Raw genomic sequence first — 57,671 nt, 5'->3', positions numbered from 1 at the left:
ACGATCGCGTTTTTCCTGATAGAACGGTGACAGCTGCAGGTAGTTTTGCGGATTCTGCAGATAGTGCGCAAAACCCACCTGCATCGGTGTATCGGCGGCGTACATCATGAACTGATGCACCTTCACAATCTCTTCCATCAGCGCGGCCGGTGCCAGCGCGTAACCCACACGCCAGCCAGTGACGTGGAACGTTTTGCCAAAGGAGGAAACGATCACGCTGCGCTGTGCCAGTTCCGGATGGGTAGCCATGCCGCAGTGGGCACGACCATCAAACAGAATGTGTTCGTAGACTTCGTCGGACAGCACCACGATATCCGTGTTGCGGGTCAAGGCTGCCAGCTGTTCCAGGTCGGCTGGCGTCAGCACCTGTGCACTCGGATTGTGCGGGGTGTTGATAATGATCATGCGGGTGCGCGGCGTGATGGTGGCACGCAGCTCATCCCAGTTAATCGCAAAATCCGGCACCTGCAATTTCAGGCCAATCGGGGTTGCGCCTTGCAAACGCACCACTGGCGCATAGCTGTCGAACGCCGGCTCGAAGAAGATCACTTCGTCGCCAGGGTGCACCAGCGCAGAAATTGCCATGTAAATTCCCTGGCTAGCGCTGCCGGTGATCAACACTTCGCTACCCGCATCGTAGCGCTGGCCATAAAGCGTCTTGACTTTTTCGGCCAGCGCTTCACGCAGCGCGGGTAAACCGGTCAAAGAGGCATATTGGTTATGGCCTTCGCGCATGGCTTTACTGACCAGCTCAACCAGATGGGGATCGCATGGAAAATTCGGCGCGCCCTGCGACAGGTTGATGGCTTTATGTTGTGCCGATAGCTGGCCGATGACGCTGAAAATCGTCGTGCCGACATCGGGCTGTTTGGAAGAGATGTTAACACTGCTATTCAAGGTCATCGTTGCTCCACAAGGTTGCATAACCACGTAAGGAAAGTAGATTTCTATTCAACGGCGTGACGCTTGAGTCGACAAGCGAATTGTTGTCATAATAGCCATGATTAAAAATCATAGCTTGAGGTCATTATGTCCCGCTCTGCACTACCGCTAAATGCCATCCATGCATTTCTGGTCACTGCACGTCATCTCAATCTGACGCGCGCGGCCAGTGAGTTGTGCATTACGCAGGGGGCGGTGAGCCGTAAAATCGCTACGCTGGAAAGCTGGCTGGGATTTCCGTTGTTTGCCCGTCATGCGCGCGGTCTGCATCTCACCGAACAAGGGGCGGCATTGTTGCCCGAACTGCAGCAAGGTTACGCCATGCTGGTGAACGCGACAGAGAAAGCCAGCCGCAGCAATGCCTCGATTCGTTTGAAAGCACCGACCTGTGCCATGCGCTGGCTGGTGCCGCGTTTGGTGGCACTGGAGCAACAGCGGCCAGAAATCCACGTGGCGCTCACCACCACGCTGGATCACGCTTCACAGTTGGAAAATTTTGATGCGGCAATTGTGTTTGGCACGCCCCCTACCGGTTCTATTCGTTTATTTGATGAGCGATTGACGCCGGTTTTGGGCAGTAACGTCACGCCGCCCGTGAGCATCAGCGATTTGGCGAAGTTTACTTTTTTGCATCCCACCAATGATGCTCGCGACTGGCAAATGTGGCTGGCGGACCAGGCGGCGAAGGTGCCGATGGCACGCAATCAGCACTTTGCCACTATGGATCTTGCCATCAGCGCGGCGATTCAGGGCTTTGGTGCCACGGTGGCGGATGTGACACTGGTGCAAAATGATTTGGCGAATGGTCGCTTGATTGCCCCGTTTGCCAACAGCGTGGCCACCGGGGCAGCGTACAGCCTTTTACAGTGTGCAGAACAGGATGCGCCACCGTTCCTGCCGGATCTGGTGGCGTGGTTGTGTCAGCCTCAGAATGAAACCCACTCATCGGCGCTGGCCGACTTCGATTGAGCGACTGGCGTACTGGTTAGCAGCGGCCGGCGCAGAACGGTGCTGGCTGGCGCGGCCTGAGCTTTGCCTGACGGCGCACTGTCCGACAGACGGAATTTCGCGACAGAAGCCTGCAACTCTTCCGTTTGACGCTCCAGCGCACTGGCCGCCGCAGAAACCTGCTCCACCAGCGAGGCGTTTTGCTGGGTCACGCTGTCCATTTCCGTGACGGCGGTGCCGACCTGCGAAATGCCCTTGCTCTGCTCTTCGGAAGCGGCCGCGATATGCTTCATGATCTCATTCACATCCTGTACCGACTTCAGAATATCGTTCATGGTGCTGCCCGCGCTGCTGACCAACGCTGAGCCTTTATCAACACGCTGGACGGAATCTTCAATCAGCGTGGCGATCTCTTTCGCCGCACCCGCACTGCGCTGTGCCAGATTACGCACTTCACTGGCCACTACCGCGAAACCACGACCTTGTTCGCCCGCACGCGCAGCTTCAACGGCGGCGTTAAGGGCCAGGATATTGGTCTGGAAAGCAATGCTGTTGATCACGTTGGTGATCTCAGCGATTTTCTTCGAACTGCCGGAAATGCCCTGCATGGTGGTCACCACTTCCCCCACCAGACGGCCGCCCTGCTGTGCGGTGCCGGTGGCCGTTTCTGCCAGCGAGCTGGCCTGACGGGCGTTGTCGGCGTTGAATTTCACCGTTGCCGTGAGCTGCTCCATGCTGGCTGCCGTTTGCTCCAGCGCGGCCGCTTGCTCTTCGGTGCGTGAGGAGAGATCGTTATTACCGGATGAAATTTCTGCCGCCCCGCGATAGATATTCTCTGTTCCACTACGAATGGCGCTCACTGCTTCACGCAGGCTGTCCTGCATCGCACGCAACAGCGGCACCAGTTTGCCGACGCAGTTGCGACCAAAATCCTCTACTGGCTGGCTGAGATCGCCCTGCGCAATCACCGCGAAATGGTTGCGCACGCGCTCCAGCGGTTTCACCAGCATCGCCACCAGATAACGGTCGGTGAACAACAGAATGACAAGGCCGAACACCACGGCAACCAGAATAATCACCTTGGTAATATTGGTGAGTTTATCGACGGTGACACGGGTTTCATCCAGCTTAATACCTGCGGCTTTGTTGAACGCCTCCGCGCTGGTGCCAAAGGCGCGGCTCAGGGCGGGCGTCACGTTATTGGCCTGTGTGCGGTAAGCTTCAACGGTGCTCTGCTGTGCCAGCGACACCTGCGGCGCAATCCCCTCATCCAGCAATTTCTGCCAGCTGGCGATAACGCTGTTAACCGTTTCACTGTCCATCGGGCCGGGTGCCATCGCTTTGAATTGCGCCAGCTGCGCTTTCATACTCTCCAGCGCCTGTTGCACCGGTGCGAATGCCTCCGCGCTCACTGCCGCGCCCGATGCACGCCCTTCCATCACGCGGGATAGACGCGTCACCACACGAAAATATTGATCGTTGCCTTTACTCAGTACCGTCATCTGATTAACCAGCTCACGGTCTATCTCATTCCCTTCGCCGAGGGCATTGAGCGAATGCACGCTAAATAATCCGACACCGCACCACAGCAGGCAAAACAGCCCGAGAATAGTCAGCATGACGGCGCGAATAGTGAAGTTTTTTAAGATTCCCATACATAATCCCTTGGTGTGAAACGCGTAGGAGGCCCGATAAAATCGGGCATATTGCGTTTATCGGCAGTGGATTGGGAAAATGTAACGGTTTAATAAGCTAATTAATTGCTGTCTGCTTAAGATGAATGGCTGCCATTGTTATGATTAATCAATAAGTTAACGCGTCATTTGCCTTAAGGATTCATTTGCGCAATTTCACTATTAGCCTGCTCATCAAAGCTTAACGTGGCTGCGCATCATCAGACGGAACAAACGCAGACGCCCACGCATAAAACGCGACTTCAACACCGCTTGCGGTTTACCCTGATCACCGAGGGCGAGTGTCAGATCTTCACGGGGACGCCACACCGGCCAGTCGATTTGGCCCTGCAACTGATAGCTAAACTCACTGGCATCCCGGGCGAAAGTCACCCAATAGGTACTGACCATATCGGCAAAGCGCTTATCTGCGGCAGTGTAATCCCGCTCAGGCAGCGGTTTAAGCGAGGTCAGCGTGTTGAATACATAGGGGATTTCGTTGCCGTGCCAGGTGCCATGTGGATAGAGGTCGCGGGCATTCTCTGACACATAGTCGAACCAGTATCGCCAGGCAGGCATGCCAATACTGTGTTGAGACTGCGCCACCAGTAACGGGATCACGGTAAACGCCATGTCTCGCGCCACTGACCGGCCCAGTAAGGTATCGTCGTGAATATCGTATAGCCATTTCATCAGGCCATAGCTCAGGCGATTTTTGCGACGAATTTGCTGTAACACCGTTGCAGGATCCACACCAAAATAATCCAGTACGCTGGCTTCATCGCTGTTACTTCCCACCATCAACGGCACCCGATGCTGTTTACCGGCCATAAAGGTTTCGAGCATCGGCCTGGGGAGCACCGCATCACCGCTGATTGCCACCGGACCTAATCCCAGTGGACGTTGCAGCGGCCAGAATTGATCGGCAGGTAACTGACGAAGCTGTTCAGCAGAGGCGTGAGCCGGCAGGCCAAAATGCGCGGCAACCTGTTTACCGATTTGTTGCGCCCTCCTGCGCGGCACATCCGGCAAGCTGTATGCACTCTGGACAATGCCTTTGTGGAACAGCCCTTCAGCCAGCGGAGAACAGCACAAAGACAACACGCTGCGCGCACCCGATGATTCACCAAACAGCGTGATATTGTGGCGATCGCCGCCAAAGGCAGGAATATTGCGTTGAACCCATTGCAGCGCAGCGATTTGATCCAGCAAGGCAAAGTTATTTACCACCGCTTCTTGCGGGTATTCAGCATCCAGCGCCGGATGCGCGAAAAAGCCAAAGTGGCCAAGTCGATAATTGAGCGTGACCACGACGACGCCCTGCGCGGCTAAGGCTTTGCCACGATAGGGATCAAGACTACCTGCGCCGATGGTAAAGCCCCCGCCGTGCAGCCACACCATCACCGGCAAGGGACGGGAGGGCTCAACGTCTGGCGTCCAGATATTCAGGTACAGACAATCCTCATTGAACCGACCCGGATCGCCGCCACCCACTGCCATGCAATAATCCCGGTTTTGCCAACTGGCATCCCCCCATTGCGTGGCTTCACGTACTTCTTGCCAGGGCGCAACCGGCTGTGGCGGACGCCAGCGCAATGCGCCCACGGGCGGTGCGGCGTAAGGTACTCCCTTGAAGACAAAAAGATCATCGTCAATCAGGCCTCTGAGCTCACCCTCTGCGGTCATGATCCTCAGACGTCGTTCATTTTTCATCTCGGGTTCCCAGATCAAGCTTGGTTCCATTATTTGCAGGCCTTGAGCGAATGTCCATGTTCTGAAAGCATTTGCAGATTAAGCCGAATATGCTTTCGATCCATTGAACATTTCCATCAAATTTTTTGGCTAACCCTGGCATGGCGAATTGCTTTAAGGTTACAAGTTAACCTGGCGAGACGGAGAAGCGCGATGTTTGGTGGTATCAACCAGATGTTCAATCGGATGAGCGATCACCCGGACTTCGGTAAACTGCTGTTACGTCTGACGTTTGGCGGCCTGCTGCTGTTTCATGGCGAATTCAAAGTGATGCATGGCGTCGACTGGATCGCCCATCTGCTGGCCGTTAAAGGTATGCCAGGTTTCATCGCTTACGGTGCTTACATCGGGGAAATAGTGGCACCTGTTATGGTGATCATCGGTTTAATGACGCGCCCTGCGGCCTTCATTATTGCGGTGAACATGGTTGTTGCGACCTTGCTGGTAAAAATGGGCGCAGTCTGGCATCGCACAGATGTTGGCGCCTGGTCTCTGGAAACAGAGGCTCTTTATCTGCTGGGCGCACTCGCCATCATGTTTTTGGGTGCCGGGAAGTACACGCTGGTGCGTGATTCGCGCTTGCAATAAAAATCAAAAGAAATGAAGCCGGTCTGCTGAAGTGGTGATGCCACTTCACAGACCGGTTTTCTTATACCGCTAACAGATACCGCAACGTGCCAGGCTGCGCTGCTGCATCTGCTGATACAACGCCATCTCATCCTGCACCGCTGCGCCTAACGCGGCTTCAAAATCCGCCCTGCTGGCATTGCCCGCGCTGCGTGCGTGCGTTTCGTCGCCCAAATTAGACTGGAATATCCCCGCTGCACTCACTGGCAGGAAATCTTCATACACAATCGGTTCTGCCTGCACCCGTCCCTCAGCGAGAAGTTGGGCCAGGGTTTCCCCCATTTGCGGGGGATGCTGGATGCCCTTAGCGGTCAAACGATAGCGGAACCACGCCAGTTCCTGTTCACGCAAGGCTTCTTCATCATCAGGGAAATCACGAAACACTGCGCTCAGATGCTGTTGATGATGCTGGTTATCGCTGCCGGTGCCTGCTTCCGCCAACAGACGGTCGTACAGTGTACGTCCTTTGGGGGTCAGTGCCGCGCCGCGCTGCTCAATCTCGCCAAAGCGCGCAGTATGGGTGCCGGGAGTGCCGTCATTAAAATGCACTGCCTCTTCCAGCGCTTTAAAGCTGGTTTGACGTAACAGGATCGGCACCTCGCGCCGTGGTGGCCCCTCAATAAGGGTTTTGGGATCGATGCCGCGCGAGGGCATCAAGGTTTGCACGCAATCGATATCCAGCGTGCGCGGCGTCAGATGGTTGATGTGGCACCCCTGGAAGCACACCACATCGGCGATCAATCGATGTTGCTGACTCAGTGCGCGGTAGGTCACGCTGTCCACGGTGGTGTGGGCATGCCAGCGGAAGGTTTCCAGCGCCTCTTTGACAAAGCGCGCCGCGTCCGCAGCGTTTAAACCGCCCTGTTGTTGATGTTGAGCGATCAATGCGCGACAACCCGGGGTGAAAATATCGCGCGCGGCCAAAATAGTTGCGGCTTTTTCCCTTAGCGCGGCGTCATCAATCAGTTCCAGCCGTAACAGAGAGGTAAACACGCGGAATGGATTGCGGCGCAATGCGCTGTTGGTGACCGGACGGAACGCGGTGGAGTGAACCGGCACCCCCGCTTGCGAGAGATCGTAATATCCCACCGGTTCCATCCCCATCACCGCAAACATCTGACGCAGTGTGCTGAGTTCTTCTGCCGTTCCCACGCGAATTGCACCGTGACGTTCCACACTGAGTCGGTCCAGTTCATCGGCGGCGGCGAGACGGTTTTTTAAAGCGGGTTGTGCTTCCAGCGTACGTTCATTCACGGCCGTGACCAGTTGCGTCAGGGTGCCATATTGCGGCACTTCCTGTTGATACATACTGGACATCGCTTGCGAGAACAGCGTGCGAATCGCATCGCTGGTGAGAAAGTTTTCCATGGTCATCACCTCGGCGTTAAGGGTTGTTGCTAATGTAGATCAACCCTTTATCACCGTGGAGGAATTTCGTGGAACTGTGATCGCCCTGTCACTCAGCCCGGTCTGACGGGTCACCAAAGCGGCATTTGAGGGCCAGCATGATCGTGGTGAGCATCGCTGGAATCGCCAGCAACAGGAAGATTTGGCTGAACGACCACCCGAGCGAAAGGAGTTCTGCGCCGACAAAAGCACTCATAATCGCGCCGACGCGACCCACACCGTGCATCCAACTGGAACCGGTCGCACGCGCGTGCGTAGGGTAATAGCTGGCCGACAGCGCATTCATGCCGGTGTTGGCGCCGTTAAAGCAGAAGCCGCTAAAGAAGGCGATGGCACTCATTAATCCCACTTCCGCCGGAGAGAAGCCGAGCGCGACAATCGCAATACCGCCACAGAAGTAAATCACCGCCAGCGCGATATTGGCATTGATGCGATCCATCAGCCAGCCAGCAAACAGCGAACCTACCGTGCCGCCCGCCTGGTACATCGCCGTAACGATGGCGGCTTCCGTCACCGACATTCCCAACGTGTTGATCAGCGAGGGCATCCAGCTGCCAATCAGATAGACGAGGAACAGCCCCATAAAGTAGCCGCCCCATAACATCAGGCTGCCGAAGAGATAGCGCCGCGACACCACCGTCGCCACTGCGCCACGCCGCACGACAACCTGTTCAGTGGACTGGTAATGGCTGTTCGGCTCAACGACGCCAGGCAGCATGCGATCCAAAATGGCATGAATACGTGCAGCAGGTGCGCGACGGCTAATCAGGAAGCGCACGGATTCCGGTAAGCCACGCAGCAGGAAAGGCAACACAATCAGCGGCAAGACGCCCCCCATCAACATCACGGAGTGCCAGTCATAGCGAGGCAACAGCCAGGAAGCCGCAAATCCGCCTGATGCGGCACCAAAGGTGAAACCGCAGAACACCACGGTGATAATGAAGGAACGTCGACGCTCCGGTGCATATTCTGCTACCAGCGTGCCAACGTTTGGCATGGCGGCACCGAGGCCAAGGCCGGTGAGAAAACGGAATAACATCATTTGATCGATGTTTTGCGCCATGGCGGTTGCCAGCGTCCACAAGCCAAAAAAGCCCACGCTGAGCAGTATCATCACACGCCGCCCGTAGCGATCGGCCAATGGCCCCGCCACCATGGCACCTAAGGCCAGGCCAATCAGCGCGGCGCTGATCACCATGCCAAGCTGATGATTAGTGACGCCCCAACTGGCTTTCAATGTCGGAGCGATAAAGCCCATCAGCGCGATGTCCATGCCATCCAACGCAACAACGATGAAGCACAGCGCAATCAGGCGTTTTTGCCAACGGCTAAGCGCACTCTGATTAATCAGCTGGCGAACATCTACGGCTTCAACGGTGGTCACGGATCAACTCCTGCACATTCATCGTTTAATCATCAGTTTTGGTAAAAAAAACGGCGCTAATGATAGCTCATCGTTAACAATAACGGGCAGGATTTTTAGGTGTAAGTGAGAATTATTCAAATTATGCGAGATTAAGCGCTTGATATTGCAATAGGTGATAATTTTGCACTGACGCTGATTTTTACTAATTCTATTTAAAACATCAGGTTAGCAATTTCAGGGGTTTTGTTAATATAATTTTGCAGTGAAGTTAACATAATTCCAGTTTTCCCATTGCCGCCATCAGGTAAAAGTCATTATGTTTGAGGCTATGGACAAAAATTCCCTTTTCAATCAGCGCATTCGCTTGCGCCATTTACACACCTTTGTTGCGGTTGCGCAGCAAGGCACGCTGGGGCGCGCGGCAGAGACACTCAATCTCAGCCAGCCTGCGCTCTCAAAAACCCTGAATGAGCTGGAAGAACTGGCTGGTGCGCGTCTGTTTGAACGTGGCCGTCTCGGTGCCCAGTTAACGACGCTCGGCGAGCAATTTCTGGTCCATGCGGTGAAAGTGCTGGATGCACTTAACCATGCGGGACAAAGCTTTAACGCCCCACAACCAGGCCGACCGGTCGTGATTCGCCTCGGCGCGCTCACCACCGCGGCAATGGGCATGCTGCCACAGATTCTCGATCGCTTTCATGAGCAACAGCCGAACACCACGGTACAAGTGGCGACATTACACAATAATGTTCTGCTGGCTGGGTTGCGCGCGGGTGAGTTTGATATTGGCATTGGGCGCATGGCCGACAGCGAAATGATGGCGGGTCTGAGTTATGAATTGCTATTCCTTGAGTCGCTTAAACTGGTAGTTCGTCCGGAACACCCGCTTCTCAGTGACAACGTCACGTTATCCCGTGCGATGCAGTGGCCGGTTGTGATATCGCCGGAGGGCACTGCCCCGCGCCGTATCGCTCAACATATGCTGGACGAGCAAGGTTGTGCGCTTCCCGCTAATTGTGTTGAAACCTCATCCACTTCGCTGGCGCGTCAGCTGGCCCTGCGTTATGACTATGTGTGGTTTGTCCCTTCGGGCGCCATCAAGGAAGATCTTAGCCACAATGCCGTGATTGCCCTGCCGATTAACTCTCCAGGACCGGGAGAGCCGGTGGGGATTATCACCCGCAGCGGCAGTCATCTCAGCCTGAGTGCCGAAGTGTTGCTGGCGACCATTCGCAAATTTCACACCTGATTAGCGACTGCGTTTGGCGTGGCGCTCTCGATTATCCAGCCGCGCCTGATCCGTTTTTCTTAAACTGACATACAACGCCCCGGCACCCCCGTGCTGGGGCTGCGCCACGCAAAAGCTTTGCACCTCGTCAAACTGCGTCAGCCAGCGTGCCAGATAACTGCGTACGATATTGGCATGCGCTTCATCATCACGGCCTTTGCCGTGGATAATCAGCAAATTGCGGAGCCCCTGCTTGCGTGCCTGCAGCATGAAACTGAACAATGACTTTCGACAGGTTTCTACCGGCTGACGTAGCAGGTTCAGGCTGGCGTCCAGGGAATATTTCCCCAGCCGCAACTTATCCAGCACACCTTGTTGAATGCCTTCTGTTTTGTATTCCAGCGGCGTCGTCAGCGGGATGATGTCAAGGAAGCCCCGCGTGAGGAAATTTTCCTGTTCGTCATCGGCTTGCGTCGGGCGCGGCGCTTTGGTTGAAGGGGAACGCAACCATTGGGTATTGGCACAATCTTTCAGTGGCGTCACATCGCCCATGGCATCCCGGAAAAGGTCTTCATCGTCTAGGTTCATGGAGTTTTCTCACGCCTGGTGGTTTGCTGAGCGCAAGTTGCCGCTCAAAAACAAAATAGTAGCAAAGGATTTTTGGCATCACATCTGTCACTTTTTGCGCTGAGACAAGTTGTGACCAGATGTAAATATGGCAACAAAACGTTCCAGGTCAAAAAATAATGTCAGGCAAACCTTGCGCAAACTCAGGTATACCCTACGTTAGTGGGGGTTTAAGGGGAATTACTGCTCGGATGAGTTCCCTTAACGCGTAAAAATGTTAAAATTGACGGCAGTCAATAATCATCGAGCGTACCTATATGATCCCGGAAAAACGCAGCATTCGACGTATTCAGTCTGGCGGTTGTGCCATTCACTGTCAGGATTGCAGTATCAGCCAGTTGTGTATCCCTTTCACACTGAACGAGCATGAGCTGGATCAGCTGGACAATATCATTGAGCGCAAAAAGCCGATTCAGAAAGGTCAGACGTTGTTCAAAGCCGGTGATGAACTGAAATCGCTTTACGCTATCCGCTCCGGCACCATCAAAAGCTATACCATCACTGAACAGGGTGACGAGCAAATCACCGGTTTCCATCTGGCTGGGGATTTAGTGGGCTTTGATGCGATTGTCGGCGCGCACCACCCCAGTTTTGCTCAGGCGCTGGAAACGGCAATGGTGTGTGAAATTCCTTTCGAAACCCTTGACGATCTTTCCGGTAAAATGCCGGCACTGCGTCAGCAGATGATGCGTCTGATGAGCGGTGAGATTAAAGGCGACCAGGACATGATCCTGCTGCTCTCGAAGAAAAACGCGGAAGAGCGTCTGGCGGCCTTTGTCTGGAATCTGTCCCGCCGCTTTGGTCAACGTGGCTTTTCTCAACGCGAGTTCCGCCTGACCATGACGCGTGGTGACATTGGTAACTACCTGGGACTAACCGTAGAAACCATCAGCCGTCTGCTGGGTCGCTTCCAGAAAAGTGGCATGCTGGCAGTAAAAGGCAAATATATCACCATCGAGAACCATGCGTTGCTGGCAGAACTGGCGGGTCAGACTGAACAAGCTGCGTGATTCTATGCCGGGTCGATAAATGTTAGTTTATTGATCCGGCAACAACTTTTCCCCTTCTGCCCCGCGCCAACTTAGGCTATCTTTAATCCAACTTGCTTTGGTTTGAGGAGATTGCCCTATGTCCCGGTACCAAAATATTCTGGTGGCGATTGACGCCCAGCAGGACGATCAACCCGCGTTACGTCGTGCGGTGTATCTGAATCAACGTATCGGCGGAAAAATCAAAGCTTTTCTGCCTATCTACGACTTCTCCTATGAAATGACCACCTTGTTGTCGCCTGATGAACGTTCCAACATGCGTAAAGGCGTCATCAGTCAGCGTACTGAATGGATTCGTCAACAGGCCCACGCCTATCTTGAGGCGGGTGTTGATATTGAAATTAAAGTGGTGTGGCATAATCGCCCTTATGAAGCGATCATCCAGGAAGTGATGGCGCACCAGCACGACCTGGTGTTGAAAATGGCCCACCAGCACGATCGCCTCGAAGCGGTGATTTTTACCCCAACTGACTGGCATCTGCTGCGTAAATGCCCCTGCCCGGTGTGGATGGTGAAAGATCAGCCATGGCCAGAGGGAGGCAGAGCCGTTGTGGCGGTCAATCTGGCCAGTGAAGAGCCCCATCACGATGAGTTAAACCAAAAGCTGATTCGTGAAACGGTGCTGCTGGCTGATATGGTCAATCATACTGAAGTGCACCTTGTCGGTGCTTATCCCATCACGCCAATCAATATCGCCATTGAACTCCCCGACTTTGACCCCAGCGTGTATAACGATGCGATTCGCGGACAACATCTGGTGGCGATGAAAGCGCTACGCCAGAAATTCTCCATCGGCGAAGAGCTTACGCATGTGGCAAAAGGCTTGCCGGAGGAAGTGATACCGGATATCGCCTCTCATCTGGAGGCGGGGATTGTGGTACTCGGCACCATCGGCCGCACTGGCCTTTCAGCCGCGTTCCTCGGGAATACCGCAGAGCAGGTTATCGATCATCTCCGTTGTGATTTACTGGCAATCAAACCTGACGATTTCAAATCGCCGATTGATTATGACGATGAAGAAGACGAAGACGATTAAAACAACAAAGGCGACCAGATGGTCGCCTTTTTAAATCGCAATACAGATTATAGCGCGCGCAAGATACCTTCTACACTCGCCTTCGCATCACCAAACAACATTTGCGTGTTGTCTTTGAAGAACAGCGGGTTCTGCACCCCGGCGTAACCGGTATTCATTGAACGTTTAAACACGATAACGTTCTGCGCTTTCCACACTTCCAGTACAGGCATACCCGCGATTGGGCTGCGCGGATCTTCCTGCGCCGCCGGGTTAACGGTGTCATTGGCACCGATCACCAGCACAGTATCGGTATCGCTGAAATCATCGTTAATCTCGTCCATTTCCAGCACCACGTCATACGGCACTTTGGCTTCAGCCAGCAACACGTTCATGTGGCCAGGCAGACGACCGGCAACCGGATGGATCCCGAAACGCACTTTGATGCCACGCGCACGCAGTTTCTCGGTGATTTCCGCCACCGGGTACTGCGCCTGCGCCACCGCCATGCCGTAGCCAGGCGTGATGATCACTGACGTTGAACCTTTCAGCAGTTCTGCAGTGTCTTCTGCCGTGATTTCACGGTGTTCACCCTCTTCTTCGCTTTCGCCACCGACACTCACATCGGTGCCAAAACCCCCCGCAATAACGCTAATGAACGAGCGGTTCATTGCCTTACACATAATGTAGGACAGAATCGCACCCGAAGAACCCACTAACGCACCGGTGACAATCAGCAGGTCATTGCTGAGCATAAAGCCCGCCGCCGCCGCTGCCCAACCGGAGTAAGAGTTCAGCATCGACACCACAACCGGCATATCCGCACCGCCAATGGAGGCGACCAGGTGCCAGCCGAAGACCAGAGCAATGACGGTCATCAGCAGTAAAGCAACCACTTGTGAACCGGTGCTATTCGTCTGCACAAACCACAGCATCAGCAGGAAAGAAACCACCAGCGCAGCCAGATTCATCTTATGTCGATGTGGCAGCATCAGCGCTTTAGAAGAGATCTTGCCGCGCAGTTTGCCAAACGCCACGATAGAACCGGTGAAGGTCACCGCACCGATAAAGATGCCAAGGAACACTTCCGTCAGATGGATATTTTCCATCACCGGCGCCAGACCGGGTGCATGATCGAGGTAGCTGTTGAAGCCCACCAGAACGGCAGCCAGACCCACGAAGCTGTGCAGAATTGCCACCAGCTCTGGCATTTCAGTCATCTCGACTTTCTTCGCCAGACGCACACCGATTGCGCCACCGATCACCATCGCCAACAGAATCCACGCCACGTTGCCGCTGTTGGGACCAAAGATGGTCGCCAGCAGCGCAATCGCCATGCCACTGACACCAAAGATGTTACCCTGCTTAGACGTCTCGTGTTTTGAGAGGCCGGCCAGGCTGCAAATAAACAGAATTGCGGCAACAATGTATGCTGCAGTCACTAATCCGCCAGACATGTTGTTACCCCTTAATTCTTACGAAACATTTTCAGCATGCGCTGGGTGACGGTGAATCCACCGAAGATATTGATGCTGGCAATCAGTACAGCGACGAAGGCAAGGAAAGTCACCCAACCGCCGTGGCCCATTTGCAGCACCGCACCCACCACAATAATGCCGGAGATGGCGTTAGTGACGGACATTAATGGCGTATGCAATGCATGGCTGACGTTCCACACCACGTAGTAACCGACGACGCAGGAGAGCGCGAAGACCGTAAAGTGGGACAGGAACTCAGGCGGTGCCACGTTGGCCAGACAGGCGAACAGCACCACAGCCAATGCCAGCAACAGATATTTGCGCCACGGTGAAACCGGTTTGGCTTCCACTTTTGCTTTTGGCTCAATGGCTGCCTGCGCGGCTTTCGGCGCCGCTGATACCTGAATCGGTGGTGCTGGCCAGGTGACTTCGCCTTCACGAATCACCGTGACGCCGCGCACGACGACGTCATCGAAGTCGACGGTGATTTCGCCGTTCTTCTCTTTGCACAGCAGTTTCAGCAGGTTGACCAGGTTAGTGCCATACAGCTGAGAAGATTGCGTTGGCAGACGGCTAGGCAGATCGGTATAACCGATGATCTTCACGCCGTTGCTGGTCAACGTCACTTGATCAGCTACCGTCAGATCACAGTTACCGCCGGTGGCTGCCGCCAGATCGACAATCACGCTACCCGGCTTCATGCTGGCAACCATTTCAGCGGTAATCAGCTTCGGTGCCGGTTTGCCTGGGATCAACGCGGTGGTCACGATGATATCGACTTCTTTCGCCTGCGCGGCAAACAGTTCCATCTCCGCCTTTATAAAGGCTTCTGACATCACTTTGGCATAGCCATCGCCACTGCCAGCTTCCTCTTCGAAATCCAGCTCAAGGAACTCGGCGCCCATACTCTGCACCTGTTCTTTCACTTCTGGACGCGTATCAAACGCACGCACAATCGCACCGAGACTGCCCGCTGCACCGATTGCCGCCAGACCTGCCACACCCGCGCCGATAATCATCACTTTCGCCGGTGGTACTTTACCGGCTGCGGTGATTTGCCCGGTAAAGAAACGGCCAAATTCATGCGCAGCTTCAACAATGGCACGGTAACCGGCGATGTTCGCCATGGAACTGAGTGCATCCAGTGCCTGGGCACGGGAAATACGGGGTACAGAATCCATCGCCATGACGGTGACGTTACGCGCGGCCAGTTTCTCCAGCAGCGCCGGATTTTGTGCTGGCCAGATAAAGCTCACTAAGGTGCTGCCCGCGCGTGTCAGTTCGATCTCCTGATCGTCTGGCGCATTCACTTTCAACACGATGTCAGACTGCCAGACACTTTCGGTGGTACTGACAGTGGCACCAGCGGCGATAAAGCTCTCATCGTCAAAACTTGCGCGAATACCAGCGCCCTGCTCGACCGTGACGCTGAATCCCAGCTTGATCAGTTGCTCAACGGTCTTTGGCGTTGCAGCAACGCGCGACTCATTGGCTAACCGCTCTTTGGGTATCCCAATTAACATACTGTTTCCTTTCAACAATTAAAGGATGAGGTTCTGTAAGTGGCACAAGCCCATAAGGCTGAAACAGCGTTTCAGCTTTTTATGAGCAAAATGCGCAATGTAACAAAGTCTTTATAACCTACTGAAAATGTGAAAAGTGATCCACAGCGATAACGCACACTTATGACATTCACACTAATATTCAGATGCAAAGATTGAATGCCACGTTTTGCCACTAGTTTTGCGACATAATAAAAAATATTCTGCTGCGCAAAATCGTGTCATGTCGAATTTAGTGTTTTTAAAAACCTTTATTTAACAATACCTTAACTATTATGATGCTATGTGTTACCAGAATAAGTGGTAAAGCGGTCAAAAAAAAGCCATAGCATAGGTAAATGACATGTCGATGAATAATTTGCGGAGATTGTCAATCTTATGCGCATAAATTGGCTGAGACAGGTTGATTATTACATGTAATAATCAGCGGCTAATCTGTTATACATCAAGAGTCCAGCACGTTTTCGTACTCATTTTGCGTAAGGCGAAGGATCATTTTTATGAAGCTGAAGAACACCATTCTGGCGACCACCTTGTTATCACTGTTGGCAGCAAATGCATTTGCCGCCAAAGAGTTGACGCCAGAACAAGCGGCCGCGTTGAAGCCATTCGAACGTATCAATATCAGCGGTCGTTTTAATGCCATTGGTGATGCCACTGATGCCATCTCAAAAGCAGCCGATGAAAAAGGCGCTGACTCCTTCTATGTGCAGGGCATCAATGACACCAACGGTAATGGTGGTAACTGGCGCGTAACAGCAGACCTGTATAAAGCCAATGCACCTAAAGCGGATGACACCACCCAATATCGCATGTTCAATGGTGTTAAAGAGCTGCCTAAAGCAGAAGCGTATCGTTTAGAGCCATTCGATACCGTCTCTGTCAGCGGTTTCTTCTCAAGCCAGCCAGACGTAAATGATGCCATCGCCAAACAGGCAAAAGACAAAGGTGCTGCATCCTTCTTTATTGTGCGTCAGGTTGATGCCAACAACGGCGGTAACCAATACATTACTGCTTATGTTTACAAAGCTGATGCGCCTGAGCGTAAGGTACAAAACGTCTCCGACTCCATCCCAGCAGATTCAGAAGCAGGTAAAGCGGCGCTGGCAGCTGGCGGTGCGGAAGCGAAAAAAGTGGCTATCCCGGGTGTTGCCTCTTCCGATACACCAAGCCGTAGCGTAGGTCGCTTCTTTGAAACGCAAAGCTCTACCGGGCAGCGTTACACGGTGAAACTGGCCGATGGTCGTAGTGTGCAGGAAGTTAACGCCATCACGGCCGCACAGATGCAGCCGTTTGATACGGTGACTTTCTCTGATCACTTCGGCACACCGACAGAAGTGTCTGAAGCCGTTGCCAAACGCGCTGCAGATAAAGGCGCGAAGTATTATCACATCACTCGTCAGTGGTCGAGCCAGAGCGGCGGTAACCTGACTGTGACTGCCGACCTGTTCAAGTAATAGTGATGCGGGGCGAGATGCGTCGCCCTGCTCATCTGTTTGCATAGTCTGTGCGCAGATCTGCATAATCCTGCATTGCCTTCCCTTTTCGCTCTACGTAAAATCCTTCGCCTGTTTTCAGGGTATTCCGTTTCAAAACCGGCCAATTGCCACGTTACACTCCAGCGGAATCGTCACTACCCAGCATACTCTGCTGTCCAGGAATGGTGTTTTGGATAAAAAATTAGGTCTGAGCGCGCTCACCGCGCTGGTACTCAGCTCCATGCTCGGTGCGGGTGTATTTAGCCTGCCGCAAAATATGGCTGCCGTCGCCGGTCCCGCTGCTCTGTTGATTGGCTGGCTGATCACCGGTGTCGGCATCCTGTTTCTCGCGCTGGCCATGCTGCTGCTGACGCGCTTAAAACCCGAACTGGACGGCGGGATTTTTACCTATGCACGCGCCGGATTTGGTGAGTTAGTCGGATTTTGTTCCGCATGGGGTTACTGGCTCTGTGCGGTCATCGCCAACGTTTCTTATCTGGTGATTGTCTTTTCGGCGCTGAGTTTCTTCACCGATTCGCCTGACCACTTGGTATTTGGCGATGGCAATACCTGGCAAGCGATGCTCGGTGCGTCGGTACTTTTATGGCTGGTGCACTGGTTGGTGTTACGAGGTGTGCAAACAGCTGCCAGCATCAATCTGCTCGCTACCCTGGGGAAACTGGTACCGCTGCTGCTGTTTGTGGTGTTGGCTTTGCTCGCATTTAACTACGATCGCTTCCACTTTGACTTCAGCGGCGTCGCGCTAGGCCAGCCACTATGGCAGCAAGTCAAGCAGACCATGTTGATTACCTTGTGGGTCTTCATTGGTGTAGAAGGCGCCGTGGTAGTCTCCGCGCGGGCACGTCATAAGAAAGATGTGGGACGCGCCACCATGCTGGCGGTTATTGCGGCACTGCTGGTTTACTTACTGGTGACCCTGCTTGCACTGGGCGTGGTGCCGCGTGCAGAGCTGGCGCAAATGCGAAATCCCTCCATGGCCGGCTTGATGCAGCATCTGTTGGGGCATTGGGGTAATACGGTGATTGCGGTGGGTCTGATTATTTCCGTGTGTGGCGCGTATTTGAGCTGGACAATTATGGCGGCAGAAGTCCCTTTTCTCGCTGCACAGCAAGGGGCTTTCCCCCGCAGCATTGCGCGACAGAATCGTCACAATTCGCCAGCCGCTTCGTTGTGGCTCACCAACGGCAGCGTGCAGGTTTGTCTGATCCTGATTGCGGTCACGGGCGCGGATTACAATACGCTGCTGACCATCGCGTCAGAGATGATTCTGGTGCCCTATCTGCTGGTGGGTCTGTATTTAATTAAAGTGGTTCGCGGACAAAAAAATCCGTTGGCGATGTCGGTCGGAGTCGGTGCCAGTGCTTATGGATTCTGGCTGCTTTATGCTTCAGGTCCGCTGCATCTGCTGCTGTCTGTGGTGCTGTACGCGCCGGGCTTACTGCTGTTCCTGTATGCGCGACGCGGCGGCCGTGGCAACAAAGTGCTGTCACAACTTGAGCGCATCGCGATTGGATTACTGATTGCGGCAGCACTGCCAGCGATGTGGCAGCTTACGCAGTAATTAGTGAGGTTGAACCGGGATTGAGACGCACAGCAGGTCATCCTGCTGTGTCAGATTCAGCGCTTTACGGTATTCCTGATGAATCGCGTCCAGCTGATCTTCTGACAACGGATAAGGCAGTTGGATGTCAAAACGGCTGATGTGCTGTTGTTCCGCGAGGGTAATCAGTCGTGCGATATTTATCTCGTCACTGACCTGCGTTGAAATGATTTGTAATGCTAATTCTTTCAAATGATCGTCACTTGCGGCTAAGCCGTGAGCGGACTTGCGCGTGACCATGCCAAAAATCGGCATCACGCCGTAAATAGCGTCAACGAAACTCCAGCGTTTTTTGCAGGAAGCAGAAAGAAAGTCGCTGTAATTGAAGCAGATGCGGTCACTGTATCCGGCTGAAGCCAGCTCTTTATCAGACACCCTCGCACTCCTCCTGGTTTTCGTTACGGTTCCGAACCTTGCGCTACAACGCGCCGCTAATAATGGCACATTTCACGGTAAACATACCAGTCAGCCAGGGATATTTCGTGCGATAGCGTAGAGCTCAGGACCAGGAAAAGTTATGCTGATGCCATTCTCATCACTCGCAGTGAAATATGAACAGAATTGTCTATGTGGAAGATGAGCCGGAAGTCGGCGAACTGATCGCCGCCTACCTTGGCCGCCACGATATTGAAGTGACTGTAGAAACGCGCGGTGACCGCGCTGAAGCCACTATTCTCAACGCCGATCCCGACCTGGTGCTGCTGGATATCATGTTGCCTGGCAAGGATGGTATGACCGTCTGTCGCGATTTGCGTGCGCACTGGTCTGGGCCGATTGTGCTGCTGACATCGCTGGACAGCGACATGAACCACATTCTGGCGCTGGAAATGGGTGCCAATGACTACATTCTGAAAACCACACCGCCCGCTGTTTTGCTGGCACGTTTGCGCCTGCATCTGCGTCAGGCGCAGGGTTCCCAGCCCGAAGTCGCGCCAGCCATTCAGAGTTCGCAACGGGTACTGCGTTTTGGTTCGCTGACCATTGACTCCCTCAATCGGCAGGTCTCGCTGTTTGATGAAAACATCACCCTCTCCACCGCCGATTTTGATCTGCTGTGGGAGCTGGCTACGCATGCAGGCCAGATTCTGAATCGTGATGCGTTGCTGAAAACCTTGCGAGGGGTGAGCTATGACGGCATGGATCGCAGTATCGATGTGGCGATATCTCGCCTGCGCAAAAAACTGTATGACAGTGCCACCGAGCCGTTTCGTATCAAAACCATCCGCAATAAAGGTTACCTGTTCGCGCCTCAGGCCTGGGATACCCGCTCCGCATGAGAAAACTCTTTATCCAGTTCTATCTGCTGCTGTTCGTCTGCTTTCTGGTGATGACCTTGCTGGTGGGGCTGGTCTACAAGTTTACCGCTGAGCGTGCGGGCCGCCAGTCAATGAACGATTTGATGGCGAGCTCGCTGTTTTTAATGCGCAGTGAATTGCGCGAGATTCCCCCGCGTGACTGGAATAAAACCATCCGCAATCTCGATCTCGACTTGTCGTTTGAGCTGCATATCGAACCGATGAGTAAATATCAGCTGGATGAGCCTGATATGCGCCGCCTGCGCGCCGGTGAGATCGTCGCACTTGACGATCAATACACCTTCCTGCAGCACATACCGCGCAGCCATTATGTACTGTCGGTCGGCCCGATTCCTTATCTGTTTTATCTGCATCAAATGCGCATTCTGGATATCGCGCTGCTGGCGTTTATCGGTATGTCTTTAGCGCTGCCGGTGTTTATCTGGCTACGACCGCACTGGCAGGAGATGCAGCGGCTGGAAAAAGCCGCGCAACGTTTTGGTCGCGGTGAGTTGGATGTGCGTACCCATTTTGAAAGTACCTCGAGTCTGCACAGCCTCGGCGTGGCGTTTAACCAGATGGCGGACAATATCAATACGCTGGTCGCCAGCAAAAAACAGCTGATTGATGGCATCGCCCACGAGTTAAGGACACCGCTGGTTCGACTGCGCTATCGCCTGGAAATGAGCGATAACCTCAGTGACGCCGAGTCCGCTGCGTTGAACCGCGATGTCGGCCAATTAGAGAGTCTGATAGAAGAGCTGTTGACCTATGCGCGCCTCGACCGCCCGCGTGTCGATCTCAACCTTCAGTCGTTTGATTTGGCGCAGTGGCTGCGAGTGCATATCGAAGATGTACAAACCATGAATCCGCAGGCACATATCGCCCTGGATATTCCGCAACTTGAGAATGTGGGATCCGCCGATACCCGTCTGATGGAGCGCGTTCTGGATAATCTGGTGAACAATGCGCTGCGTTATGCCCATCAGCGGCTGCGCGTTAGCCTGTGGTTTGACGGCGCCATCGGTAATTTACAGGTCGAAGATGATGGGCCGGGTATCCCCCCCGAAGAACGCGCGCGCGTGTTCGAACCTTTTGTTCGTCTCGATCCCAGTCGGGATCGCGCGACCGGTGGCTGCGGGCTTGGGCTGGCAATTGTCCACTCCATTGCGCAGGCACTGCAGGGACATGTCACTATTGAGAGCAGTCCGCTTGGTGGCGCCTGCGTTCGCTTCTGCTGGCCGGTTGATCTACCCTTGCGAGATATTTCGCCCCGTTTACCGTCATAAGGAGCTTTAATTGTGACTTCTGCTTATCAGGAACTTAGCAAAACTTTCCAGCGCCTGGCGCGCTTTGGCCACCTTGGGGCTATCGCCGGTGTCGATATGCAAACCACGATGCCACCCGGCGGCAGCCAGGCGCGCGGTGAAGCCATGGCGGAACTCAGCGTGTTTATGCATGAGCTGTTGACCGATAAACGCCTCGGCGGCCTGTTCGATGCCGCTCAGCAGGAATCGTTGAACGATGTTGAGCAAGCCAACCTGAGCGAAATGCAGCGTGCCTGGCAACAGGCAACGATTCTGCCCGCTTCATTAGTCGAAGCCAAATCGCTGGCCGGTTCGCGTTGTGAGCATGCCTGGCGCCAACAGCGCCCCGCCAATGACTGGCAAGGCTTCTCGGCTAACCTGAAAGAAGTGGTGAAACTCAGCCGTGAAGAAGCACAACTGCGCGCCGATGCACTGGGTGTGTCTCGGTATGACGCGCTGCTGGATGTGTTCGAACCCGGCATGACCAGTGCGCAACTCGACAGTACCTTTGGCGAGTTGAAAAGCTGGCTGCCCGCGCTGCTGCAAAAAGCCGTCGAGAAGCAACAGAAAACCGCCATCGCGGCGCCGGTGGGTCCTTTTGCCATTGAAGCGCAAAAGCAACTCGGTTTGAGTGTGATGAAAACGCTGGGCTTCGATTTCAACCATGGCCGCCTGGATGTCAGCGCTCACCCCTTCTGTGGTGGCGTGCCAGAGGATGTGCGCATTACCACACGTTACAATGAGAACGATTTCCTGAGTGCGATGATGGGCGTGATCCACGAAACCGGCCACGCACGTTACGAGCAGAATTTACCGCAGCAATGGCGTGGACAACCGGTGGCACATGCGCGATCGACCGCCATGCATGAATCACAAAGCCTGTTTATGGAGATGCAGTTGGGCCGCAGCAAGGCGTTCCTGCAGCATATTCATCCGCAGGTCGTCGCCCTGATGGGTGACCAGCCTGCATTAGCGCTGGATAATTTTGTTCGTCAGACACAACGCGTGAAGCCGGGCTTTATCCGCGTGGATGCCGATGAACTGAGCTATCCCGCTCATGTGATTCTGCGTTACGAAATCGAACGTGCGTTGATTGAAGGCGAGATTGAAGTTGATGACATCCCCGCGCTGTGGGATGAGAAAATGCAGCAGTCTCTGGGAATGGATACGCGTGGCAACTATCGCGATGGCTGCATGCAAGATATTCACTGGACCGATGGCGCCTTTGGTTACTTCCCAACGTATACGCTGGGTGCCATGTACGCCGCCCAACTGTTCCAGGCGGTGAAGCGCGCTATCCCACAAGTGGATGATCTGATCCGTAACGGAGAGTTGCAGCCGGTGTTTGATTGGTTACAGCAGAACATCTGGCAGCACGGCAGCCGCTTCCCGACGCAGCAACTGTTGGTGAATGCCACGGGTGAAACACTGAATCCGCACTATTTCCGTCAACACCTTGAACAACGCTATCTCTCTGAGTAAACTGCGCGGCGGCCTGATGGGCCGCCCTTTTCACTTCCTTTACCCGCCTTTGTACATTCCGTTACACGCCGATACCAATGCCTCACGGAAAGACCGAATTGTTTTTCATATAGTTCTTTCACCGGCCCCGCAGTGGGCTACACATGAAAAAATAGTTCGAGGATTTTGCGATGAAAAAATTAGTTGCACTGGTGATCGCCGCTGCTATGGGTATGTCTTCTGTTGCTTTCGCTGCTGAGACCACTACAGCTGCTCCGGCTGCTGCCGCTACCACTACCGCAGCACCTGTTAAGCACAAAGCAGTTCATCATAAGAAAGTTGCCCAGAAAGCTCAGGCAGCTAAGAAACACAAAAAAGTAGCGAAAAAAGCACCAGCGGCTCAGAAAGCTCAGGCTGCTAAAAAGCACCACAAAAAAGCAACCAAGCCAGCTGCACAGAAAGCCCAGGCTGCTAAAAAGCACCACAAAAAAGCAACCAAGCCAGCTGCACAGAAAGCTCAGGCTGCTAAAAAGCACCACAAAAAAGTAACCAAACCAGCTGCACAGAAAGCTCAGGCTGCTAAAAAGCATCACAAAGTGAAAAAAGCGGCTAAATAAGTCGGCCTCTTAGCGCCAACACCGCATTAACGATTGAAAACACCCGGTTATGCCGGGTGTTTATTTACTGGAGTAGCGAAAAATGGTGCGTCGCTATCGCTTCGAAATTATCCTGATTGTGATGATCCTGTGCGGCATTGTTGCAGCCAGCTTTTTTATCTAGTCGTTGTAGCGTGCTGATTACTCCAATATTTCTCCCTTTTTTCCCGCTCTCCGACTATAGTTATCGCTCAAGCGTGATGACAATAACCTCTTCTTATTCTCGCCATTGAGAGAACTATGCGCCTGGCTATCCTGTTACTTGTTGGAATTTTCAGTTTTAACCTCGCAGCACATGCCGATGATGAAGATGGGCCAAGCCCGGAAGACATCAAGACGCTATTTTTTGGTAAAGACCACCGCAAAGCCATTACGGATGTGAGTGCCGCTCCCTGGGATGCCATTGGCCAGCTGGAGACCGAAAGTGGCAACCTCTGCACGGCAACCCTGATATCCGCGCATCTGGCATTAACCGCTGGACACTGCCTGCTCGCCCCTCCGGGTAAATTTGATAAACCGGTGGCGCTGCGTTTTATGTCAGGTGCTAAAGGCTGGCGTTACGAAATACATGATATTGATGCGCGTGTAGAACCTTCACTGGCGCGCAGGCTACAGGCCGATGGTGAGGGCTGGATCGTGCCACCGGGCGCGGCACCTTACGATTACGGGCTGGTTATTTTGCATAATCCGCCGTCGGGTATCGTACCCATCCCCTTATTTGACGGCTCACGCAGCGATTTAACCGATGCGTTGAAAACCACCGAACGCAAAGTGACACAAGCCGGTTACCCGGCTGATCACCTCGATACGCTCTATTCTCACAGCGACTGCCTGATTACCGGCTGGGCGCAACGTGCCGTGCTGTCGCATCAATGCGATACGTTGCCGGGCGACAGCGGATCGCCTCTTCTGCTGAAAAGTGGTGATGGCTGGAAACTGATTGCCGTCCAAAGCTCCGCACCCGCACCGGCGGACCGTTATCGCGCGGATAACCGTGCCATCGCGGTGACGTCGTTCAAAGACAGTCTGGAAGCGCTGGCGAAATAAGTTTTTGCCACTGAATCGCTCACCTTCTTCGCGCCAGGGTGTTTCATGCGCAGTCAGCGATAGTTCACTCACAGAGGCGCAGAAATAGCGCCTCTGTGCTTTTGTTGACTCAGCTAATTTGCTCCATCGCCTGTAGAATGCGCTTATCAGAGATGGGATAAGGTGTGCCCAACTGCTGAGCAAAATAGCTAATCCGCAACTCCTCAAGCATCCAGCGAATCGCCTGAACTTCAGCATCATCCTGACGCTGCGGGGGCAGTTTATTGCGCCATGTCTGCCAAGCCTGCTCTGTGGCTTGCACTTTCAACATGCGCGCACGGTCGCTGTAGGGATCTGACGGCAGTTTTTCAAGGCGGCGCTCGATGCCCTGTAAATAGCGCAACGTATCGCCCAGGTGCTGATAGCCATTCCCGGTGACAAAGCCGCGGTAAACCAGTCCACTCATTTGCGCTTTAATATCAGACAGTGCCAGCGCCAGCGTCATGTCGACACGCCCTTTCAGGAATTTGTTGATATTGAACACGCTGGTCAGAATCTGCTCGACCTGTTTGGCGATAGTGACCACAGTTTCGTTCAATTCAGCACGCACTTTGTCGCGCAGCTGCTCGAAGTTCTCCTGTTGCCATGCCGGACCGCCCGCTTCCGCCATCAGTTTGTCGACACCACAAGCGATGCAGTCATCAATCAGATCCAGCACTTTGCCGTAAGGATTGAAGTACAAGCCGAGTTTAGCTTTGTTGGGCAGTTTCTCGTGCAGATACTTGATTGGCGACGGGATGTTCAGTAACAACAAGCGACGCTGACCTCGCCACATCATCTTTTGCTGCTCAAGCTCGTTGTCGAACAGGCGAATGGCGACACTGTCTTTCTCGTCGACCAGTGCGGGCCAGGCTTTAACCTGATAGCTGCCGCGTTTTTGCTCGTAACTTTGTGGCAAATCACCAAAGCTCCAGATGTGCAGTCCGCTCTGCTCCAGCCCATCGTCCGCGACTTTCGACAGCGTTTCCTGCACTTTCCCTTTCAACACCTGTTTAAGCTGATGCAGATCTTTGCCTTCCTGCAGCTTGCGATTGTGTTCATCCACAATGCGGAAGGTCATTTTCAGGTGATCGGGCACCTGATCCCACTGCCAGGCTTCACGATCAATGGTCACCCCGGTCATGCGGCGGAACTCGCGCTCCAGCGCATCGAGCAGCGGTAACTCCATCGCTTTCACACGACCGAGGAAAGCTTCCGCGTAGTTCGGTGCGGGCACCAGATTACGGCGCGTCGGTTTTGGCAACGATTTAATCAGTGCAATCACCAACTCACGGCGCACACCGGGGATCTGCCACTCAAAACCGCCCTCTTCAATCTGATTCAGCAACGGCAAGGGAATGTGAACGGTAACACCATCGGCATCCGCGCCGGGTTCAAACTGATAGCTCAGTTTCAGCTTCAGATTGCCCTGATGCCAGAAGTTCGGGTAATCGAGCTGGCTGACTTTATCCGCGCCATCTTTGATCAGCATCTGCTTATCAAAACTCAGCAGGTCAGGATTGTCCTTGCTCGCCTGTTTCCACCAGCTATCAAAGTGGCGTGCGGAGACCACATCAGCGCCGATGCGACGGTCGTAGAAAGCAAACAGCGTTTCATCATCCACCAGAATGTCACGCCGACGTGATTTGTGTTCCAGATCTTCCACTTCACTGCGTAATTTTAGGTTGTTACGCAAGAACGCATGGCGTGTTTGCCAGTCGCCTTCCACCAGCGCGTGACGGATAAACAGCTCACGACTGAGTGGCGCATCGATGCGACTGTAGTTGACCTTACGCGCCTGCACGATTGCCAGCCCGTAAAGCGTGACTTTCTCTGTGGCCATCACCGCACCCTGGGCTTTCTCCCAGTGCGGTTCGCTGTAGCTACGTTTAATCAGATGCTGGGCCAGTGGTTCAATCCATTCGGGATCGATACGTGCCGCCACGCGGCCCCACAAGCGGCTGGTCTCCACCAGTTCCGCGACCATCGTCCACTTCGGCTGCTTCTTAAACAGGCCGGAGCCAGGGAAGATGGAGAAGCGGGCATTACGCGCGCCGGTGAATTCCTGCTTCTCATTATCTTTCTGACCAATGTGCGACAGCAATCCGGTCAGTAAGGCGCAGTGCACTTCACGATATGGCGCGGGTTCGCTGTTAACCGGCATGCCTTGTTCGCGTACCACCTGACGCAACTGCGTGTAAATATCCTGCCATTCACGCACCCGCAGATAATTGAGGAAATCGGTTTTACACTGGCGACGGAAGTGATTGCCCGACAGGGCTTTTTGCTGCTCCTGCAGGTAATTCCACAGATTCACAAATGAGAGGAAATCCGACTCTTTGTCAGCAAAGCGCCGGTGTTTTTCATCGGATGCCTGCTGTTTATCACTCGGGCGCTCGCGCGGATCCTGAATCGATAAGGCCGCAGTAATGATCATCGCTTCACGCACGCAACCGAACTTTTGTGCTTCCAGCACCATGCGTGCCAGACGCGGATCTACCGGCAATTGCGCCAACTGGCGGCCAGACGTCGTCAGCTTATAGGTTTCATCTTCACTCAGCGTGATGGCACCTAACTCTTCCAGCAGTCGCACGCCATCCTGAATATTGCGCTTATCGGGCGCTTCAACAAACGGGAACGCGCCGATATCACCCAGGCCAAGCGCGGTCATTTGCAGGATAACCGACGCCAGATTAGTACGCAGAATTTCCGGATCGGTAAACGCCGGGCGACTGAGGAAATCGTCTTCAGAATAGAGACGAATACAGATCCCTTCCGACACACGTCCGCAACGTCCTTTACGTTGATTGGCGGAAGCCTGAGAAATTGGCTCGATCGGCAGACGCTGCACCTTAGTACGATAGCTGTAGCGGCTAATGCGCGCCGTACCGGGATCGATAACGTACTTAATCCCCGGCACCGTCAGTGACGTTTCCGCCACGTTGGTGGCCAGCACGATACGGCGCCCGCTGTGCGACTGGAACACCCGGTTCTGCTCGGCATTCGACAGACGCGCATACAGCGGTAGGATTTCGGTATGCGGGATATCGCGCTTCATCAGCGCATCGGCGGTATCGCGAATTTCACGCTCGCCACTCATAAAGATCAGAATATCACCGCGGCTTTCCTGACCTAACTCATCTACGGCGTCAAAAATCGCCTGCAACTGATCGCGGTCGGTATCGTCAGCGTCTTCCACCATTGGGCGGTAGCGCACTTCGACTGGATAGGTTCGGCCTGAGACTTCAATCACCGGCGCATTATTGAAGTGGCGCGAGAAACGCTGCGGGTCGATGGTCGCCGAGGTGACGATCACTTTCAAATCGGGACGGCGCGGCAGCAGCTCACGCAAATACCCCAGCAGAAAATCGATGTTCAGACTGCGTTCGTGCGCTTCATCGATGATGATGGTGTCATATTGCAGCAACTGACGATCCTGCTGGATTTCCGCCAGCAGAATACCGTCGGTCATCAGCTTCACCTGGGTGGTGTCGCTAACCTGATCGTTAAAGCGCACTTTGTAGCCGATAGTGCCGCCGAGCGAGGTTTCTAACTCATCGGCAATACGGTTGGCGACCGTACGCGCGGCCAGTCGGCGTGGCTGCGTATGACCAATCAACCCTTTCACACCTCGTCCGAGCGCCAGGCAAATCTTCGGCAACTGGGTCGTTTTTCCTGAACCGGTTTCCCCGGCCACAATCACCACCTGATGATCGCGAATCGCCTCAGCAATTTCTTGCTGCTTTTGACTGACCGGCAGGTTTTCCGGGAAAGTGATGCGTGGCGTGGCCGCCGTGCGCTGGGCTATGCGCTGTTCAGCGGCAGCAAATTCAGACTCTAATTCTGTCGCAATACCTTGCTGCGCGGCTGGATTTTTCACCTTCGCTGCGCCATGCAGGCGACCTTGCAAACGCTGGCGATCGCGCAGCGTCAGATTATCGAGCCGCGACCAGAGCGGCGCCAAAGGGGAGGTTTGGGATGATGACATAGTGATGCGTTACCTGTTGTCGCGGCGAGCCTGGCAAAGTGCGCTCTATACCGGCTTAAATTTCCCGGCGGATTCAATCAATTATTGCCCGGCATGATAGCACACTCTGGAAAACCTCACCTGACCGGACGTGCGACCTTATTCAATAATTTCGAACATAGGTCTCGAAATATTGCGCTTTTACCTCGCGGAGGAACTCCGTAGAGTGTAACGCATTGAGCGGTAAGCCAACCGCGTAACGCACAGGAAAATACCATGAGCAAAGTTTTAGTTCTGAAATCAAGCATTCTGGCCGGTTATTCTCAGTCAAACCAACTGGCTGACTTCTACGCTGAAGAAGCGCGCGCCAAAGGCAATGAAGTGACCGTTCGCGATCTGGCTGCTCAGCCAATTCCGGTTCTGGATGGCGAGTTGGTTGGCGCACTGCGTCCTTCCGATGCTCCGCTGTCTCCACGTCAGCAGGAAGCCCTGGCGCTGTCTGATGAGCTGATTGCAGAACTGCAAGCGCATGACACTGTGGTTATCGCTGCGCCAATGTACAACTTCAACATCCCGACTCAGTTGAAAAACTACTTCGACCTGATCGCACGTGCTGGCGTCACCTTCCGTTACACCGAAGCGGGCCCGGAAGGTCTGGTCACCGGTAAACGTGCCGTGATCCTGTCCAGCCGTGGCGGTATCCACAAAGATACCCCAACCGATCTGCTGACCCCATACGTGAAATTGTTCCTGGGCTTCATCGGCATCACCGATGTGAACTTCGTGTTCGCGGAAGGTATTGCTTATGGTCCAGAGGTGGCAACCAAAGCGGCTAACGACGCTAAAGATGCCATCAAGCAAATTGTTGCTGCGTAATCTTAAGAACGTGATGAATACCCGAGAATAATGGGTATGATGCCATCTTTGCCGGGCCTGAGTGCCCGGCTTTTTTATGGCTGTTTATTACCCATTTTGGCGTTACTTACGTAACCACTGCCCGTTGATGCCGCGCACATATTCCCCGCTGCCCGCGCGACTCACCAGTTTCTCTCCTGCGATACGCGCCACTTCGCTGGTAGAGAGATTATTCTGCTGCGCGACGCGCTGATATTGCTGCGTACGGCCATCGTTAATCCGTTTCACCAGCGCCAGCGTTTCATCGTCTTGCTGACGCGCCGCCACATAGCCACTGAGTGTTTCACCGACGCGGCCCTGCTGCCGCGCTTCATCCAGCGTCAGTGCCCAGGCTGAAGGCACCAGCAGCAGCGCCAGCAACCATGCCATCGCTTTTGATTTCATCATGCCGCTCCTCAAAACAGGCCGCTTTGGTTTTTCAGCAACGCTTCCACATCTTTATCGACCTTGATGTGGATTTCATGTTCGATCTTCACGTTCATATTGATGGTGATCGGCTCTTTCGGTGCCGCCACTTCAATGCGCGGCACGCAACCGATCAGCGGCAGCCCAGCTGCCAACACCAGCAATGCCCTGAGGCTCATGGTTGGGGATCCTTCTTCGATGGCAGGGTGGCATTTTGTTCCACCCAGGATTGCAAATTATCGCCAAAGCGCAGGCTGCGCCACAGCTGGAACAGATTTTCCTGATGCCGATAGTTGAGATTGATTGATTGTCGGCGATTACTAAACTGACTGGTGCCTTTCACTTCGGACTGCATCGTAAGATTGCCGAAGTTATCGAGATCTAATGTTGCCCACGAACGGGAAATCTCCATGTAGCGCAGCCAGTCCATGGCGGCTCCCGCAGCAAAATTATTGCTGACGATGGCATCGGCCATATCTTTGTCCATACGGAACGTCAGCGGGCCGCTATTGGCGATCCAGCCTTTCTCAATCAACCATTGTGGATTATTCACCCACAGCGGCAGCTCGCCATTCACTTTGCCCGACATGGCAAACTGCTTCGGTTTGATTGCCGTGATCAGCCTGCTGAGATCAATCTCGCGCAGTGAAACGCGCGCGGACTCATGCTGCGGCATCCTCAGCTCTGGCATGCTGACATGACCGCCCAGCAGATCGAGATTGACGTTGCTCAGCGTGAGCGGCTGGCGCTCCTGCCATGGATAGTGACCCTGCAGATCGGCGGTAATGTTCTGCAAGGCAAACTGATTTTTGACTTCGGCGATGCGCAGTGAAACCGGACCGCGCCGCCCTAACTGCCATTGGTGATCCTTGAGGCGGAATGGCAGCGTGAAGTCGATGCCATTGATTTCGCTGTCCGGCATCCACACGCTGCCTTGTTTCACTGCCCAGAAACCACCGGCTTCGAAGCCCTGTTGGGTGGCCGCAGAAAACGCCATTTGTGCCCGCAGTTCACCTGACTGAATGCGCATCTTCAAATCGCTGCTGAGCAGCGGCTGGAACACGGCTAATGACTGCGCGGGCCACCAGGCTTCACCACGCAGACGTTCACCATCCCAGCGACCGTGAACCCGCACCGGGCCGATATCCTCAGCAGTCAGTTGTCCACGCCAGATAAAGCGACTCGGATCGCTGCCTTTGGCCTCAAAGCGCAGTTCTGAAGGCGGCAACCAGCCGCCATAGCTAAACTGCGTCTGACCGGATTTCAGGGTAAAACCCCCGTTGAAAGCCGGATGCGCAACGTCTCGCTGCCAGCGCACCGGTGCGGTCAAGGTCAGGCGCGGTTTATCAACCTGCACCATGCCATAAGCCAGTTGATCAAAACCGGTGTTGAGTGTGTCCAGGCTGATTAATGTATCCTGCCAGCTGCCCGTGCCCTTCACATCCCATTTGGCATTGAGTGGCTGCATCAATCCATCGCCCCAGTATCGCCAGTTCCAGCGTCCGCTGTCTGGCCAAAAATCGCTGGCGCGGCCATCAAGATGCAGCGTGAAGCGACCAAAGTTGGGATCGTGTGCCTTTAAAATGGCCTGCAGACGGCCATTAATGCCGCGCGAAGCCAGCGTGACACCCGCCAGCGGCCAGCGCGCTTCGTCCACTTCCAGCGTCGACAGCAAGCGTCCACGCAGGCGCAGCAGTGCGCCTTGTTTGAACGTGATTTGCGGGTCAGTCAGCATGCCGTGTAGCATTCCCGGCATACTGCCGAATAACTGCAGATCGGCAAACTTACTTTCGCCGGTTAGCTGGAACGGTAACGCGCTGTCAGTCAGGCTCACTGTGCCCGGCCCGACACTCAGCACCAGGTTTCCCTTACCTCCGCGCCCCGTGGTGAGCAGGTTAAACCGTCCGCTGACTTGAGTGTTTTCCAGCCCCTGCTGCCAGTGCTCCAGCGTGAGCGCCAGACCGCCCGACAAAGGCTGATCGGCTAGCGGCCAGCGCCAATGTCCCTGGGTGATACGAATCTGCTGTGCATCGACCTGCCAGGGTAACTGTAACAAAGGCTGATCGTCGCCCTGTTGATTTATCACCAGCGTGCCCTGCTGCTGCTGCCAGTTAAGCGTCACTGCCAGCGGCTGCGGCCACTGCGCCAGATTGACGTCGCTGCTGAGTTCGCCCGCAATCGGTAACCCATTGGCAAAGGTGGGCAGCGTTAACTCTCCGTGCAAATCGAGCGGTTTTGGCAGCAGAGGATGGCTGAGCTGGAGTTGTGCGATCTGCAGTTGCTGCCCTTGCAAACGCGCATCAACCCGGAGGTTATCGCCCTGATAGTGCAACTGCTGGACGGTTTTATCGAAGCTGAGATCAAAACGACCGGCATATTGCTGCCAGGGTAAAATACTCAGTTGCTCCAGATGGATATCAGCGCCCGGCAGCATCTGTTGCCATTCGGCCAGACTGCGCGGCGCACCACTGGCATCGCTCTGTGGCAGGGCTTGCAGGCAATCACTATTAAGCTGCACGGTCTGTGCACTGAGCTGCCAGCGTTTATCTTGCCAACCCAGCGCCACATCTTTCACTGTCGCCAGTTCGCAATCACCGGCCAGATAGCGTACCGCCGGAAAATGCACGCCGCCGTGATGCCAGCGCGGTGAGCCATTGAGCTCCATGCGGGTATTCTCCGGCAGCCAGATCCCCGCCAGACGCGGCAACCATTGCGTCAGCGTCAGCAATAATCCCAACAGCAGCAGTATCAGCGCCAGTAGCGCAGCAAGTGTTCGACGGAGGCCCCGCGACATGGCAGTTAACTATCCTGTTCTTTACGCAATCCTGACGGAGATGATGTCATGTTATGCCCGGCAAATGAAGGTGTTACCTGTATAGCCTGGCTGAAGATCAGCAAAATGATGTAGAAAACGTTATTCTGTGAGGATACCGACGTTGCATTTTTCAGGAGCGAAATAATGAAAGTTGCGGTTTACAGTACCAAACATTACGACCAGAAATACCTCGAACACGTCAATGCCAGCTTTGGATTTGAGCTGCAATTTTTTGACTTCCTGCTCAGCGAAACCACCGCCAAGAATGCCGCCGGCTGCGATGCCGTGTGCATTTTCGTCAATGATGATGGCAGTAAAGAGGTGCTGGAAGAGCTGGCAGCACTGGGCGTGAAAACGATCGCGTTACGCTGTGCCGGGTTCAATAATGTCGATCTTGCCGCAGCCGAAAGTCTGGGCCTGCAGGTGGTGCGTGTACCGGCCTATTCGCCGGAAGCCGTGGCGGAACATGCGGTGGGTTTAATGATGACGCTGAATCGCCGCATTCACCGCGCCTATCAACGCACACGTGATGCTAACTTCTCACTGGATGGGCTGACCGGCTTTAATATGCACGGCAAAACGGCGGGTGTCGTTGGCACCGGTAAAATCGGCGTGGCAACCTTGCGCATCCTGAAAGGCTTTGGCATGCGTTTACTGGCGTTTGACCCTTATCCAAACGCTGCGGCACTCGAACTGGGTGTCGAGTATGTCGACCTCAAAACGCTGTTTGCCGAATCCGATGTGATTACGTTGCATTGCCCAATGACGCCGGAAAATCATCATCTGTTGAACGCGCAAGCCTTTAACCAGATGAAAGATGGCGTGATGATCATCAACACCAGTCGTGGTGGCCTGATCGACTCACAGGCAGCCATTGATGCGCTGAAGCAGCAAAAGATAGGTTCGCTGGGTATGGACGTGTATGAAAATGAACGCGATCTGTTCTTTGAAGATAAATCGAATGATGTGATTCAGGACGATGTGTTCCGTCGCCTGTCAGCCTGCCATAACGTGTTGTTCACCGGCCATCAGGCATTTCTGACCGCCGAAGCCCTGACGGCGATTTCCGAAACCACGCTCAGCAATTTAAGTCAGCTTGAACGTGGCGAAACCTGCCCGAATTAGGTGAAAGCGTAAAGAGGCTGCGCCTGCCTCAGCGGGCGCACTGCCCACCCATCAGCGCCTGCTCGTCACAACGACGGCCGTTGGCTAACTGGCACATGCCAATACGCGATCCATCCAGCTGGCGTGAAAACGCCAACGTTCCCCCGGCATTACTGCAATTCACTTCGGCCATGGAGGCCATCACAACATGTGGTTGAACGTGTGCTGCGGTAGCCTGTTGCGGTGGTTCGTCATCACTGTTGCTGCTGCAGGCAGAAAGTAACAGTGCTGCACCGGCCAGCAGTAAGGTAGCGGCTTTCATCGGTCGGGCTCCGGGGAGTTGGGCGTAAAAGAGCCACCAGCATATGTCAGGTAGGTTAAGGGATCGATAGGTGACACAGCTTTTTACAAATTTTTTTATCGCCTTTTGCAAGCAGAATTATCCTGATTGGATCTGATTAGCCTTTTTCACCGAAACAATCCTATTTTTCAATGCGTAAGGAGGAATCATGCTAAAGGACATGTTGATCCGTATTGCGCTCGCCGGCATTTTGGGTGGGCTGATTGGTCTCGAACGTCAGATGCGCGCCAAAGAGGCCGGTTTACGCACCCATATTTTGGTGGGTATCGGTAGTGCCATGTTTATGCTGGTATCGAAATATGGCTTCGCCGACATGCTTGATAGTGATCACGTGGCGCTCGATCCCAGCCGAATTGCGGCACAGGTCGTGAGCGGGATGGGCTTCCTGGGTGCCGGGACCATCATCATTCAAAAACAAGTGGTCAAGGGTTTAACCACCGCCGCAGGCTTGTGGGTCACCGCAGCGATTGGCCTGGTGATTGGTAGCGGCATGTATGAAATTGGTATCTATGGCACGGTGTTAGCGCTGGTGGTGTTAGAGACCTTCCGCCGCATCAGCCATTGGCTGATCGGTCGCCATCATACCTTGATGGTGCACCTCAAACCCAAAAGTGTGCCGCTGGTGTTGCTGGTGCTGCAACGCGAAAATATTCGCTATGGTCATATCGCCGTGGTGAATCGGGATGAAGAAAACGGCCTGTGTGAACTCAGCGTAGAGGTGACATTGTCACGCAATGCCGCAATTCACGCTATTTACGATAAAGTGATGGAGATCAAAGGCGTTCAGTCACTGGAAATGATGTAAAAACCGACAACTTTAGATGGCAGTGCGTTCACCTGACGCCACCACACAGATGAAAAAGTCCTGTTAACCCCCTTTGCTAAACTGAATCATTACCCCCGTAAAGTTTCGGGTTTCTCAGCGTAGCAAAGGACGATTTATGATTACCGTCGACGGCAACGGTGCGGTGGCTTCGGTGGCTTTCCGCACCAGTGAAGTGATCGCCATTTATCCCATCACACCCAGCTCCACCATGGCTGAACTGGCCGACAGTTGGTCTGGCGAAGGTCGCCGCAATATCTGGGGTGATATCCCCCGCGTGGTGGAGATGCAATCAGAAGGCGGTGCGATCGCCACCGTGCACGGTGCATTGCAAACCGGCGCCCTTTCCACCACGTTCACGTCATCACAGGGCTTGCTGCTGATGATCCCAACACTGTATAAACTGGCCGGACAGTTAACGCCGTTTGTTCTGCATGTCGCAGCGCGCACTGTTGCCACGCATGCGCTGTCGATATTTGGCGATCACTCCGATGTGATGGCCGTTCGCCAGACCGGATGCGCGCAGTTGTGTGCCTCCAGCGTGCAGGAAGCCCAGGATTTCGCACTGATTTCACAGATGGCTTCACTGAATAGCCGCGTGCCCTTTATTCACTTCTTTGACGGCTTCCGCACCTCACATGAAATCAACAAAATCGTGCCGATCAGCGATGAAAAGTTGCAGGCATTAATGCCGAAAACCGCGATTGCCGCGCATCGTGCACGCGCACTGACGCCGGATCACCCAACGATCCGCGGCACCTCTGCCAACCCTGACACCTATTTCCAGTCGCGCGAAGCCACCAACCGCTGGTATGACGCCTGCACCGGCCATGTTGAAGCCGCTATGGACGCGTTTGCTGCTGAGACAGGCCGCCGCTATCAGCCGTTTGAGTATTATGGCCATCCGCAGGCTGAGCGCGTGATAGTGATGATGGGATCGGGCTGCGGCACCGCCGAAGAGGCGATTGACGTCCTGTTACAACGCGGCGAAAAAGTGGGATTGGTAAAAGTGCGCCTCTATCGCCCCTTCTCTGCGGCACATCTGATCAACGCGCTGCCTGCTTCCGTTCAGCGCGTGGCGGTGCTGGATCGCACCAAAGAGCCTGGTGCACTCGGTGAACCGCTGTTTCTGGATGTGATGACTGCGCTGGCTGAAGCCTTTAGCCGGGGTGAACGCCCGACGCTGCCGAAGGTGATTGGCGGACGCTACGGTCTTTCATCGAAAGAGTTTGCCCCTGATGCTGTGCTAGCCGTGTTTCGTGCGCTGCAACGTGAACAGCCGCCTGCACGTTTCACCGTGGGTATTTATGATGATGTCACGCACTTATCGCTGCCGATGGAAGCTAATATCGTGCCAAATCAGGCACGACTGGAAGCGCTGTTTTACGGCCTCGGCAGTGATGGCAGCGTGAGCGCCAGCAAAAATAATCTGAAGATCATCGGCAATGCCACGCCGTGGCATGTGCAAGGCTATTTCGTCTATGACTCGAAAAAAGCCGGCGGCCTGACCGTTTCCCATCTGCGCGTCAGTGAGCATCCCATCCAGTCAGCCTATCTGGTGCAGCAGGCGGATTTTATTGGCTGCCATCAACTGCAATTTATCGACAAGTATTCGATGCTTGATCAGCTAAAACCGGGCGGCATTTTTCTGCTGAACACGCCTTATGCCGCCGATGAAGTCTGGTCACGCTTGCCGCAGGAAGTACAGAGCCAGCTCAACGATAAACAGGCACGTTTCTTTGTCATCAACGCGGCGCGCATCGCGCGTGAATGCCAGCTTGGCGCGCGCATCAATACCGTGATGCAAATGGCATTCTTCCAGTTGACGCAGATCCTGCCCGGTGACAGTGCCTTAACGGAACTGCAAAATGCCATTGCACGCAGCTACAGCAGTAAAGGCGAGGAGCTGGTGCAGCGTAACTGGCAGGCCCTGGCAATGGCACAGCAAGCGCTGGAAGCGGTGCCGCTGCAGGCGGTTGATCAGCACAGCCCGCACCGTCCGCCGGTGGTATCCGATAGCGCACCGGATTTTGTCAAAACCGTCACCGCTGCCATGCTGGCGGGCTTAGGCGATAAACTCCCGGTGTCAGCACTGCCGCCGGACGGCACCTGGCCCGTCGGCACCACACAGTGGGAAAAACGCAACATTGCGGAAGCGATCCCCATCTGGCAACCCGACCTTTGTACGCAGTGTAACCACTGCGTAGCAGCCTGCCCACACGCGGCGATTCGTGCCAAAGTCGTCGCGCCTGAGGCACTGGATTCCGCACCGGATTCCCTCGCCTCACTGGACGTCAAATCGCGCGATATGCGCGGCCAGAAATACGTGTTGCAGGTGGCGCCTGAGGATTGCACCGGCTGTAATCTCTGTGTGGAAGTATGCCCAGCCAGCGATCGCCAGCATCCGGAAATTAAAGCCATCAACATGCAGTCCCGCCTCGAGCATGTCGAAACTGAAAAGGCGAATTACGATGCGTTTCTTGCGCTGCCGGAAATCACTGCGGAACAGCTGGAGCGTATTGATATTCGAACATCGCAGCTGATCACCCCCCTGTTCGAATACTCAGGTGCCTGCTCCGGTTGCGGGGAGACGCCGTACATTAAATTACTGACGCAGTTGTATGGCGATCGCCTGTTGATTGCCAATGCCACCGGCTGCTCATCCATTTATGGCGGCAATCTCCCTTCCACGCCTTACACCACCAACGCAGAAGGACGCGGCCCAGCATGGGCAAATTCTCTGTTTGAAGATAACGCTGAGTTCGGACTCGGCTTCCGCTTGAGTGTCGATCAGCAAAAACAGCGCGCGCTCCGTTTGTTAGATCAGTGCGCGCCGCTGTTGCCTGATGACTTAGTGGCGGCACTTAAACAAGAGAATGTACTGACATCGCTACGTCGTGAGCAAATTGCGCAACTGCGCCAGCAGTTGTCTGCCTCATCATCAGCGCACGCTGGCGAATTGCAGGTTATCGCCGATGCGCTGGTTGAGAAATCGGTCTGGCTGATTGGCGGTGATGGATGGGCCTATGACATCGGCTATGGCGGTCTTGATCATGTAATGAGCCTGAGCGAAAACGTCAATGTGCTGGTACTCGATACCCAGTGCTACTCCAATACCGGCGGACAAGCCTCCAAAGCCACGCCGCTCGGTGCAGTGACCAAGTTTGGCGAGCAAGGCAAGCGCAAAGCACGTAAGGATTTAGGCGTTGCCACCATGCTTTATGGACATGTGTATGTGGCCCAAATCTCGCTGGGCGCGCAGTTGAATCAGACGGTGAAAGCGATTCAGGAAGCTGAAGCCTGGCCCGGCCCATCGCTGATCATCGCTTACAGTCCGTGTGAAGAGCACGGCTACGATCTTGCCTACAGCCATGAGCAGATGCGATTGTTGACCACCAGTGGATTCTGGCCGCTGTATCGTTTTGATCCGCGTCGGGCCGAGCAAGGCAAAGCGGCACTGGCGCTGGACTCTCGCCCGCCCACCTCGGTGCTGGAAGAGGCGTTGATGAACGAGCAGCGTTTCCGCCAGTTGCAAACCCGTGAACCGGAAGCCGCTGCGCAGCTATGGCAGGAAGCAACCGAAGCCGCCAATCAACGCTATCAGCGACTGGCGGAAATGGCCGGTAAAGCAGAGAAAAGTGACTAAATGAATCAAGCCCGGCGCGCGGGCCGGGCTTGATATTTCAACAGGGTTGAAGCTGAATGATCGCCATTTCAACCGCGCGATTTGGCGAGCCGGTGAGTTCCCGATAGCGCAGTTGCAGATTGCGCAATTCCGTCGCTACCACCTCTTTTTCTGTTGCTGATCCGCGCTGCGCCAGCTCGAGATAACATTGCCCGACTAGCCGGCACGCTTCTTCAAAAACCATGTCGTACGTTTGCATCTGCCTCTCCTCACCTTTAGAAACTAAAGAAAATACTTCATCCATCCTGTCAGGCAGCGATGCGCACAATCTTTACCCAGATCAATAAATGGGCAGATTGTTCTGGCAACGTGTGCGGTTTTATCGCAGGAAACCGTGAAAAGAGATCACATCAGACTGGCATTCGCCTGCGCAATCCGTACCATACGCACTCATGTGATAGGGGTTTATTGCCGCTGAAGCTCCATTCAGCCGCCAACGGCCCATGCGTTCATTCTCAAGCGTGAAAATAATGTCATAAATCAATAAGTAACGATGAAATAACTATATAACCTGAACAAATTAGACAGTTACTGCAAGTTCTTGGCAGTATTGGATATTGATGATATCTAAGTCGGTTAAAATATCGTGTAAGTAAGCCATTCTATACTAAACACCAATGACAATGCCCCATTTAGTGGTCTGAAATAGATCTTTGCCCCTGATTCTGCCCCCGTTTAACTCCCTGGATGGATCGTTAACTCCCCCAATCGCTGAATTATTACTCTTTATGTAACATTAAAACTACGTGCGCATCCGTCACTTTTATCATGTTGTGCCAGGCTTAAAGTCGATTCCTCATAAATGGAGATTAAAATGAATAAAGTTGCCTGGATCGCAGTAATGTTACCTCTCAGTTTTGGCACTTATGCTGAAACTGGCGGATTTGAAGCGGGTAAAACCCCACCCCCTCAGAGCAAAGAAGATGCAGGTTACAAAGGATCCGAAGACACCTCGGAAACACCGGTCACACTGATCAAAGATTTCCGCCAGGGCGGTTATGTCACTCTTGAGGGTTACATCGTTAAAAAAGTGAAAGGCGACATTTATCAGTTTCGTGACAGCACGGGCACGGTGAATATTGACGCCCCAGTAGCTACCTTCAAAAGCAAAACCTTCAATTCTGAAGATAAAATTCGCGTCAGTGGCAAGGTGTTTGGCAAAGGTAAAAATGCGCATTTGAAAGTTTCACGCATAGACGAACCCTGAAAATTACCCGCATGCTCCTGCTCATTCCGGGCAGGGGCCTGAACCCATTAAGAACATGCGCTATCTCAAATGGCTAGAGTGTGCATCCATAATATCCCGTCGTTCAAAGCATGACTTCGCCAGCACACACCGAATAAGTTCACTATTACTTTCATTAAACATCCATCCCTCACGCTTAGATTACATGATGGCAAACCTGGTTTTTAATGATTGCGAATCTGACTATAGCAATTTGATTACAGGATTTTTGATTGTTTAACTTTGATCTTGGGGAAGAGGTAAGCTTCACTCTGTTAAGCTAATTATTTCATTGCGTTAGGCCATTAACATCGCTTAGATTTATCAGTGTCATAATAGGCATTATCTTAATAAAATTATTTAGTCATGACTCAATCTTCCCGCTTCGCATGCAATCCCATTATTTCGGTCTAAACTGTCTTTATCGCTACCACTTTCCTGTGATATCGATAAAACTCCGTTTGATCATGATTCGCACTCTTTGTGCAGGCCCGGCTCGCCACCAGCTCCGGGCTTTTCTTTTAAATGAAGATTCTCATACACTTCTGTTTTTGAATCTTTCATTGATTCTAAAACGAGCATTCACGGAGCATTTTGAAAGATAGAATCAAAACAGAGACGCTGTACATAAACCAAGCGCGCTTTTCCACTTGATGAGGATTTAGCATTTGAATGCATTTCTGCCAGGTTCAATGCGATTCTTCCGGCTTGAAATGTGCTTTTTTAATGACTGTCAGCCGATGCAAGTATTATGTGTTTTTTACTTTCAGGCAATTACAGTGGTGCACAATAACCCTATTCACTACACGTTCACCTGCCCCTGACGGGTGTTTTTTGTACTCAACTGGGAATGATTGCATCACTACATGCAATAAAATGTAAGATGCGTGATATCAGAAAGTACAATCATTATCCCAAAATTTGCCCGCTATTGAACTCACCCGTAGTGCGATCTTTCTTCCTGCATGGTCTACAGTTGTCGGTAAATAAAATTCCTCCTGAATGAGAAAACAGGTCCGTATGAGATACCTGACGATTCCTGCGTTAACGACGGTGCTTTTGCTTGCAATAATTTTTCTGATCCAGGCACAATGGATTTCCATGATGTGGTAAAACGTCTTATCATGGCAGAACAATAAAAAGAAAAATGATTACCAGACACTCTCCGCACAGGCTGGACTCAAGGGCATTCTGTTTTTTTTTGCGTCAAAGCCTGTAAACCTCAATGAAAAGTCAATTTTCATGCTGTTAATGTTCGCACAAGATTACTTCAGTTAAAGTCAAAGGATTCTCTATCCGAATTATCTTATCTAGCGCTTTGAGTGTCTTTCTTTTGACTTTTTTGCACTGCCCCCCTAACCGAATCACCTTCTTCCAGCCACCATCAAATGTCAAAACATCAACTTTTCTCACTCTTTATTGCCGCTTCGCTAGCGTTTAATCAGTTCCAGTCTATTTTCAATAGGTCGCCTTTTACTTCCCTGTTTAGACGACACAACTCTTATTGGAAATGTTTGGCATACATTGATGCCGCCCGGGTGACAGGATTCTCCCGGGCTTTTTATTTACTGCACCAGATTGGCGATCCATCTTGCCCTTTTATGGCCGTGACCTCATGCGTTACAACGCCAAGGATAGCCATATCTTCCAGTAAATTTTCTTCCAGAATCAATACTTCATCCGTTATTACCCGGTGTGGATGTGTGTATAGGTTTCCCCACTCATACATCAGTGACATATCCAGCAAAACCATATCCCCATCTCGGGCCGGAGTCGTTCATCAATGATGCAGGTCCGCCCCTGAAACTTAAACAAATAACATGTTGAGCTTGTGGGTAGCAGCTGCTGCAGAGGGTTTAGTCAAAATGTCACCTCGCAACGGGCAGGTCCGAAAAGCGGGTTGTGTACGCCGGGGACAACATTTCCCGCTTCATGGCCCATGTTTTCTGCATTCCCTGTCCTGCAAACCCTAATTTCCCCTTCCCGCTCTGGTTAAGGCCGTCAACAACTCGCATCAGCGCATCACTGTTGGCCTGTGGTTTGTAGTCCTCCAGTACGCGGCAGTTACGGTCCCCCGTTAGGTTCATAAATGCTTCGTCGATCGAGTAAATTTCGACGGACGGCGCCATGTCTTCCAGCGTCGTCATCACCCTGTTGCTCATGTCCGCATACAGCACATAATTCGAGCTAAACACATGGACCTTATGACGTCTGAACTCATCCTTGAGCTTGAAGTACGGTGCCCCCATAGGCAGTTGCAGAGCTTTCGCTTCTGCCGATCGCGCGATGACGCAGCCATCGTTATTCGACAGCATCACCACCGGCTTACCACGCAGATCAGGCCTGAACATCGTCTCGCAACTGGCGTAGAAGGAGTTCACATCCACCAGGGCAAACATAAACGGCCCATCGCCTTAATGGAGTGTCTGACCACACCGGAGATCTCAAACTAATCAGCATCGGGGATCGGGATAATGGCGAGTGCAGCATTCATGGGTTTGTGATGCAGGAATGGCCGGGTCATCAGTTGCTTCACGGTGAACTCGCCGGCAATCGCTGCCACGGTGATATCCCCATGCTCCGCGCTGACGGAGCTGTCTACCACCAGCATGTCACCATCGTTAATACCACCCTCGATCATAGAATCACCACTGACCCGGATGAAGTAGGTCGAACAGGGATGGCTGCCCAGCAGATTATTAAGGTCTAACCGCTGTTCGACATAGTCCTGAGCCGGCGAAGGAAAGCCACACGGGACTCTGGCAATAAAAAGCGGTAACTCCAGTATGGCGCGAATTTCCGCTAGTCTAAAAAACTCCATAAAAATCGCCCTGATAAGAGCTGTATATATAAACAGTAATCGTAAACAGCAGACTCGATCAAAGCGGGCATGAATACTTTTTCCAATGGTGTTGTGGGTAAAGGGGATTTAATGTCAGGTGTGCGGAGTGTTTCTGTCTGCTGGGGCGGAAATCATGAGCGCGAAAATGATAGTTTTTGAGCACATTTCAGGCCGTCTTAAACAAGAGATAATCAGCAATAAGCGCTGGCCGCTTCGGTTAAATCTCTGAAATTAAGTTTTTTGATTGTTAATCAGTATGCTTTATTGGAAATTACTGGAATTTTATCGCTTTTGTTAACACATCCTACCACCCGCAAATTAATGGACTATGTTATGAGGGCCAGTCGTTGACTGGCAGCACTGCACACAGGATGCGTTTCATACGAGAGAGACATTCCTTAGCCACTGCTTTTTGGCCCGCCTTGTGCGGGCTTTTTTTAGCTTACTCCCCCCTGCACCACGCGGTTGATAACGGGCAGCCCACAGGAGTGGCGTTTCGGCATGGAGGCTTACCGTCTATTTCAACTCCATGTAAAACCCCTGACTTCGTTCTTCGGCTACGCTTTTAGTCTCTGAAATGTGCATTACGCTTAGTGAGCAAAATGCCTGGGCGGGAACGCTGGGACAAAAATGGAGCGTGCTCAGTAGGTGAATCATCAGTACGCAGCCTTGGTGATTTCAGTGATGACCGACATGCTACCGGCATGGCTTCGTATTTTGACTGTGTACCGTCTGGTTGGCTGAGGTGACTTATAGATTTTTCACCAGGATCCGTTGTCATACTGAATATTGTGGCCATCACCGTGCTCACGATAGGCTTGTCAAAGTTTCTGAACGGTTTTTTGAAATACCTGCCCCTGCGCTCTGCAGGCAGTAAAATTCAGGAGTTTCCATCAGGCTGACATTATCAATTTAGCGGTTCGTGGTGGATGTAGGCAGGTTTTCATCGATTCAAATTCTCGTGTTATGACGCACAGGAGATTGAACGTGCGATACCTGATTATACCGGCTGTCACCACCATGCTGGTTCTGATGGTTATCTTTCTGTTGTAAACCCGGTAGGGACCCACGCCCTGGTGACTCGACGCATCAGAGCGGGCAAATAAAAACTAAAATTTAGTAGTCAGCACTCTGCATGAACCGGATTCAAGGCTGGTTCATGCTTTTTTTTTATGTAAACAAAAATACCACCGATATGTTGGCGGGTTTCAGCCTGTAACCGGTTCATCCGTTGGGATTGAACACCTGGAAAGCCCTCTCCTCCCCCTCCCGAAGGGAAATATCCCTGAAGGTCGTTGTGTGCATCTCGATCCATTTGTTGGCGGCGCGTAGCGAGTAGCGCCAGTTCAGACGATTGAGTTCTTCGACAAAATCGAGTGTCCTGATGGTATAACGGCCAGCGGCATCGCGTTTAACCGCCTGCCTGAAAGCAATCATAATCTCGTAGTCGCGAGGCATGTCGAAACCCTCCCGTTACCACTGTATTTACATACAGCATTGATGAGTTGGTGATGCTGTTCAAGCCGTACCGCTTGAGACTTTGTAAGCTGATTGAATGCTATAGGAATTTAGACGTGTAGGGCATTTGATAATGGATATACGGTATGGAAAGGATCTCAATAGCCCCTTTCGGCGGTGGGTAAATCCGTAACCGGGAAGGAATGTTAAATGTAGGGAGTTTATATGAAAAATCACCAAATTCAGATTATTTAAAGCGTTGAACCGCTTATTCTCAACAATTGAACTAAGCTGAACGTCTGCGCAGTGAATGGCATCTGATAATTCAGGCCGAAAAGCGCTTAGTAATACAACATATTGATGATAAGGATTTTAATTAATGGATGATGTGGATTTGGCTCAGGAACGTGAAGAAGCGCATTTAGCGGCCTCTTTGTCTGCCCGTAAGCCGCGCCTGGTAAGCCGAAATGGTAACTGCATCTGGTGCACTTATGAGGCAATTGTGGCTAACACCGCTTTTTGTTCTGCAGAGTGTGGCGAGGACTATCACAAGCATCAGCGCGAGATGAAGCAGAGAATTACTGGTGATTGAATATTTTGATAAGCATTCACCAGAAACTCAAACACTCATATACGTTGCTTATCTCAAATTATCTGCCATGCGGTTAAAAAGCTCTTTCGTTAAGGCGATGGAGCAATGCCAACAGGAATGATATCATATTGAACGGTACTTATTCTGAAAAGCGAATTTATGCCCGTATGGAACGGGTTTAAATGGCCTTACCCAAATTTCAAATCAAAAAACAAATTTAGCTCCTGAACTTTGACAGATTAAATAAAAACCCTACGCTTAATTAGCAACATATCGTTGCTTTACCATGGGCAGGAAATTATGAAAAATTTATTAGGCGGGATGTTCATTATAGCGAGTTTGGTTACATTGGCGGGATGCCAGCATGAAAGCCCCGCGGTGGGTAACGATGGCCGCCCACATGCCCCAAGTAATGAGTCGGTGCCCGGTGGGCCATTAGGTAAAGGCCCCGTCGGACAACCACAGAGTTAATAAAAACTCGTAGACTACAATGCTTAAGCGCATGAATGCTTTTGTTATGCAGGAAAAGCGTATTGGCCTGCAGCGGTGACTCGATGCGTCACAGCAGGCCTGAAATGGTTATAAAAGATTATCTGATACACTCCGCAGCGACTGCAGATATAAGCAACCTGCGTTTTTTTAATTTTAAGATCAGCAATTTTTCAGTTACATACTAAACGGGTCCCGTCCCCAACGGGACGTCATCAATTTAAGGCAAAACTTCTGCTGCCCGGAAATTCATCCGGGCTTTTTTATTTCTCCGCGCATGGCTAATCAAGACCTTGATACTCTTGGGCACTACTGGCCTTTTAAAATCTTGGCACAAAACATATCTTGTTTTCTGTGAGTGGCATTCTGAGCCTATCCACTTAAAAAACAATTTGATTTCAATCATACTTTCAGAACGTATCAAAGCACTTCAATACGTACTGAGGAGGTTTCAAACACCAGGGCCGGGTAGGTTCCTAACTTGGAAATTCAGTGTCTGCATGATCATCTTCGAGTTGCTGATAAGTGATGGTGGCAATATCAAAGGACGTTTGAATTTTATCAAAAATACTTTTTCACACTTTTGAAAAAACCTACTCCATAGCATCAGGACGAATGAATTTCAAAATGATAGAAAAAACATCATTTTTTAATTGAGACGGACGCAATAAATTCTATTGAATCTGGCTTTTAAATTCGATTAACCTGATTTGAAATGACTTTAAAAATCCATTTGGCATTACTGCTGCCCGCTGAGTCTTTTTCGATAGTAAATGACTGTGTTTAGTCGGCTCTTTATTCTGAAATTGGCGTGGTTTATCACTTTTGCCCATCGGGGGTCAACGGTGTTCCGATTATAAGCTTTAAGAGCATCCAGCAAGGTACTCCACTGGCGGGCCTGGTAAGGTTTGTCATCTCTCAGGTTAATTCGCATATGCTGTACGGTAGAATCTACCTGCCTTTTGGCTTCCAAAAGACTCAAACCCGACTGATGTGCCGCGGCTATTTTTCTAATCTCAACAACGTAAAGTTGCAGATCAAATCCGTTTTCTCTCATTGACTTCACCACTCACTGCTAATTATTTGAATATTTAATAGCAGAAAAAATCAAAAAATAAAGCGAAGCCGTGAATTTAAAAGTTTAGCTTCTGGATAAACTATTAGATGCGCACTTTATTTATCTTTACGCTTTACTTGATAGTAATCAATTAGTTCAGCATTAACGACCAATCACTCAAACCTCACGAGATTGATTTAATCATAAATAATTTGAATCATTAATACTCAATTCATCGAAGAATTTTTGTGAAATCATGCTGCTATATAAGGGAGAGTTCATTAGCAATGAAAAAGAAATGTACAATTGATGTCAACTTGTATAACTTTGGGCCGCGGCTATCGCCGCATGTAACGAATGGTGCATTGCATCACCTCTGTAAGTGTTTATGGATTTCCACTTATAGAGGTTTTTTTTAGTGTTAATCAAAACCGCTTACTTTCTCTAATTACTGGTTCATTTGCCCCCGTACGGGTCATGCTTATGGTCTTCACTATCGTCGCGCGTGCGTCGAATTTCACCGTGTTCATTAGGATTATTCTTTGCGGTATGGTTGTCTTCTTCATAGGCATGACCCGTAATAGGATTGGCTTCAGGCAGTCCCTTGCGTGTATAACATTCTTTAGTGTGTTGACCGTTATTTGTATGGACGCCCATAATTAACCTTAATGCCAAGGTTAATTAATGGCAGAGCAAATTTTGCACTCAATGTGATTGTTTTAATTACATTCAGAATTAACATCTGGATATGCAAAATTTTGGAAGCCTCCCTGAATTAACAGTGTTAGTCAATATAAACAAGCTCAGCTTTCAATCTTAAATTCGCTACATGAAAATTTCCCATCCCAAATTTTCATTAGAACGGCTTGGCAAAAAGTCGTTAATAACGCGTCAATCGATTGCCACTTCTTTTACCTCACTCAGATTTCGACCACGTCTCATCATCTTTTCGTTATGTCGCATATCACCCAATAATTTAGAAATCGTTACAATAAGATAATTTTTATTGATCTACATCCAGCGATACATTAAATGAATTTAAGTAAAGACAAAAGATTACCCTTACGGAATTCTGCTTATACAGCTTGAAAAGGCCCTGTCGTTTTCCTCACGACAAATCATTTTTTCTTTCTTAAGAGTTGTCAATGAAAAAAAATAAAATATAAAAAACCTTCCGCGCTGCAAAAATCATTTTTCACTCCATAATTAAAATGTCTAAACATGGAGAAACAAATGAAGAATCCAACTCTGTTACAGGCATTCCACTGGTATTACCCTGATGGTGGTAAACTCTGGCCCGAACTCATCGAGCGAGCGTCAGGCTTGAATGAATCTGGAATAAACATGGTCTGGCTACCTCCTGCCTACAAAGGCGCCGGGGGTGCAACTTCTGTGGGATACGACACTTATGATCTGTTCGATTTGGGAGAATTCGACCAGAAAGGTAGTATTTCAACAAAGTATGGTAATAAAGAAGATTTACTCAGAGCTATCAGCTCATTGAAAAATAATGATATTGCCGTTTTATTAGATGTTGTTGTTAATCATAAAATGGGGGCTGATGAAAAGGAGGCAGTTCAGGTCAACAGAGTGGACGAAAACGACCGCACGAAAATTGATGAAGAAGTTGTTAGCTGCGAAGCCTGGACACGCTATACCTTTCCGGTCAGAGCGGGAAAATACTCTCAATTTATGTGGGATTTTAAGTGTTTTAATGGTGTAGATCACATTGAAAACCCCTCAGAGGATGGGGTATTTAAGATAGTTAATGATTATACGGGAGAAGGTTGGAATCAGCAGGTTGATGAAGAAATGGGTAATTTTGATTACCTTATGGGCTCAAACATCGATTTCAGAAACCACGCAGTAACTGAAGAAATCAAATACTGGGCACGCTGGGTTATGGAACAAACGGGTTGCAACGGTTTCAGACTTGATGCAGTTAAACATATTCCCGCCTGGTTTTATAAAGAATGGATCGAGCATGTGCAGGCTGTTTCAGACACCCCTCTGTTCATTGTGGCAGAATACTGGTCTTTTGAATTGAATAAATTACAACAGTATATTGAGCAGGTTGAAGGGAAAACAATGCTCTTCGATGCACCTCTTCATATGAAATTTCATGAGGCATCAAAACAAGGTAGTGATTATGATCTGAGTCGAATTTTTGAAGGTACATTAGTTGAAGCCGACCCTTTTCATGCGGTCACATTGGTTGCGAATCATGATACTCAGCCCCTCCAGTCTCTTGAAGCCCCTGTTGAAGCCTGGTTTAAACCACTGGCGTATGCGCTTATCTTATTGAGAGAAAATGGCGTTCCCTCAGTATTTTACCCGGACCTCTTTGGAGCAGACTATGAAGATACGGGTAATGATGGTGAAACTCATCGTGTTGACATGCCAGTCATAGATAAACTCGATAAGCTACTGCTGGCACGTCAGCAATTCGCGCATGGTGTTCAGACGTCCTGGTTTGATCATCCAAACTGCATTGCATTCAGCCGGAGTGGTACGGCGGAACAACCAGGATGCGTTGTGATAATGTCAAATGGTGATGATGGGGAGAAAACGCTTAATCTCAGTGAATCCTTAGCTAATCGGGCCTGGCGAGATTATCTTTATAACTCCGATGAAGTTGTTAAAACTAATGAATCGGGAGAAGGCGTCTTTAGATGTAAAGCAGGTAGCGTAAGTGTCTGGGTGCTTGAAGAATTTGCTCCCTGATTCACTATTTTTAAGACCTGAATTGATGTGCCGGCAGAATTCATACTGCCGGCAAAATTTATCTGGTGGAAAGCTGATATTCAGGATGTTTTCCTGCCAGCAGTAGTAAAAATTCGTATTCTCCCTGACTGAGTTGAGCAGGTTTCGAAAGCGACTCCTTCATTTGCCACACTCTCAGACTCAGATTAAATCTTTCGGCTGCATTAGCCTGTGTCATACCCGCTTCAATGCGTAAACTTCGAATATCATGCTGGACGGACATTACCGGTACAAAGTTGTTTTTCATCATAACTTATCTCTGGCGTTGGTCTTTGGTGTGTGTCATGGTCAAAGAAACTTTATAAAAAATCCACTTTCAAATATTTAATGCTCATAAAATCTAGTTATGGAAAATTAACGCTTCGCTTATATTTTCACCCGCCTCGCTTAATCCCCGTCTCTATATCAGAAACATCCCATAAATAGTTTTAGACATTTATTAGGGAATATTCTGCTTTTTAGTTTAATCAAATCATTCAGAATCTGACCCCCAATTGGCCCCAATTAAATCAGAAAAATTTTTTCATATGAGGTTAGTCATGAAAGACCCGATTCAACGTCGCATCCCCCATGATTTGACGCAGGTAATAATTAACGAGCACTGGCAAATAACCTACTGGACTCTTACGCTCCAAACCACTCAGGAAAGGCTGACCAGAGCTATCAGGGAAGTAGGTTCAAATACAGAACAGATACGTGCATGGCTCAGGGATCATCCCCCTCTCATAACACCCAAGACCATGATTTAATTATCTGTAATTAAATGAGATTTTATTAGCAATTAAATCAGTTATCCCATGGCGTAGGTTAATGTGTCTTACACTTGATTGGTTGCCGGTAATGCGAAATGAATGATGGTCTTAGCCATGTCTTCGGTTCTGCTATTGAGCCTTACGGCTGAGCTGGCAACATGCCTGACCAATGTGGAATTTTGCTGTGTGACCCGTTCGAGATCGGTTACTGCCTGCGTCACCTGAATGATCCCTTTGCTCTGTTCATTTGAAGCATAAGATATTTTCCTGATGAGTTCATCAACTGAAAAAACGCATTGGGTCAACGCTTCCATAGTGTTCCCGGCACGATCTGCGACCTCTTTGCCTTCATTCACACGAGAGAGAGTTGCATTGATTAACCCTTCAATTTCTTTGGCTGCACTTGCGCTGCGCTGAGCAAGTGTACGAACTTCTGTAGCAACAACAGCGAATCCTCTGCCCTGCTCTCCTGCCCGTGCTGCTTCAACGGCAGCGTTTAACGCCAGTATATTTGTCTGAAATGCGATACTGTTAACTGTGGCGGTAAACTGCCGTATTTTTTCGGCTTCCTCGGTAATACCATTCATCATGAGCCCAACTGAGTTCACCAGCGTTTCGCCTTCTCCGGTTATGTATGCCGCTTTCTCTGCAAGACTGCTTGCTTCATCAGCACTTAATGCATTTTGCTGAACGTTTGCACTCAACTGGGTAATACTATGGGCTGTCTTCTCTAAGGAAGATGCCTGTTGAGTAGTCCTGCCAGAGAGGTCAGTATTGCCCGCTTCGATGTCTTCAGCCTCACGCTTCAGCAGGTCCGTATTTTTCTTGATGGAAATTACAGTTAACAAAAGACTGTCTTGCATGGTTTTCACCAGTGGTACCAGCTGCCCTACACAATTTCTACCCAAATCTTGCAATGGATTAGTCAGTTCGCCGGAAGCAATTCCTCTGAAATGTTCCCTTAAGGTTGTCAGAGGCTCAACGAGGTGCACGACCAGAAAACGGTCGCAGAACACCAGTAACACAATGATAAATAATGAGGCAACGGTGAAAGCTAACTCAAGTTTTTGACGATCATTATTGAATGCATTCTCTTTATCAGCCAGTTTCTCCTGAAGGAATTCCAAACGCTCTTTTGATACTGAATTAAAATTTATATCAGAACCTGTCAAGGCTGTTCGAAATTCATTCCAGTCTGGTGTAGCAGGAACTTCTCCTGCCAGGGTTCTCTTTAAGGAATCGTCACCTGAATTCATCACATTACCTGCTCGGGTCAGAAAGATAAGTTGAGCAACCAACTTTCCTTCACGCTGCGTTTGTTTATGTAGATCTCTTAAGATTTCTGAACCATATAACCCAGCAAGAGCAACAACAATAAAAGCGGCAACAAGAATGCACTGCACTACCCGGCGAATAGTAAAGTTTGTAAGAAATTTCATTTAATTACCTGGTGTTGTGATTAATTTAGAAAAAAATAGTAACCATAAAAATTATTTTCGTAGCGTGCTATTAGATTGCGCGCAAGTGCGTTCTCAGTTAGAGTCTGGCAGGCATTTAAAAAAAAGGAAATATTCCAGCAAGAAATATTTTTCTCAAACAGATAGACCCTTTTAATTAAACTAAAAAAAACAGGACGAACTCGATTGACCGTCTATGATGGTGAAAGAGACAACAAAATGCTTAGTCTTCACTCAGTTTATACCTTCTCCTTCCGGTCGGTTATTTTTCTTACACTTTTACGTTCCGGTTATTTGACCCGGCACGGGGGATTTATGAATAAAAATTTAAATGCTATTAATGAACGTCTTAAGCGTGCGCTTGAAGCCCTTCTCGCCCCTGATGAAGAAAGGGACAATGTCCTGAGGAAATTTGTACATTTAGCCAATCAGGCGCTGGGTATCCCTGGGAGCTTCATTTCAGTTTTAGATGAGGAATTTCAATACATACGGGCCTCGCATAATTTCTCACTGAAACACTCAAAAAGAGAAGAGTCTTTATGCCAACATGTTGTTGATGGCGACAGTGCACTCATCGTTTCAGATACATGGCTTGATGCTCGTTTCTTAACCCACCGCTTTGTTACGGGTGAACCTTACATTCGTTTTTATGCTGGCGTTCCGCTTAAAGATCGAGAAGGCCAAGTATTAGGTACTTTTTGTGTGACTGATCGGGAACCACATCCCTTCAGCGATACGCAGCTCGCAACGCTGAAACAGCTTGCTGAGTTAGTAATGTCATTTCTGGAAGCCTGGCATGCCACCGGTTTTGATGACCCTGTTACTCACTTGCCTAACCGCTCACGATTAATCAGCGATATGCAGTCGCTCGCTGCAGAGGGAGATAAGTTCAAGCGTCGTCTGATTATTATTGATTGCCTGAAAATGGCACATGCTTATGACTTAGCTAAAACAGTTGGAATGATGCCGGTTGAAGAACTTCTCAGGGATATAGCTATAAAATTGCCTCGCCGGTTACGTCCTCAAAACGGTGAGATGATTTATGCGATTTCCACTGGACGCTTCGCCATTCTGGTTCGCGACGAAAGCCGCCTGGACGCCTCGTGGATTGCCGGGCGTATGGAAGGCATCTGTGCAGAATTAGGTAATGGGATATCAATTACCCTCACTTCCCATGCGGGCCAAACGGATTTTACGGCAATTTCATCCAAAGCCTATGATGTCGTTCGCCGTGCTTCGGCTGCACTTGAGGAAGCGATCGATAAAAACTTACCTTCAGTCATTTATAAAGAGTCAGAAGAAATAAAACATTCGAATGATTTTACGCTTATGAATGAGCTTTCTGATGCAATACGTTTTGATAAGGGCCTGTACCTTGTATATCAGCCTAAAACTTGCCTCAAATCGGGTCAGCCCGTCGGTCTTGAGGCGCTGATACGGTGGACACATCCTGTCAGAGGTGAACTGTCACCCGCTGCTTTTGTACCAATGGCTGAACAAACGGACCTACTGCATGAGATGACAGAATGGGTGATTGACACGACGATAGCCTGCCTTAAGCGACTCAATCGACAAAATATTCAATTGCCCGTCACAATAAACGTCAGCCTTAACGATTTCGCAAAAAGCAATTTTGCAGAGCTACTGGAATCGAAAATGCTTGAGGCCCGATTACCTAATAACCTCCTGGGAATTGAATGCCTTGAAACTGAGCGGATTATTGAAAATGCACAGGCACTATCCGGCTTGCATAGACTTTATGAAAAAGGGTTTAACATATCTCTGGATGATTTTGGGACAGGTTACAGTAACATCAGTTATCTGCGACGTATGCCGCTGGATGTAATAAAACTTGATCGCTCACTTATATCGGGTGTACTCAAAGATGCCTCAGCGCTCATCATAGCGCGCAGTATTATCAAAATGTTAAAAGAGCTGGATTATACGGTGCTTGCGGAGGGTGTAGAGGACGCTGAAGTAGCCACTCTTCTGAGTGATTTTGGTTGCGACCAGGCTCAGGGGTATTTTTTTGCTAAGCCGCTATCTGATCCTGAACTGGACATATGGCTTCACAGACGCTTGTGGAACTGTAAGCACAAGTTCAGTTAACGATACGCCTGCTCCGACTTAGCAGCGCATGACTCCATTAACAGTGTTGCTAATGTTCATTTTGAGAGATTATGAGATTCATCCTAATCGTGTTCATCACCTAAGCGCACTATAATGTTATAGCTTAATACAGATAATTAAGCACCCCCTAGGGGGATGAGTAAACTTTAAGAATCGGTCATAAAACCAACTTTTAAATCCAGCTTTCAACCCGCTAATGCGGGTTTTTTCTTGGTCGTAAAAACTTCAAGATAATTTTAACTTGCTCACACAAATCGTGTTTTTTAACTGAATCTTATGATTAACGACTGAAAGCACAAAAGAAATTGAAATATTATTTAACAGCATGAAAATTCGAATTTGCATATAGCTGTTATTTTTTCCCCCTCCTTTGTTGCTTGAAGGTGCGACACAATGAAAAATTTCATTGCATGTAACCAAAGCACTGGTTAAATTATTAAGGATTTATTGCGAAGGATGGCTGATATGAAACTTGCTCAGAAACACTTTAGATTGTTGTCAATAATCAAAGAGAGAGGATCAGTCCCCTCTTCTGTCAAACCCGTTGTGAGAAAGGAGTTGTCAGATATGTGGCTTGTTGAGTTTCTTTTGGGCGATGAATGGATGCGTGAAAAAGAGCGATACAAACTTACTCCGCGCGGGAGAGAAATACTGGATGATTATGACCTTAGTCTGGCTGCAAATGCGTTTAAAAGTACCTGTCAGGGAAAACGTAAGTCCATTTAAAAGTTATTGATTAATGTATTTCATCAAGTATTCAGAGATAGCCTTACACTCCCCTTAATAGTTAAATACCAGTAAGGTAGTACCGATTATCGTAAACAAGTCTCCAGAAATCATACTAACTAAAAACTATCGAGAATAATAAAAAGCTATTTTTGCTCAAACATATTTAGGATTTCTGCATAATATATTGCTTCCATTGGACATGTGACATTTTCAAGCCTTAACAATAGTCGCGATATCATGGCACGTCTGTTGACACAACGGCGCTCACGTAACAATTCATGCACCAGTTCACCAATCATAATTTCTGTTGGGGGCAACACTACCCTTTGACTATTTTTATCGCTTTCATCAAGATAATGAATATTCATCTCATTTCCAATAAACTCAATTAATAGTTCATATACTATAGATCATATGCCCAGAGTGGCCTTACTGAAATCAGGTCATATTTAATTAAATTTTAAATAATTGACATACTTCACATATTTTCGATCGATTTATTAAGCTCACTCCATACCAATCAAACAACAACCACCTCTTATTTAATCACTGAATAAGCGAAACATTGAATGCTTCATTGATTAAATTTAATATTTGGCCACAAAAATTCTTATCTCGACTGAACATCATAATGCCAGTTTCACTTCAAATCTTTTTTAATTAATTTTAGCAAATTCCAGTTGAGCTAACTCCTACAAATCTCCTCTATGCATTGCTGTAAAGCTTCTTTAGCAACATTGATACCTGATTCAGCTTTGAAGTGAATCCAATGTCGGAAAGGCTTAATTTTTTTATAGCCTAGGAAGTACTTTAACGTCGTAACTTGGAATGTAAAAAAACCGCCACTTCTGGCGGTGTTTTTGATTAATGTGGTATTTCTGATACTTCTTTGACATCCTGCTTATTAATCTGTTGCTTAACGCCGTTAGCATCAGTGTAACCTAGCAATCCTGCTTCAGTCTCTTTAGGCTTACCATCGCTGACAATTGTTCTACCATCATTAGTATGAATGGCATAACTTGTCCGGGTACAGCCAGTTAAAGCCGACAGCGCGATAAGCGCGGCTAACATTGAGAAAGTGATTTTTTTCATGGACTGTTCCTTATCAGTTATCTAATTCACTCATGTTGGTGATTTTATCGCGGTTGATTTGTTCAGTTCGTCCTGACTGGGCATCTTTGTAAGATACTAAACCCGTATCACTGTCGATTTGAGGCTTACCATCTGTCACGATGGTACGACCGTCTGTAGTCTTAATAGCCTGATTTGAAGAACAGCCCGTAACTGAAACTGCGAAAGCTGAAGCAATTAACAGGAAACCTATGCCTTTTTTATTCATTACTTATCCCTCTTTTTGAAAAAAGTTGATTCTAACTGTTCAATAATAGATGGTTTTCAGCAATCTGCGTCAGTATTGTGCTCATACCCCACGATATGCAAAAGAGATAGGCAGACTAGGGTGTCCGTTTTTTATCTTTTTCACGATCCAGTCTGCATTCAATACATTAAAGTACCATCAAATTCTGATAGTACTTTAACTTGCATCTGGCGGTGGTTCGTCTTAATGAGCTTTAAGCAGGTCTGATACGCCGGACGTTAGCTATTTGTTGAGTAAGAGACTACCAGAGTTGAGTTAGAGGCCAAGTCGTGACACTAACCTGTTCGAAAATTTGATTTTTCCATTTTGAGCATATTTATATGCTGATTCATGTGCTAATTGGTGATCATTCTCATATTGTTTGGATCTTAGGATGAAGATGTAGAATTTTAGAATGCAAAAAATTAACTTACGCTAGGGTTTAGGGACTGATAGTGTAGATTGGTAGAAACGAGGAACAACCAGTCCTCAGTTATGTAATTCAGGCTGCGCTCACTGGCTTCATCCACAGACCTTTCTTTTCTGAAAGAGCCCTGGTGATCGGTTCAGAAAGGTCTACCTCGCATGTGAGCTTATCAGACTGCCAATAGCGTTCGAGTGTCAGCCTGCCGGTAAGGTCACATGTACAATCCATGGTTGCTAAAATTTTATGCCGGGCCACATTACCCTGCATAGTCGGTACAGAACATACGACTGCCGAAAAATAGAGCTTCTCATCGAACAGTATCCACATACGACACGTTTCATGCTCAATGTTCCCGAGCATTTCGAAACGACGGTAAACCGTACTGGTGCTGTAAGACATAGGGATGACGTTCATTTTTTTGAATCACTCAGGTGCGAATAGTAATATTTATGAACACGTTGACGAGTATTCACCCGACACGATATGTTTAACTTTATGTTTAGAATATTTTTTTGAATCTTTCTACCCCTTCAATACTATATGGCGATTTTTTAATCAGTTACTTGTACTTAACACCTGCCATACCCATTCAAACAAGCGTGTAAAATATCACTCTTTTTGAGTTATGCAGCCGCTTTTGGAATACTTTTAATACAACTATCGGTGACATCCTAACGCTGGCATAACCCTCCAATCTCATCGTTCCAGCAATTTTGATAAGTGTTGAATAGTGAACTTCTCATTGAAAAAGGTAAGTCTGATATCTGCATCTTTTTCCAGCCATATTTGATAATCGAAGTGACTGCACTGTTAGTGGACTGGTAGCTTAGGATAATTCTCATTCAGTCTATATGCGCGTCAAATATCTTAGAGCATAGTTGTCTCGCAGGCCTTTAAAGATAGAAGCTAATCAGGAAAAAAATTAATTTTTGACAAACCAGTATTATGAACTAGTTTCAATCCGGCCTGGATTGTTCCGGCTTTGGGTGAAATGGAAACTGAATCTTTTCCCGGGAATTGTCCCGGGATTTTTTTTGCACTTAAAAAACTGGCTATTTTTTACCCATTCCATGATCGTCTGGTAAAGGAAACCAATGCGATACCCGATACTGCCTGAATGTAGCGTCGCCAGGCATGAGAATATGAGTAAAATTATTAAATGCTGCCTCATATTTTCCGCTACCCACCCCCTCATCCGTACATATGGCGACAACCTGACCGTCTGCGGGCTTTTCTAATTCATAATCAATCCAGTTCATACATTCTCCAGTTTAGCTGGCTTAAATATGGACTGGCTTTCCGCTTCACGCAAAGTGAAGGACAATTTTAAGATAAACGGAAAACCGAATTCTGATTTTCGTGCCTGTGGGCGATAACCACACTCTCAGTTACTCGGGGTGAATGTGATGTGCTGAAAACTTATTCGCCGTGGGTGCTATGATCACAATATGTAAAATCCTCTTTACGGAAGGGCTTCGTTTTACGCATATCACAGACTAAAGCAACATGGATTGTTGCATTTCTGGGGCATCGGGAGGCAACGGGCGCCGTACTATTACGGAAGAATGAAAATACGCGAAGGAGATGGCCATGATCTGGATTGAACAGGGTTTGTATCAAAGGGTGGAAGAGTTGCCATGCGGCCCGCGGCCTCTGCCGATGCTGAGCGGGTTCAACCTTACAACGGCCTATCGGGCGCTGGGGTGCTTTAACCCGTCGGAAACGTCTGACGCGTATTTCATTCTTTCCAATGACCGAGAC

General features: G+C 50.4%; 46 protein-coding genes (1 of these 46 running past the window's edge). 22 read left to right on the top strand and 24 right to left on the bottom strand.

The genetic code is table 11. The annotated features are described in order from the left end of the window. Window positions 1–903, bottom strand: partial view of a methionine aminotransferase gene (locus tag VI01_RS04995; protein ID WP_045814212.1) — the 5' portion only. 264 nt of this gene lie to the left of the window's left edge; 903 of the gene's 1,167 nt are visible here — the first part of the coding sequence; its start codon is at window positions 901–903; the stop codon falls past the left edge of the window. Window positions 904–1,029: 126 nt separating this feature from the next. Between VI01_RS04995 and VI01_RS04990 the strand changes: the two genes are divergently transcribed. Beyond that, window positions 1,030–1,911, top strand: a complete 882-nt coding sequence (locus tag VI01_RS04990) for a LysR substrate-binding domain-containing protein (protein WP_045814211.1) — start codon at window positions 1,030–1,032, stop codon at window positions 1,909–1,911. Here the strand turns inward: VI01_RS04990 and VI01_RS04985 are convergent. Both VI01_RS04985 and VI01_RS04980 read right to left on the bottom strand, forming a co-directional pair. Further along, window positions 1,869–3,545, bottom strand: a complete 1,677-nt coding sequence (locus tag VI01_RS04985; protein ID WP_045814210.1) for a methyl-accepting chemotaxis protein — start codon at window positions 3,543–3,545, stop codon at window positions 1,869–1,871. The genes VI01_RS04990 and VI01_RS04985 overlap by 43 nt on opposite strands. 213 nt (window positions 3,546–3,758) lie before the next feature. Continuing rightward, window positions 3,759–5,276 carry a carboxylesterase/lipase family protein gene (locus VI01_RS04980; protein ID WP_045814375.1) on the bottom strand — a complete coding sequence of 506 codons (1,518 nt, stop codon included), beginning with the start codon at window positions 5,274–5,276 and terminating at the stop codon, window positions 3,759–3,761. A gap of 192 nt (window positions 5,277–5,468) precedes the next feature. Between VI01_RS04980 and VI01_RS04975 the strand changes: the two genes are divergently transcribed. Then, window positions 5,469–5,903, top strand: a complete 435-nt coding sequence (locus VI01_RS04975; protein ID WP_045814209.1) for a DoxX family protein — start codon at window positions 5,469–5,471, stop codon at window positions 5,901–5,903. 69 nt (window positions 5,904–5,972) lie between these two features. Here VI01_RS04975 and VI01_RS04970 read toward each other — a convergent pair whose 3' ends face one another. Beyond that, window positions 5,973–7,310, bottom strand: coding sequence for a VOC family protein (locus VI01_RS04970; RefSeq protein ID WP_045814208.1), 1,338 nt, complete (start codon window positions 7,308–7,310; stop codon window positions 5,973–5,975). An 88-nt stretch (window positions 7,311–7,398) separates the two neighbouring features. Beyond that, complete coding sequence (locus tag VI01_RS04965) at window positions 7,399–8,733, bottom strand: aromatic acid/H+ symport family MFS transporter (protein ID WP_045814207.1); 1,335 nt, start codon at window positions 8,731–8,733, stop codon at window positions 7,399–7,401. A 310-nt stretch (window positions 8,734–9,043) separates the two neighbouring features. Between VI01_RS04965 and VI01_RS04960 the strand changes: the two genes are divergently transcribed. Then, on the top strand, window positions 9,044–9,964 hold the full coding sequence (locus VI01_RS04960) for a LysR substrate-binding domain-containing protein (protein WP_034830936.1): 921 nt from the start codon (window positions 9,044–9,046) through the stop codon (window positions 9,962–9,964). Here VI01_RS04960 and smrA read toward each other — a convergent pair whose 3' ends face one another. Further along, window positions 9,965–10,531 carry a DNA endonuclease SmrA gene (gene smrA / locus VI01_RS04955; RefSeq protein ID WP_045814206.1) on the bottom strand — a complete coding sequence of 189 codons (567 nt, stop codon included), beginning with the start codon at window positions 10,529–10,531 and terminating at the stop codon, window positions 9,965–9,967. Between the two features lie 296 nt (window positions 10,532–10,827). On the opposite strand from smrA, the gene VI01_RS04950 reads away from it, so the two are divergent. Further along, a complete protein-coding gene (locus VI01_RS04950; protein WP_034830913.1) occupies window positions 10,828–11,580 on the top strand; it encodes an FNR family transcription factor in 753 nt (250 codons plus the stop codon). Between the two features lie 118 nt (window positions 11,581–11,698). Continuing rightward, entirely contained in the window at window positions 11,699–12,655 is a 957-nt protein-coding gene (gene uspE / locus VI01_RS04945) for a universal stress protein UspE (protein WP_045814205.1), read from the top strand. 47 nt (window positions 12,656–12,702) lie between these two features. Here the strand turns inward: uspE and pntB are convergent, their stop codons facing one another. Next, window positions 12,703–14,091, bottom strand: coding sequence for a Re/Si-specific NAD(P)(+) transhydrogenase subunit beta (pntB, locus tag VI01_RS04940; protein WP_045814204.1), 1,389 nt, complete (start codon window positions 14,089–14,091; stop codon window positions 12,703–12,705). Between the two features lie 11 nt (window positions 14,092–14,102). Further along, entirely contained in the window at window positions 14,103–15,635 is a 1,533-nt protein-coding gene (gene pntA / locus VI01_RS04935; RefSeq protein ID WP_045814203.1) for a Re/Si-specific NAD(P)(+) transhydrogenase subunit alpha, read from the bottom strand. 539 nt (window positions 15,636–16,174) lie between these two features. Between pntA and ydgH the strand changes: the two genes are divergently transcribed. After that, window positions 16,175–17,131 (top strand): DUF1471 family protein YdgH, encoded by a 957-nt coding sequence (ydgH, locus tag VI01_RS04930; protein ID WP_045814202.1) that lies wholly within the window; start codon window positions 16,175–16,177, stop codon window positions 17,129–17,131. A gap of 211 nt (window positions 17,132–17,342) precedes the next feature. Next, the gene (locus tag VI01_RS04925) at window positions 17,343–18,734 is read left to right on the top strand and encodes a basic amino acid/polyamine antiporter (RefSeq protein WP_045814201.1); all 1,392 of its coding nucleotides are present in this window, start codon (window positions 17,343–17,345) and stop codon (window positions 18,732–18,734) included. On the opposite strand, the gene VI01_RS04920 is transcribed toward VI01_RS04925, so the two are convergent. Beyond that, on the bottom strand, window positions 18,735–19,148 hold the full coding sequence (locus tag VI01_RS04920; protein ID WP_038646835.1) for a hypothetical protein: 414 nt from the start codon (window positions 19,146–19,148) through the stop codon (window positions 18,735–18,737). It lies immediately after the preceding gene. Between the two features lie 176 nt (window positions 19,149–19,324). On the opposite strand from VI01_RS04920, the gene rstA reads away from it, so the two are divergent. The 5 genes from rstA (at window position 19,325) to VI01_RS04895 (ending at window position 24,539) form a co-directional block, all read left to right on the top strand. Beyond that, window positions 19,325–20,050: a two-component system response regulator RstA gene (gene rstA, locus VI01_RS04915; RefSeq protein ID WP_045814200.1), complete on the top strand. Its 726-nt coding sequence runs from the start codon at window positions 19,325–19,327 to the stop codon at window positions 20,048–20,050. Next, window positions 20,047–21,357 carry a two-component system sensor histidine kinase RstB gene (gene rstB / locus VI01_RS04910; protein WP_045814199.1) on the top strand — a complete coding sequence of 437 codons (1,311 nt, stop codon included), beginning with the start codon at window positions 20,047–20,049 and terminating at the stop codon, window positions 21,355–21,357. The genes rstA and rstB overlap by 4 nt, the downstream gene beginning before the upstream one ends. A gap of 12 nt (window positions 21,358–21,369) precedes the next feature. Continuing rightward, window positions 21,370–22,857 carry a carboxypeptidase M32 gene (locus tag VI01_RS04905; RefSeq protein WP_038650095.1) on the top strand — a complete coding sequence of 496 codons (1,488 nt, stop codon included), beginning with the start codon at window positions 21,370–21,372 and terminating at the stop codon, window positions 22,855–22,857. Window positions 22,858–23,027: 170 nt separating this feature from the next. Further along, on the top strand, window positions 23,028–23,453 hold the full coding sequence (asr, locus tag VI01_RS04900; RefSeq protein ID WP_045814198.1) for an acid resistance repetitive basic protein Asr: 426 nt from the start codon (window positions 23,028–23,030) through the stop codon (window positions 23,451–23,453). A gap of 279 nt (window positions 23,454–23,732) precedes the next feature. Next, window positions 23,733–24,539 carry a serine protease gene (locus VI01_RS04895; protein ID WP_038646829.1) on the top strand — a complete coding sequence of 269 codons (807 nt, stop codon included), beginning with the start codon at window positions 23,733–23,735 and terminating at the stop codon, window positions 24,537–24,539. Between the two features lie 109 nt (window positions 24,540–24,648). Here VI01_RS04895 and hrpA read toward each other — a convergent pair whose 3' ends face one another. After that, a complete protein-coding gene (gene hrpA, locus VI01_RS04890; protein WP_045814197.1) occupies window positions 24,649–28,545 on the bottom strand; it encodes an ATP-dependent RNA helicase HrpA in 3,897 nt (1,298 codons plus the stop codon). 255 nt (window positions 28,546–28,800) lie between these two features. Here hrpA and azoR point away from each other — a divergent pair, with 255 nt between their 5' ends. Next, complete coding sequence (gene azoR / locus VI01_RS04885) at window positions 28,801–29,400, top strand: FMN-dependent NADH-azoreductase (RefSeq protein WP_034821315.1); 600 nt, start codon at window positions 28,801–28,803, stop codon at window positions 29,398–29,400. Window positions 29,401–29,502: 102 nt separating this feature from the next. Here azoR and VI01_RS04880 read toward each other — a convergent pair whose 3' ends face one another. The 3 genes from VI01_RS04880 to VI01_RS04870 are packed head-to-tail and all read right to left on the bottom strand — an operon-like array spanning window position 29,503 to window position 32,638. Further along, a complete protein-coding gene (locus VI01_RS04880; protein ID WP_045814196.1) occupies window positions 29,503–29,823 on the bottom strand; it encodes a YdbL family protein in 321 nt (106 codons plus the stop codon). Window positions 29,824–29,834: 11 nt separating this feature from the next. Next, window positions 29,835–30,023, bottom strand: a complete 189-nt coding sequence (locus tag VI01_RS04875) for a YnbE family lipoprotein (protein ID WP_013509194.1) — start codon at window positions 30,021–30,023, stop codon at window positions 29,835–29,837. Continuing rightward, on the bottom strand, window positions 30,020–32,638 hold the full coding sequence (locus VI01_RS04870) for a YdbH family protein (RefSeq protein ID WP_045814195.1): 2,619 nt from the start codon (window positions 32,636–32,638) through the stop codon (window positions 30,020–30,022). The genes VI01_RS04875 and VI01_RS04870 overlap by 4 nt, the downstream gene beginning before the upstream one ends. Window positions 32,639–32,803: 165 nt before the next feature. On the opposite strand from VI01_RS04870, the gene VI01_RS04865 reads away from it, so the two are divergent. Then, a complete protein-coding gene (locus VI01_RS04865; RefSeq protein ID WP_045814194.1) occupies window positions 32,804–33,784 on the top strand; it encodes a 2-hydroxyacid dehydrogenase in 981 nt (326 codons plus the stop codon). 28 nt (window positions 33,785–33,812) lie between these two features. Here VI01_RS04865 and VI01_RS04860 read toward each other — a convergent pair whose 3' ends face one another. Beyond that, the gene (locus VI01_RS04860) at window positions 33,813–34,085 is read right to left on the bottom strand and encodes a DUF333 domain-containing protein (protein WP_034821326.1); all 273 of its coding nucleotides are present in this window, start codon (window positions 34,083–34,085) and stop codon (window positions 33,813–33,815) included. Between the two features lie 187 nt (window positions 34,086–34,272). On the opposite strand from VI01_RS04860, the gene VI01_RS04855 reads away from it, so the two are divergent. Together VI01_RS04855 and nifJ are read left to right on the top strand one after the other, a co-directional pair. Continuing rightward, window positions 34,273–34,929, top strand: coding sequence for an MgtC/SapB family protein (locus VI01_RS04855; RefSeq protein ID WP_045814193.1), 657 nt, complete (start codon window positions 34,273–34,275; stop codon window positions 34,927–34,929). A 136-nt stretch (window positions 34,930–35,065) separates the two neighbouring features. Then, entirely contained in the window at window positions 35,066–38,593 is a 3,528-nt protein-coding gene (nifJ, locus tag VI01_RS04850) for a pyruvate:ferredoxin (flavodoxin) oxidoreductase (RefSeq protein ID WP_045814192.1), read from the top strand. Window positions 38,594–38,630: 37 nt separating this feature from the next. Here the strand turns inward: nifJ and VI01_RS04845 are convergent, their stop codons facing one another. Continuing rightward, window positions 38,631–38,831, bottom strand: coding sequence for a DUF2767 family protein (locus VI01_RS04845; protein ID WP_034821329.1), 201 nt, complete (start codon window positions 38,829–38,831; stop codon window positions 38,631–38,633). Between the two features lie 615 nt (window positions 38,832–39,446). Here VI01_RS04845 and VI01_RS04840 point away from each other — a divergent pair. Further along, window positions 39,447–39,839: a YgiW/YdeI family stress tolerance OB fold protein gene (locus VI01_RS04840; RefSeq protein WP_045814191.1), complete on the top strand. Its 393-nt coding sequence runs from the start codon at window positions 39,447–39,449 to the stop codon at window positions 39,837–39,839. A gap of 1,886 nt (window positions 39,840–41,725) precedes the next feature. Here VI01_RS04840 and VI01_RS04830 read toward each other — a convergent pair. The 3 genes from VI01_RS04830 to VI01_RS04820 form a co-directional block, all read right to left on the bottom strand. After that, window positions 41,726–42,256, bottom strand: a complete 531-nt coding sequence (locus tag VI01_RS04830; protein ID WP_052696963.1) for a DUF4113 domain-containing protein — start codon at window positions 42,254–42,256, stop codon at window positions 41,726–41,728. 50 nt (window positions 42,257–42,306) lie between these two features. Continuing rightward, the gene (gene umuD, locus VI01_RS04825; RefSeq protein WP_045814189.1) at window positions 42,307–42,678 is read right to left on the bottom strand and encodes a translesion error-prone DNA polymerase V autoproteolytic subunit; all 372 of its coding nucleotides are present in this window, start codon (window positions 42,676–42,678) and stop codon (window positions 42,307–42,309) included. Between the two features lie 1,245 nt (window positions 42,679–43,923). Then, a complete protein-coding gene (locus tag VI01_RS04820) occupies window positions 43,924–44,157 on the bottom strand; it encodes a hypothetical protein (RefSeq protein WP_045814188.1) in 234 nt (77 codons plus the stop codon). Between the two features lie 379 nt (window positions 44,158–44,536). Here VI01_RS04820 and VI01_RS04815 point away from each other — a divergent pair, with 379 nt between their 5' ends. Beyond that, a complete protein-coding gene (locus tag VI01_RS04815) occupies window positions 44,537–44,749 on the top strand; it encodes a DUF2116 family Zn-ribbon domain-containing protein (RefSeq protein WP_038646805.1) in 213 nt (70 codons plus the stop codon). Between the two features lie 2,779 nt (window positions 44,750–47,528). Continuing rightward, window positions 47,529–49,019, top strand: coding sequence for an alpha-amylase (gene amyA, locus VI01_RS04800; protein WP_045814186.1), 1,491 nt, complete (start codon window positions 47,529–47,531; stop codon window positions 49,017–49,019). A 58-nt stretch (window positions 49,020–49,077) separates the two neighbouring features. On the opposite strand, the gene VI01_RS24660 is transcribed toward amyA, so the two are convergent. Then, a complete protein-coding gene (locus tag VI01_RS24660; RefSeq protein ID WP_045833436.1) occupies window positions 49,078–49,305 on the bottom strand; it encodes a hypothetical protein in 228 nt (75 codons plus the stop codon). A 280-nt stretch (window positions 49,306–49,585) separates the two neighbouring features. Between VI01_RS24660 and VI01_RS04795 the strand changes: the two genes are divergently transcribed. Then, window positions 49,586–49,807 carry a DUF3606 domain-containing protein gene (locus tag VI01_RS04795; RefSeq protein WP_369800337.1) on the top strand — a complete coding sequence of 74 codons (222 nt, stop codon included), beginning with the start codon at window positions 49,586–49,588 and terminating at the stop codon, window positions 49,805–49,807. Window positions 49,808–49,875: 68 nt separating this feature from the next. Here VI01_RS04795 and VI01_RS04790 read toward each other — a convergent pair whose 3' ends face one another. Next, complete coding sequence (locus VI01_RS04790; RefSeq protein ID WP_045814185.1) at window positions 49,876–51,249, bottom strand: methyl-accepting chemotaxis protein; 1,374 nt, start codon at window positions 51,247–51,249, stop codon at window positions 49,876–49,878. Between the two features lie 333 nt (window positions 51,250–51,582). Here VI01_RS04790 and VI01_RS04785 point away from each other — a divergent pair, with 333 nt between their 5' ends. Then, window positions 51,583–53,376 (top strand): GGDEF domain-containing phosphodiesterase, encoded by a 1,794-nt coding sequence (locus VI01_RS04785; RefSeq protein ID WP_045814184.1) that lies wholly within the window; start codon window positions 51,583–51,585, stop codon window positions 53,374–53,376. A gap of 477 nt (window positions 53,377–53,853) precedes the next feature. Continuing rightward, window positions 53,854–54,123, top strand: coding sequence for a hypothetical protein (locus VI01_RS04780; RefSeq protein ID WP_197079565.1), 270 nt, complete (start codon window positions 53,854–53,856; stop codon window positions 54,121–54,123). A gap of 146 nt (window positions 54,124–54,269) precedes the next feature. On the opposite strand, the gene VI01_RS25310 is transcribed toward VI01_RS04780, so the two are convergent. The 4 genes from VI01_RS25310 to VI01_RS04760 all read right to left on the bottom strand — a co-directional run bounded on the left by VI01_RS25310 (window position 54,270) and on the right by VI01_RS04760 (window position 57,169). Further along, a complete protein-coding gene (locus tag VI01_RS25310; RefSeq protein WP_156149332.1) occupies window positions 54,270–54,494 on the bottom strand; it encodes a hypothetical protein in 225 nt (74 codons plus the stop codon). Between the two features lie 496 nt (window positions 54,495–54,990). Further along, window positions 54,991–55,218 carry a YgdI/YgdR family lipoprotein gene (locus VI01_RS04775; RefSeq protein ID WP_045814182.1) on the bottom strand — a complete coding sequence of 76 codons (228 nt, stop codon included), beginning with the start codon at window positions 55,216–55,218 and terminating at the stop codon, window positions 54,991–54,993. A gap of 13 nt (window positions 55,219–55,231) precedes the next feature. Beyond that, window positions 55,232–55,465 carry a YgdI/YgdR family lipoprotein gene (locus VI01_RS04770; protein ID WP_039334005.1) on the bottom strand — a complete coding sequence of 78 codons (234 nt, stop codon included), beginning with the start codon at window positions 55,463–55,465 and terminating at the stop codon, window positions 55,232–55,234. A 1,497-nt stretch (window positions 55,466–56,962) separates the two neighbouring features. Further along, complete coding sequence (locus VI01_RS04760) at window positions 56,963–57,169, bottom strand: hypothetical protein (RefSeq protein ID WP_045814180.1); 207 nt, start codon at window positions 57,167–57,169, stop codon at window positions 56,963–56,965. Window positions 57,170–57,671: the final 502 nt, after the last annotated feature.

The sequence above is a fragment of the Pantoea sp. SM3 genome (assembly GCF_000963995.1).
In the GTDB taxonomy this organism is placed as follows: domain Bacteria; phylum Pseudomonadota; class Gammaproteobacteria; order Enterobacterales; family Enterobacteriaceae; genus Pantoea; species Pantoea rwandensis_B.
Note: the sequence above shows the minus strand (reverse complement) of the source record. Positions and strands in the feature narration are given on the sequence as shown.

Excerpts from the sequence above, each read along its gene's own strand:
- VI01_RS04870 (WP_045814195.1), bottom strand. The coding sequence starts at position 32,638 with ATGTCGCGGGGCCTCCGTCGAACACTTGCTGCGCTACTGGCGCTGATA.
- VI01_RS04775 (WP_045814182.1), bottom strand. The coding sequence starts at position 55,218 with ATGAAAAAAATCACTTTCTCAATGTTAGCCGCGCTTATCGCGCTGTCG.
- VI01_RS04875 (WP_013509194.1), bottom strand. The coding sequence starts at position 30,023 with ATGAGCCTCAGGGCATTGCTGGTGTTGGCAGCTGGGCTGCCGCTGATC.
- VI01_RS04815 (WP_038646805.1), top strand. The coding sequence starts at position 44,537 with ATGGATGATGTGGATTTGGCTCAGGAACGTGAAGAAGCGCATTTAGCG.
- VI01_RS04860 (WP_034821326.1), bottom strand. The coding sequence starts at position 34,085 with ATGAAAGCCGCTACCTTACTGCTGGCCGGTGCAGCACTGTTACTTTCT.
- hrpA (WP_045814197.1), bottom strand. The coding sequence starts at position 28,545 with ATGTCATCATCCCAAACCTCCCCTTTGGCGCCGCTCTGGTCGCGGCTC.
- VI01_RS04895 (WP_038646829.1), top strand. The coding sequence starts at position 23,733 with ATGCGCCTGGCTATCCTGTTACTTGTTGGAATTTTCAGTTTTAACCTC.
- umuD (WP_045814189.1), bottom strand. The coding sequence starts at position 42,678 with ATGGAGTTTTTTAGACTAGCGGAAATTCGCGCCATACTGGAGTTACCG.
- VI01_RS25310 (WP_156149332.1), bottom strand. The coding sequence starts at position 54,494 with ATGAATATTCATTATCTTGATGAAAGCGATAAAAATAGTCAAAGGGTA.
- VI01_RS04830 (WP_052696963.1), bottom strand. The coding sequence starts at position 42,256 with ATGTTTGCCCTGGTGGATGTGAACTCCTTCTACGCCAGTTGCGAGACG.
- VI01_RS04990 (WP_045814211.1), top strand. The coding sequence starts at position 1,030 with ATGTCCCGCTCTGCACTACCGCTAAATGCCATCCATGCATTTCTGGTC.
- VI01_RS04770 (WP_039334005.1), bottom strand. The coding sequence starts at position 55,465 with ATGAATAAAAAAGGCATAGGTTTCCTGTTAATTGCTTCAGCTTTCGCA.
- pntB (WP_045814204.1), bottom strand. The coding sequence starts at position 14,091 with ATGTCTGGCGGATTAGTGACTGCAGCATACATTGTTGCCGCAATTCTG.
- VI01_RS04980 (WP_045814375.1), bottom strand. The coding sequence starts at position 5,276 with ATGAAAAATGAACGACGTCTGAGGATCATGACCGCAGAGGGTGAGCTC.
- asr (WP_045814198.1), top strand. The coding sequence starts at position 23,028 with ATGAAAAAATTAGTTGCACTGGTGATCGCCGCTGCTATGGGTATGTCT.
- VI01_RS04960 (WP_034830936.1), top strand. The coding sequence starts at position 9,044 with ATGGACAAAAATTCCCTTTTCAATCAGCGCATTCGCTTGCGCCATTTA.
- VI01_RS04845 (WP_034821329.1), bottom strand. The coding sequence starts at position 38,831 with ATGCAAACGTACGACATGGTTTTTGAAGAAGCGTGCCGGCTAGTCGGG.
- VI01_RS04785 (WP_045814184.1), top strand. The coding sequence starts at position 51,583 with ATGAATAAAAATTTAAATGCTATTAATGAACGTCTTAAGCGTGCGCTT.
- rstB (WP_045814199.1), top strand. The coding sequence starts at position 20,047 with ATGAGAAAACTCTTTATCCAGTTCTATCTGCTGCTGTTCGTCTGCTTT.
- VI01_RS04795 (WP_369800337.1), top strand. The coding sequence starts at position 49,586 with ATGAGGTTAGTCATGAAAGACCCGATTCAACGTCGCATCCCCCATGAT.
- VI01_RS04970 (WP_045814208.1), bottom strand. The coding sequence starts at position 7,310 with ATGGAAAACTTTCTCACCAGCGATGCGATTCGCACGCTGTTCTCGCAA.
- amyA (WP_045814186.1), top strand. The coding sequence starts at position 47,529 with ATGAAGAATCCAACTCTGTTACAGGCATTCCACTGGTATTACCCTGAT.
- VI01_RS04950 (WP_034830913.1), top strand. The coding sequence starts at position 10,828 with ATGATCCCGGAAAAACGCAGCATTCGACGTATTCAGTCTGGCGGTTGT.
- rstA (WP_045814200.1), top strand. The coding sequence starts at position 19,325 with ATGAACAGAATTGTCTATGTGGAAGATGAGCCGGAAGTCGGCGAACTG.
- VI01_RS04790 (WP_045814185.1), bottom strand. The coding sequence starts at position 51,249 with ATGAAATTTCTTACAAACTTTACTATTCGCCGGGTAGTGCAGTGCATT.
- VI01_RS04865 (WP_045814194.1), top strand. The coding sequence starts at position 32,804 with ATGAAAGTTGCGGTTTACAGTACCAAACATTACGACCAGAAATACCTC.
- VI01_RS04820 (WP_045814188.1), bottom strand. The coding sequence starts at position 44,157 with ATGCCTCGCGACTACGAGATTATGATTGCTTTCAGGCAGGCGGTTAAA.
- VI01_RS04855 (WP_045814193.1), top strand. The coding sequence starts at position 34,273 with ATGCTAAAGGACATGTTGATCCGTATTGCGCTCGCCGGCATTTTGGGT.
- VI01_RS04975 (WP_045814209.1), top strand. The coding sequence starts at position 5,469 with ATGTTTGGTGGTATCAACCAGATGTTCAATCGGATGAGCGATCACCCG.
- azoR (WP_034821315.1), top strand. The coding sequence starts at position 28,801 with ATGAGCAAAGTTTTAGTTCTGAAATCAAGCATTCTGGCCGGTTATTCT.
- ydgH (WP_045814202.1), top strand. The coding sequence starts at position 16,175 with ATGAAGCTGAAGAACACCATTCTGGCGACCACCTTGTTATCACTGTTG.
- nifJ (WP_045814192.1), top strand. The coding sequence starts at position 35,066 with ATGATTACCGTCGACGGCAACGGTGCGGTGGCTTCGGTGGCTTTCCGC.
- VI01_RS04880 (WP_045814196.1), bottom strand. The coding sequence starts at position 29,823 with ATGAAATCAAAAGCGATGGCATGGTTGCTGGCGCTGCTGCTGGTGCCT.
- uspE (WP_045814205.1), top strand. The coding sequence starts at position 11,699 with ATGTCCCGGTACCAAAATATTCTGGTGGCGATTGACGCCCAGCAGGAC.
- VI01_RS04780 (WP_197079565.1), top strand. The coding sequence starts at position 53,854 with ATGGCTGATATGAAACTTGCTCAGAAACACTTTAGATTGTTGTCAATA.
- pntA (WP_045814203.1), bottom strand. The coding sequence starts at position 15,635 with ATGTTAATTGGGATACCCAAAGAGCGGTTAGCCAATGAGTCGCGCGTT.
- VI01_RS04985 (WP_045814210.1), bottom strand. The coding sequence starts at position 3,545 with ATGGGAATCTTAAAAAACTTCACTATTCGCGCCGTCATGCTGACTATT.
- smrA (WP_045814206.1), bottom strand. The coding sequence starts at position 10,531 with ATGAACCTAGACGATGAAGACCTTTTCCGGGATGCCATGGGCGATGTG.
- VI01_RS04760 (WP_045814180.1), bottom strand. The coding sequence starts at position 57,169 with ATGAACTGGATTGATTATGAATTAGAAAAGCCCGCAGACGGTCAGGTT.
- VI01_RS24660 (WP_045833436.1), bottom strand. The coding sequence starts at position 49,305 with ATGAAAAACAACTTTGTACCGGTAATGTCCGTCCAGCATGATATTCGA.
- VI01_RS04840 (WP_045814191.1), top strand. The coding sequence starts at position 39,447 with ATGAATAAAGTTGCCTGGATCGCAGTAATGTTACCTCTCAGTTTTGGC.